We start from the raw sequence: 57,671 nt of genomic DNA on the forward strand, positions 1-57,671 counted from the left end.
TGGAAGCCGCGCTGGCGGGCAATCCGCCGCCGCGCTGGTCGCTGATTTTCGGCGTGCTGCTCGCGGAGAACGGGCGAGGGGAAGAGGCGGAGCGGGCGCTTGCGAAGGTGAGCGGGCCGTTGCTGCCTGAGGAAGAGGCGTTGCGCGAGCGGGCGCGCGGGCGAATCGCGGCGAGTCGGCCGCGCCGTTAAGCGACGCGCGATTGGCGCCAGCGGCGGAGGCCGAAAATGGCGAGGCCGGCGCCAAGGAAGAGGGCGCCGTAGGTCGAGGGCTCCGGGACCGGCCGCGAGATCTGCGCGCCGAAGCCCATGAAGTCCATGTTGCCCCAGGTGTTCGCGTCGGTGTTCGTGAGGTAGACGCAGTCGTTGTTCCAGTTCACGAGGTCCGAGGCGCTGCCGGCGGTGACGTCGCCGGCCATGAGCGAGTAGCCGTAGATGGTCTGGCCGACCGAGAGGCCGAGGTCGGTGAAGCGGATGAGAATGCCGACGAGGTAGAGGTCGTTGCTGTTCGGCGTGCCGCTGTTGGTGTCGAGCGTGGTGATCGACTGACCGCTGGCGAGATTGTCGCCGTTCGTGGTGGTGGAGCGAAGATATTTGGCGTTCGAGCCGTCGGGCGTGGCGACGGGATTGCCGAAGGTGTCGGGTTGGACGAGGAGGCCGGTGTTCGCGTAAGCGGTGGGAGCGTTGCTGACGCCGTTGACGGTGCCGACGGAGGTGAACGCAGCGATGCGGAAGCCGTCGCCGAAATTGCCGACGTTTTCCAAGTCGAAGAAGACGATGGCGTCGCCGGCCTGCACGGTGTAGCCGCCGGCGAAGGAGAAATCGATGCGCTCGATGTTCGAGTTGGTGGAGCTGGAGCCGTTCGCGAAGGGATTGCGGAGGCCTTGCGTGAGGTCGTTGCTGAGCATGACCTCGGAGAGGGTCGGCGTGGTGTCGCCTTTGCCGATGACGGTCGCGCTGCCGCCGCCAGTGGACGAATACTGGTAGAAGACGGTCGAGTTGTTGGGATTTCCCGCGCCGGTGTTGCGGCGGAAATTGACGGAGCTGGCGAGCGGGCCGTTGAAGCTGTAGGTGCCGAGCGAACTGGAGATGTATTCGACCGGCGTGTAAGTGTTGCTGTAGGTGATGTTGCCGGCGGTGCGATTCGTCGTGTCGACCGGGGTGCCGTAGTCGACGGCGGTCACCGCGATCTGTCCAAGGGCCCGGAGGGCGAGCGCGCCCGCGACCACGCTCGCGCAGAAGGCGCGGCGGAGGCGGTGATGCGGGCGGCTGAATTCCATGCCTCTCGTATGCGAGGGGCGTTCGGCTCAGTCAACGAAATAGGTGGAAATACCCAGTTGCAGTCGGGATAATTTGCAATGCGCGAGGTTTGGCGCACCGTAAAGTCGCGCTCGGTCTTACGTTAAATGTTAGGAGTTATCTGTTTAAGACCTTTGCGGAGTGTGCCGACCAAGACACCGAGCGCCAGAAGGGCGCCGCCGTAGAATTGGGGTTCGGGCACGGCGCGGGCGATCGTGCCGCCAAAAGCCGCGAAGTCGGCATTTCCCCACCCGTTGGGGTCCGTGGTGGTGGAGTAAACGGTGGAGTTGTTCCAGTTGACGAGATCGCTGCCGCTGGACGCGCTGACGTCGCCCGCCATGAGCGAATAGCCGTAGATTGTCTGACCGACGGAGAGGCCGAGATCGGTGAAGCGAATGAGAATGCCGACGAGGTAGAGATCGTAGGCGCCGGGGGTGCCGGCGTTGTAGTCGAGCGACGTGATCGACTGGCTGCTCGCGAGGTTGTCGCCGTTGGTGGTGGTGGAGAGCAGATAGCGGCCGTTTGTCCCCGTCGGAGTATTCACGGGATCGCCGAGGGTGCCCGGCGAGATGAGCAAGCCGGAGTTGGCGTAGGCGGTGGGGGCGTTGGCAGCGCCGTTGACGGTGCCGACCGAAGTGTAGGCGGCCACGCGAAAGCCGTCGCCGCGATCGCCATAGTTCTCGAGGTCGAACAGGACGATGGCGTCGCCCTCCTTCACGGTGTAGCCGCCGGAGAAATAGAAGTCGATGCGCTCGATGTTGGAGTCGGTGGAGCTGGAGCCGTTCGCGAACGGATTGCGCACGCCTTGAGTGAGGTCGTTGCTGAGCATCACCTCGGGCAGGGTGGGGCTCGAGTCGCCTTTGCCGTAGACGGTGCCGCTCCCGGAGTTCAGCGAGGAATACTGGTAGTAGACGTTGGCGCTGTTCGCATTGCCGGCGCCGGTGTTGCGGCGAAAGGACACCGAGGTGGCGGCGCCGCCGTTGATCGCGTAGGTGCCGAGCGAGGAAGAGACGTATTCGACGTTCGTGAACTGATTAAGGAACGTCAGGTTGCCGGCGGTGCGGTCCGTGGTGTCGGTGGTCGTGCCGTAGTCGACGCCGCTGATGGCGACTTGCGCGCGCGCGCGCGGATCCAAAGCGAAAGCTCCCACTGCGACGAGCAGTGAGCCGAGTCGACGAAGACTTGGCCTGTGAGGGTTCAATCGCTGGCCGGTAATCGGCGCGGGCCGCCTCGGGCTTGAGTGGTTTCCGGCATCGCAGACTCCGTGGCGACGGCTCTTCTTGTCCGGGTTAGGGAGCCTAATAAAGCCGCTCCGTCCGAAATGGTCCGGGCGGCGCACTTTACATCGGGCGGGCGCGTTGGTTTCTTGCGGACCACTTCGGCGTCACCCCTCCACGCGCCTTTTGACTCCATTCATGCGATGAACCTCCTCGGCTCGCTCTTCACGTCCTCTATTGGCCGGAAGTTCCTCATGGCGTTCACCGGACTCGTCTTGTTCGGCTTCGTCACGGGGCACTTGGTCGGCAACCTCCAGATCTTTCTCCCGCCGGAGAAGATCAACCACTACGGTCACTTCCTCGAGTCGCTCGGCTCGGCGCTGTGGCTGATCCGGGCGTTCCTGCTCGCCTGCGTGGTGATCCACGTCTGGCTCGCCATCCAGCTCACGCTGGAAAACCGCGCCGCGCGTCCCGATGCCTACGGCATCGACAAGGTCAATCGCGCCACGCTCGCCTCGCGCGTCATGGCCCGCACCGGTCTCGTGGTGTTCGCCTTCCTCGTGTTCCACCTTTGGCACTACACGATTCGCGGTAGCCACCCCGAGTGGAGCGAGCACACCTACAAGCTCGCCGACGGCACCATGGTCCGCGACGTCTACAAGATGGTCGTGCAAGGCTTCAGCAGCGTGCCGGTCTCGGTGTTCTACATCATCGCGGTCGGCCTGCTCAGCTACCACCTCGCGCACGGCATCTCGTCGATGTTCCAGAGCCTCGGCTTGAAGAACGAGACGTGGACCCGCGGCCTCGAAGGCTTCGCCAAGGTCTACTGCTGGGCCTACTTCCTCCTCAACGCCGCCATCCCGCTCGCGGTCCTCAGCGGCTACGTCCACCTCTAAGCCTTTCCCGTCATGGCCAAACTTGACTCCAAGATTCCCTCCGGCCCGCTGGCCGACAAGTGGCGCAACCACAAGGCCTCGATCAAACTCGTCAATCCGGCCAACAAGCGGAAATACGAAGTCATCGTCGTCGGCGCCGGCCTCGCCGGCGGTTCCGCCGCCGCCACGCTCGCTGAGCTCGGCTACAAGGTGAAGTGCTTCGTCTTCCACGACAGCCCGCGCCGCGCCCACTCCATCGCCGCCCAAGGCGGCATCAACGCCGCCAAAAACTACCAGAACGACGGCGACAGCGTCTACCGGCTCTTCTACGACACCCTGAAGGGCGGCGACTATCGCGCCCGCGAGGCCAACGTCCATCGCCTCGCCGAAGTCTCGGTCAACATCATCGACCAGTGCGCCGCGCAGGGCGTGCCCTTCGCCCGCGAATACGGCGGTCTCCTCGCCAACCGTTCCTTCGGCGGCGCGCAGGTTTCGCGCACGTTCTACGCCCGCGGCCAGACCGGCCAGCAACTCCTCCTCGGCGCCTACAGCGCGCTCTCGAAGATGGTCGGCGCCGGCGGCGTGCAACTCTTCAACAACTCCGAGATGCTCGACCTCGTCCTCGTCGACGGTCACGCGAAGGGCATCATCGTCCGCAATCTCATCACCGGCGCGATCGAGCGCCACAGCGCCGACGCCGTGATCCTCGCCACCGGCGGCTACGGCAACGTCTTCAACCTCGCCACCTACGCGCGCGGCTCGAACGCCACCGCCATCTGGCGCGCCTACAAGCGCGGCGCCTGCTTCGGCAATCCCTGCTACACGCAGATCCACCCGACCTGCATTCCCGTCTCCGGCGACTACCAGTCGAAGCTCACGCTCATGTCCGAGTCGCTGCGCAACGACGGCCGCATCTGGGTCCCGAAGAAGAAGGAAGACGCAAAGAAAAATCCCGCCGACATCCCTGAGGCCGATCGCGATTACTACCTCGAGCGCATCTACCCGAGCTTCGGCAACCTCGCCCCGCGCGACGTCTCCTCTCGCGCCGCCATGCGCATGTGCGACGAAGGCCGCGGCGTCGGCGAGACCGGCCTCGGCGTTTACCTCGACTTCGCCGACGCCATCAAACGTCTCGGCGAAGCCGGCGTGCGCGAGCGCTACGGCAACCTCTTCGACATCTACCACGAGATCACCAACGAGAACGCCTACAAGACGCCGATGCGCATCTTCCCCGCGGTGCACTACACCATGGGCGGCCTCTGGGTGGACTACAACCTGATGTCCAACATCCCCGGCCTCTTCGTGCTCGGCGAAGCCAACTTCTCCGACCACGGCGCCAACCGCCTCGGCGCCTCCGCGCTCATGCAAGGCCTCGCCGACGGCTACTTCGTCATCCCTTACACCATCGGCGATTACCTCGCCGGCCAGAAGCCCAACAACAAGCCCTCGACCGACCGCGCCGAGTTCAAGCAAGCCGAGGCCAACGTCACCGCGCTCAACCAGCACCTCCTCTCCATCAACGGCAAGGAGCCCGTCAGCCATTTCCACAAGCGCCTCGGCCAGATCATGTGGAAGAACTGCGGCATGGCCCGCACCAAGCAATCGCTCGAGCGCGCGCTCAAGGAAATCCCCGCCCTCCGCGAGGAATTCTGGCAGAACGTCAAAGTCCCCGGCTCCGCTGCGACGATCAACCAGTCGCTCGAAAACGCCGGCCGCGTCGCCGACTTCATCGAACTCGGCGAGCTCATGTGCCTCGACGCGCTCACCCGCGAAGAATCCTGCGGCGGTCACTTCCGCGAGGAATACCAACACCCCGACGGTGAGTGCCTGCGCGACGACGCCAACTTCGCGCACGTCGCCGCCTGGGAATACCAGGGCGAAGGCAAAGCCCCGCTCCGCAACGTTGAGCCGCTCAACTACGAGTTCACCAAGATGAGCGTCCGCTCCTACAAATAAGAAGCCCCCGACGAATAACCGCCATGGTTGCTCACACCACTTCCAAGAAACTCTTCAACGTCACCCTCCGCGTCTGGCGCCAAGCCGGCCCGCAGGACGCCGGCAAGTTCGTCGACTATCCGGCCAAGGACGTGAATCCCGACATGTCCTTCCTCGAGCTGCTCGACGTCGTGAACGACGAGCTGACGAAGAAAGGCGAGGACCCCATCGCGTTCGCCCACGACTGCCGCGAAGGCATCTGCGGCACCTGCTCCTGCACCATCAACGGCAAGCCGCACGGCCCCGGCAAAGGCATCGCCACCTGCCAGACCTACATGCGCAGCTTCAAGGACGGCGACACCATCCTCGTCGAACCCTTCCGCGCGAAAGCCTTCGCCATCCAGAAGGACCTGATGACGGACCGCTCCGCCTTCGACAAGATCCAGCAGGCCGGCGGCTTCATCTCCGTGCGCACCGGCGCCGCGCCCGACGCGAACTCCATTCCCGTTCCGAAGGAAGACGCCGATCTCGCAATGGACGCCGCCCAGTGCATCGGCTGCGGCGCCTGCGTCGCCGCGTGCAAGAACGCCTCCGCGATGCTCTTCGTCGCCGCCAAAGTCTCGCAATTCGCGCTGCTCCCGCAAGGCCAGCCCGAGCGCGAGAGGCGCGTGCTCGCGATGGTGAAGACGATGGACGATCTCGGCTTTGGCAACTGCACCAACCAATACGAGTGCAGCGCCGTGTGCCCGAAGCTGATCTCGCACGACTTCATCGCCCGCCTGAACCGCGAATACATCCGCGCCCTCGTGAAGACGAAGTTCAGCTCCACGTCGAACGCCACCGGCGGCGCGGGCTGAGCGCAAATCCAGTTTTCATTCACCCACGGCGCGGCCCTCCGCGCCGTTTTTGTTTTCGCGCGATCGCTGCTTCCGAACGCGTCGATCCGGAAGTTTCATTATTTTGGATGGTTTCGTCCGCTCTGCTTCGCGTGAGGCCGCAGCTAAGCTCCGGCCATGGATGTCGTGCGGGATGGAAACGAAAGTCACACAAAGGTCCGCGATGCCGGAAACGCTGAGCAGCGCGCTGCATGCGGTCGCGATTTGTCGAGCAGCTCGACGCGCACGCGCCAGTTTTGGACGCTGCACCGAGGTCGTTCGGCGCTCCGCCGAGCGCTGATGGTGTTCGCGCTGTTCGCTGGCGCCGCGAGGGCATTCGCGATTTCGACTCCCGCGCAGGGAGCGATCGCCGCCGGCGGGCATCACGTGCTCGCGCTGAAAGCGGACGGCACGGTCTGGAGCTGGGGCGCGAACGACACCGGCCAGTTGGGCACGAATGACGGTCCGGCACGTGAGGCTCCCGCTCCGATTGCGGGCCTCAGTTCCGTTGCGGCAATCGCGACCGGCTACGGCCACTCGCTCGCACTGAAGGTCGACGGAACGGTTTGGGCCTGGGGCGACAACAGCTTCGCCCAGCTTGGCGATGGCACGCAGACAAATCGGACTTCGCCGGTTCAAATTTCCGGGCTTTCCGACGTCGTTGCGATTGCGGCGGGCCGCATGCACTCGATGGCCTTGCGAGCCGATGGCACGGTTTGGACATGGGGTGCCAACTTCTTTCAGCAACTCGGCGATGGTGGCTTCATGCCCCAATCGCGTCCTGTTCGGATCGCCTCGCTCGGTCCCACCGCCCGCATTGCGGCATCCTACTATGCGAGCGCGGCGGTGTTGGTCGATGGCACGGTCTGGCGCTGGGGCTACAGCTCCAGCCCTGATCTGCCCCGCGCGGGCGTGCCGACGCGAGTGACAGGCCTGCCGGTGATCGAAAGTGTAGCTTTGGGCTTTGAACACTTGGTGGCGCGTGTGGCGGACGGCTCTGTTTGGGTCGTCGGCGCCAATGACTACGGACAGCTTGGGTTGGGCAACACGGTGGGCAGCGCCGCTGTGCCGATCGGTGTGATCTCCAATGCTTCGTCAGTCGTCGCGAACACGAATTCGTCCTTCGCTCTGCTCGGTGACGGCAGCCTCAGAGCATGGGGCTCGAACATCGCAAGCGGGTTGGGAGACGGCACGAACGTCAATCGTGTCAGTCCAGTGCCGATCGGCGGCGCGCGGCACTATGTCGCCGTTGCCGCCGGCGAGTTCTTTGGTGTCGCCCTCGACGATGCGGGCGGCATTTGGCAGTGGGGCTGCAACGACGCGGGCCAGGCGGGGGATGGCAGTTCGCAAACCGCCACGCATTTGGTGCAGTTGCCAAAATTCCAGCAGCTCGTGGCCGTGTCGCTCTCGTCCAAGACGGGATTGGCCCTCGAGGCGGATGGCTCGGTATGGACTGCGAGGGGTGAGCCGGTTCCTGGTCTGGGCAACGTCACCTCCGTGGCGGCAGGCGCGTATCATTTCGCGGCGCGCAGAACGGATGGTAGTGTTTGGATGTGGGGCGCCAATGAGGCGGGCCAACTGGGCGATGGCACGTTGTCCGCGCGCTCGGTCCCGGCTGCGGTGACAGGCCTCACCGGTGTGAGCAGCGTGGAGACGGGCTTGAATCACACCATCGCTTTGAAGAGCGACGGGAGCATTCTCTCCTGGGGCGGGAATGGCAGCGGCCAACTGGGCGATGGCACCAAGGTCGCTCGCTCGATTCCCGTTGCGACCACCACGGTGGCACGTGCGAACGCGGTCAGCGCAGGCTACAATTTTTCTGTGGCCGCGAGAGACGATGGCACTGTCGTGCGCTGGGGTTTGAATGGCACAATGGTGGTGCCCGGCCTCGCGGGCATCGTGTCGTTGTCGGCCGGAAACAACCACGTGCTCGCGCTCAAGAGCGACGGCACGGTTTGGGGGGTTGGCGACAATACGTTTGGCCAACTCGGCGGCGGGACGGCGGGTGGTTACCAAAACACCGCGACCCAGGTGCCAGGCCTCAGCGGCATAGTCGAAGTCGCCGCGGGCGGCACGCACTCGCTCGCACGCCAACTCGACGGCACCGTCTTCGGCTGGGGCGACAACAGCCGGGGGCAGTTAGGTGACGGAACAACCATCAATCGACCGAGCCCGATAGTCGTCTCGCCGGGTTTCGCGGCGCGATCGATCGGTGCAGGTGACGCCACAACGGCGCTCGTGAAATCTGATGGCACGTTGTGGGTTGGCGGGGACGGCTTGGTGTTCGCTCTCGATGCCTTTGCACTTCGGCAGGCGGCGATCCGATTGGTGCCTTCGGCGATCGATTCTGATCAGGACGGGATGCTCGATGCCTGGGAAATCACCCAGTTCGGTGGCTTGAGCCATACGGGTGCCGAGGACAGCGATGGAGATGGAGCGCGAGATTTGCGCGAATCCCAACTCGGCACCGATCCGAGCGTCGCCGATTCGGATGGCGATGGCATGAACGACAACGCCGATCAAATTCCGAACGACTACTATGATGGCACGCCGCCCACGCTGACTATTGTCGGCGGCAACAACCAGACTGCGGCCCCCGGCGCTTTCGTTCCGCTCGCGCTGGATGTGGGCGTGTGGAACAGCGGAGGCACTTCCCCGTTGGTCAATGCCCCGCTGACGTTCACCGTGACCAGCGGAGGCGGCAAGTTGGCGAGCAACGTCGGAGGTCCTCTGGCGGATTCGATTACGCTCAGGTCCGACGCCGACGGCACAGGACAGGTTTTCTACCGGCAGCCGTCAGGTGTGGGTGTCGCGAGCTCGATTACTGCCGTCGCGGGCCTGGCCTCGGTCGTTTTCCACGCTTCCACTCCGGCCGACGGACCCGGTCCAGACACTGATTCTGATGGGCTGCCGGATGATTGGGAACAAAGTCACTTTGGAACGGTAGGCGCAAACCCAGCCGCCGATGCGGACGGCGACGGGTTGACGAATCTACAGGAATACCAAGCACAGACCGACCCCCGCCGGCCGCACCCGGGCTGGGCCTATTTCGCGCTCCCGTCTAATTTGATCCCTTTGGCTGCCAGCCCGAACGGGGTGGCGTTGCTGCGGGATGAGACGCATTACTGGCGCTGGGCGAACGGAAGCCTGATTCAGTTGGCGGAGTATGCCGAAGGAGTGGAAATCGGCCCCCGCAAGTATCGTTCAACCGAGGCGGTCTTGAATCGGCGAGGCGACGTGGCGATTCAGACGGTCGATCTCCAACGCCCAACAAGTAGTAGTAGTGACGGCGATAGGACGGATGAAGAAACGGCAGTAACTCAAGTCTACCCTGTGGATGTGACACAACCTTGGAGCTTCGCTGCGCCCTCGCTTGTAGCTGTCAGCGATTTCATCGACTCAGCAGTCTACGACGTGAATGGCAATTTTGTGCGATGGTCGCAGGACACTCTTATCAGCAATCGTCTATACAGCATGGCGGTTGGAGACGATGGTGCGCTTTGGGGATTGGCGCCCGTTGCGGTAGAGACGTATCACGATGATGACATGAACGCGAATTACCAAGGTTTCATCAGGGACCTCGTGCGCGTTTCGGCCGGCGGAGGTGGCGCGGTGAGCCGGCGGGCGCGCGTCGGTATTTTCCGCGGGCTCGATGAGCAGGATCATGCCATCGGGCAATCCGGGCCGGACGGGATCGGCTTTGTCGGAACATCAGCAGTTAGCTACACGCCGTCAGCGATCAGCGCCAGCGGGCAAGTGATCGGCTACGACGGCATCGCGACGAGCTACTATCCCAGTGGTCCGCAGCGTGTCTACGCGGTCGGGGGAAACACCGGGCGCCTCCTGCCTGAGGCAGACTATCCCTACTATTTCGATGCGCAGGAGCGGATCAACGAGCGCGCCTACACCAGCAATGGCTTCGCGCACTATTTGGTGACGCCGACTGGTCCCGAAGGTGCGTGGCAACGCATCGCGCACGTTCCGCTGCCGACGCCGGCGGGGTGGGGCAGCAGTCACCGCATGGCGGTCGGCGGCGAGTCTGCGCAACTCGGATACGCCTCGATCAACGGTGGCGCCCCGCAACCGTTCCTAGCCCTGCCCAACCCCGCCCGCCTGCAGGTCGACAACGACCGCGACGGCGCAATCACCGCCGACCTCCCCGACCTCGCCACGCCGGAGAAGCCGTATCGATTCTGGATCAATGATGATATTGACCGAGGGCACACCGTCGATGGAAACGACTTTGAACAAGATGACATCAGCCCGGCCGAGGCAGCGACCAACAACTGGGTCGAGGATTGGAAATACAACACGGCTCAATCCTTGCGCGACTTGGAGGACTTCTCACGAATCGTGGTCTCGACGAGCGGCCTGAGCGACGCGTTCAGAAACGGCGACCTGTATCTCGGCCTGAAATGGGTGGACACGACAGGGACGCCGTCGATCAAGCTTTACAAGCAATACGACGCGACCGGTGGCACGAGTTACCTGACCGACGATTATCAGGCCAGCGTGCAATTGCCGGAGAACGCGATCCTCAACCAGCGGTATCCGAACGACGACGTGTCGTCGATGTCAGCGCACACCGTCGTTACGCCTGGCGACCTGTTCGTGTTGCCACAAGGTCTGTGGATCGGCACGACGGGCGACATCAAACGATCGCTACTGTTCGAGGGCTGCACCGCGGGAACGGGACAGCTCAAGCTCGTCATTCTCAAGAAGGATGGGACCGACTACACCGAGATTGGCGAGGGTCCCGGCGTGTGGCTCGATCTGAAAAAGATCGGCGACATGTATGAGCACTGGTCCGTCGGAAACAGCAATGGCGGTGCGCCGAACCCGGTGGCGGGTCGCATCGCCTCTTTGTCAGGCAGCGGGTCGGCTTTTGCCTACACATCAAGCAGTGCGGAGGAGCAGAAATACATCCTCTACGTTCACGGCTGGAATATGGAGCAATGGGAGAAGGAGCGCTACGCCGAGACGGCTTACAAGCGGCTTTGGTGGCAGGGTTACAAGGGGCTTTTCGGGCTGTTCTCGTGGCCGACGACGAACGGGTTTACGACCAAGTTCGATGCGGCGGTCAACAGCACGAACTTTGATCAAGGCGAGTTCACTGCGTGGCGCTCGGCCACACCGTTACGTCAGTTATTGCAGACGCTGAACACGGCTCACGGTGGCCAGCTTTACGTTCTTTCGCACAGCATGGGCGGCATCGTAACGAGCGAGGCACTCCGTCTGCAAAGTGATGCCAATGGTGCACCCATTGTGCAGGTCTACGTGGCAAGCCAGGCGGCGTTCTCCGCACACGTTTACGATGGCACGCTTTCGGACGCCACCGGATCGCCGAATGCGTTGCAGTGGACCTATGCGTATCCGGGAACTGGGGTTGCGGTAAACTACGGCCCGCAAACACCGAACATCTACAGGAACTGGACTGCTTTCGTGCTTAGGGGCTCCGCTGTTTCATCGTCGTCCGTCAATCGCGTGGTAAATTTCTATAACGAGAACGACTACGCCCTGTCTGCTCCGGTATGGCAGTTCAATCAGCTCACGAAGCCAGACTTTGCCGACTATCCCGAATTACTATGGGAGTATTACTATGTCGGAGATTTTACCGGCGTGCCTGCGAGTGATGGGTTCCGCAAGGTGGGCAAATACACCAATCTATCCGGAGAGGTTATCCTCAACCTGGGAAACCGCACGGCGGTGGAGGATCGTTACGAGATCATGTCCTTTGGGGCCGAATCGCGAGTGAAAGCCTTCGGTGCAATGCCGAACATCAGTCAGGGCATTAGCAATGCGGTCGACCTTCAGACGCTCTGGCTTGCTGATCCGGACAACCACAGCGCGCACAAATGGCATAGTGCCGAGTTTCGTTCGACGATTCAACTTGAGCGAAACTACTGGAAGACGCTGTTGAGCGACCGTGGCTTCGACATCTCGACGGTAACCTTGCCATGACCACACGTAGAAAAGCACTCCTCCTAGTCGGAATCGTTGCACTGCTGATTGCTGTGCTGTGGTTGTGGCGGCGACAAACGCCGTCAATGTCGCGTCAGCAGCCGTCGTCAGAGCAGGTGGCGACTGGGGCGGGGGCGCCCAACTTAGCGCGGACTGCAGCGAGCGTCGAGCAACCGGCGAGTCAGCCTACGCCAGCAGCGTCTGCCCCTGCTCCCACGCAAAAGCCCAGTGTTGAATTAAAGCGCACGTTTGAGACGCTCAATCATCGCCCGATCGAGTTTTATGGGTGCGCTGTCGATCAGTTTGGTGTAGCGGTTTCCGGAGCAGATGTGACGGGCAGTGTGATCCACAACACCGGCACGGCATCGGGTCGAAGACTCGCGCATACCACGACGGATGCGAACGGCTACTTCGAATTTCGCGCCTTGGAAGGCCAGAGCCTTGGCATCAACTTGAAAAAGTCGGGTTACGAATTTAATCCGCGCAAAACGCTGTTCTGGTATTCGTATTTCGAAGCCGACCATAAACGGCATCAGCCCGACCCGCGGAATCCCGTGGTCTTCACGCTTTGGAAAAAGCAGGAAACGGAGCCCTTGGTGCACTACGATAAAGTGTGGCGTTTCCCTGCGAATGCGGGGCCGGTAAGAATCAACCTGGTAACAGGTCGGATTGGCGGGTCGGATGCTGACTTGGTGGTCACGATCTCGCGGACCCCGCTTCAAATGCGATATGGAGAACAGGGCTTTGCTTGGACGGCCATTGTCGACGTTGAGGGCGGTGGATTGATCCGTGCTGGACAACGCGATTATTACAACGTTGCGCCAGAGTCTGGTTATGTGCCGCGTTTTGAAATCACACAGGATGCGCAAAACACGCGCGATGTTCAGGACGAAAAGACCAAGTGGACCTGGAGAGAGGATTTTTCGGATACCTTTTTTGTTTCCAGCGGCAACGGAAAGCACTTCGCACGGGTTGCGCTCCGCATCCGACCCAACAGCGACCGTAAGGAGGGCGACAACGAGTCGCTGATTGCAGCCGAAGTCTGGCTGAATCCGAACAGATCACGCAACTTGGAGTTCGATCCAAGCAAAGTGATCGCGACGCCGCGGTAACACTCGGAGTATGACATTTCCGCTGGGATAATGAGCGGCGCATGGCTAGTTTCCGCCGTTGCCATCTTTAAAGTCGTGTGGCGGGTGTTGCTGAGCCTGCAACTTTTCCGCCGCTGCTGGGTATTCTAGGCGTCATCCCACTGATCCCTATGAAAACCGCTCTGATCTCCTTCCTCGCCGCGACCGCCGCCGGTCTCGTTTTCTTTGCGAGCGGTGCCATCGACACCGCCGAATTTTCCGCCCTCTTCTTCGCCGCCGGCCTCGCGGCCTGGACGCTCGAGCAATACAGCCGCGAGTATCGTCCGCTCACCCTTGCCCGGCCCATCCGCCTCCCGGCGCCTCTCGGTGTCCGTCACATCGAGTCGCGAGTCGGCCGGCTCGCCGCCTAAAGGCGAACGGACTTCGGGCAGCGGCGCTGGAGCGATCCGGCGCCGCTTTTTATTTCAGCACCACGGTGCCGCTGCCGAGGAGTTTCAGCTTTTCCGTGTTGTCGTCGTAAAGCGTCACCGTCACCTGCGTTTCGAGTTGGTAGCGCGCCGTCCCTGACGGAATCGCCGCACCTTTCTCGGCCGTGAAGACGCCGCTCGCTTCCACCGCCGCGCTGGCCGGGATGCCCACGGCGTTCTTGATGGCGATCGTGCCCACCGGCTTGCCGTCGATCAGCACGCGCGTCGTCGTTTCCTTGAAATTGTAGGCCACGATGCCGCGGTTCAGGAAACGCAGCGTCGCCTTCCCATTGCCGTCGGCGCCCCGGTCGAGCGAAACCAGTTCGAGGTCGACGCTCACGGGAATGTGGCCGCCGCAACCGGTGAACGACACGATCAACGCGAATGCGGCGCAGAATGCCAACAGGGTTTTTTTCATGGGGAAATCGCAGTGTGCGGCGCGGCCGGGGCGCGGCAAGGAGTTAGTCCTTCTCGGGCTTTTCCTTCTTGTCCTTCTTCTTTTTCGCGCCGGAGCCGCCTCCGCCCTTGCCTCCGCCGATCTCGAATTGCGCGATCGCGCCCACGGCCGCGAGCACTAGCACCGACGGGAAGACCCACGTGTTCGTGTCGATCACCGCCGGGATCTGCTGCGGCTGGCGGATGTAATAGATCCAGTCCAGCTGGTTGGTGAAATACATCAGCGCGAGGATCGCGCGGAACGCGCCGGTCAGCGCCGTCGCGAGGATGATCACCACGCGTTGCAGCTTCACGGCCGCGATGCCGCCGATGATGCCGACGATCACCGCCGCCAGCAGCGCGACCATCCGGTGGAAATGCGACAGCAACAACAGCGCGAGCGTCGCGCCGAAACCGAATCCCGCAATGAACACGCCCGCGAGGTAGAGCAGGAACGCGAGTCCCGCGCCGAGTAGCGCTCCCACGAGCAGCGCCGCGAGTTCCGCGCCGTTGCCGAGCCCGGCCGCGTGCGCCGCCATTTGCGCGAGCAACGCGCCCGCGAGCGCCCCGAGCAGAGTGACGGTCAGCTTGAAGACGCGGTAGCCGAAGAAGCAGTCGAGGAGACCCCACACGAGGGCCGCGACGGAAAACCACGGATACAGGTCGGCATCAATATGCACTTCGCGAGGCAAACGCGCCCGCCTGCGCCGCGCAACTTACTTTGCGCCCGCCCGGCTCAGAAAATCGCGACCGCCCGCGCGCTCTCGATCACCACCCACGCCACCGCGAACGCCGCCGCCCACATCAGGGCCGTCTTGGCGAAGCGCCGGCGCTGCAGCGAGCGCTCGTAGGTGTCCACGCTGTGCGTGCGATAGCCGCTCGACTCGAGAAAACTCACGAATTGCGCGCGGCGCGAGCTCGTCGTCCGCAGCCGCTGGTCGAGCCGGCGCGGTTGGCGCGCGGGCACACGTTGCAGCAATTGACGGAGGAATCTGCTCACGGGGAAACTCATTTGGAAATCGCTCTTCCGTTCAAGGGCAATCTAGGTATTCCCCTGCGTTTCATCGCGACTTTACCCGTGCACCACTTCCACTACGTCGGGAATCAACTCCACGCCGAGGGCGTCGATCTCAGCACGGTCGTGGGCCTCCACGGCACGCCGACCTACGTCTACAGCGCGCAAACGATCGCGGACAACTACCGCCGTCTCGCCGCCAGCCTCTCGGGCCTCGACCTGAAGATCTGCTACGCGATGAAGGCGAACTCCACGCTCTCCGTCCTCCGCCACTTCGCCAATCTCGGCGCGGCCTTCGATCTCGTGAGCGGCGGCGAACTCCGTCGCGTCGTCGCGGCGGGCGGCAATCCCGGCGAAAGCGTCTTCGCCGGCGTCGGCAAATCCGAAGCCGAGATCCGTCTCGCGCTCACGACCGGCGTCTACGGCTTCCACGTCGAGAGCGAACCCGAGCTCGCGCGCATCGACCGCATCGCGGGCCAGCTCGGCAAAAAGGCGCCCGTCGCCATCCGCATCAACCCTGACGTCGATGCCCACACGCACGCCAAGATCACCACCGGCAAGAGCGAGAACAAGTTCGGCATCCCGCTCAAGTTCGCCGCCGCCGCCTACGCCGCCGCCGCCAAATACCCGAACGTCGAGCTCAAGGGCGTGCAGATGCACATCGGCTCGCAGCTCACCAAGGTCGGGCCGTTCGTCGAGGCGGTGCAGAAGGTGCTCCCGTTCGTCGAGGAGCTGAAAAAACTTTACGGCATCCGCTACTTCTCCGTCGGCGGCGGCATCGGCGTCGTCTACCAGGACGCGCTCGCCAGCGGCGCCGCCGCGTGGTGGGACGCGAAGCCCGAAGGCGAGCGCCCGCTCACGCCCGAAGCCTACGGCGCCGCTTTGAAGCCGCTGCTTGCGCCGCTCGGCCTGAAGATCCTGCTCGAGCCCGGTCGCTTCCTCGTCGGCAACGCCGGCGTCCTCGTCTCCCGCGTCGAATACGTGAAGCGCGGCCAGGGCAAATCCTTCGTCATCCTCGACGCGGCAATGAACGACCTCGTCCGTCCCGCGATGTATGATGCCTACCACGAGCTCGTGCCGGTGGTGCGCGACTCCGCCCGCCCTGCGCTGACGGCCGACATCGTCGGCCCGGTGTGCGAGAGCGGCGACTGCTTCGCCAAGGACCGCACGTTGCAGGAAGTCCGCGAAGGCGAACTCGTCGCCTTCATGACCGCCGGCGCCTACGGCTACACGATGGCCGGGCGCTACAACACCCGCCCGATGCCCGCCGAGGTGCTCGTCTCGGGCAACCGCTTCGAACTCGTCAACGCCCGCGAAGCCTACGAAAACATGTTCGCCGGGGAGAAGATTCCCGGTTTCCTGAAAAGCTGATTACCCCCGCGTGACTGAAGAGCAGTCAGTTCGTTTTGCCATCATCGGCGCCGGAGCCTGGGGCACGGCCGTGGCCGCGCACCTCGCGCGCTGCGGGCAAAACGCCACGCTCGTCACACGCCGCTCCGAGCACGCCCTCGCCATGCAGCTCGCGCGGGAGAACCGCGACTACCTGCCCGGCATCAAGCTCCCGGAGAATCTCGCCGTCACCTCCGACTTTCGCGCCGGGCTCCTCCACGCCGACGTCGTGCTCGTCGCCAGCCCCTCGCATGCGCTGCGCGCCTGGTGCGAACAGATCAAGACCGTGCTCGCTGAGGCCGAGCGCCTCCGGCTCTTCATCAGTCTCGTCAAGGGCCTCGAGATCGGCACGCACCTGCGTCCGAGCGAGGTCATGGCGGAGATTCTTCCCGGCGTGAACGTCGCCACGCTCACCGGCCCGACCAACGCGGCCGAGGTCGCGCGCGGATTGCCTGCCGCGATGGTGCTCGCCGCCGCGCGGGCCGATGCGTTCGTCGCGCGCGTGCAGGCCGCCATGAGCAGCCCGTCGCTGCGCATCTACACCAGCGACGATCTGCCCGGCGCCGAATATGGCGCGTGCCTGAAAAACATCTACGCGATCGCCTCCGGCTTTTGCGACGGCCTCAAACTCGGCGACAACGCCAAGGCCGCCCTCCTCACGCGCGCGCTCACCGAGATGGTCCGCGTCGGCGAAGCGCTCGGCGCGAAGCGTGAGACTTTCTACGGCTTGTCCGGTTTCGGCGACCTCGTCGCCACCTGCCACGGCGCGTGGAGCCGCAATCGCGAGTTCGGCCAGCGCATCGGCGAGGGCAAGTCGATCGAGGAACTCATGGCGGGCCGCAAGACGGTCGTCGAAGGCCACCGATCCACCGATGCGTTTCACGGCCTGTGCGTCGAGCGCGGCATCACGGCACCGATCATGACCGAGGTGCGTTCGATCCTCTACGAGAACAAGAAGCCGGCCGACGCCCTCTACGCGCTCATGACGCGCGAGCTGAAGCGCGAGACGCACGCGCCTTTCCCTCGCAAAGCCTAAAGCCGCAGCGTGCGGAACCCACGGCAGCCGGCCCGGACCAATTTCCACGTCTCTTCCCCGGCCGAAATTCCCATGCGCGTTCTCGTAGCGTTCGACAAATTCAAGGACTCCCTCGATGCCGGCGCCGCTTGTCGCATCGCCGCTGAAGCCCTGCACAGCGCGCGGCCCGACTGGCAGATCGATCTCTGCCCGCTCGCGGACGGTGGCGATGGCTTCGCCGAAATCCTGACGCGCGCCGCCGGAGGCGAACTCCGCCGCGCGACGGTCACGGGGCCACTGGGCACGCCGGTCGAGGCCGCGCTCGGTTTCGCGGAGTCGCCCGCCGCCGCGCATTCGTTCGTGGGCGCCGGGAAGATCGCATTGATCGAGATGGCGCAAGCGTCCGGCCTCGCCCTTGTTCCACCCGCGCAGCGCAATCCGTGGCGAACGACAACGCGAGGCACCGGTGAACTCATCCTCGCCGCGGCGCGCGGAAACGTCTCGGCCATCGTGCTCGGCGTCGGTGGCAGTGCGACGCACGATGCCGGTCTCGGCGCACTCACGGCGCTGGGTCTCACCGCGCGCACGGCGGACGGCGCGACGATCGCGAATCCGATCCCCGAAACGTGGGCCGCGCTCGCGAAGGTCGATGGCCGCATCGCCACGCCGCTGCCGCGGCTCTACCTCGCCACCGACGTGACGAATCCGCTCATGGGCACCTTCGGCGCCGCGAGCGTTTTCGCGCCGCAGAAGGGATTGCTCGAGGAGGACTTCACGCGACTCGAATACATGACCGGTCGCGTTGCCGCGATGCTCTGCTCCCAAGCGGGCAAGCACCCGCTGCTGTGCGAAACGCCCGGTTGCGGCGCGGCCGGCGGGCTGGCCTTCGGACTGCACTGCGCCGCGGACGCGACGCTGTTGCGTGGCTTCGACTTCGTTTCCGCCTGGCTCGGGCTCGATGCACGGCTCGCTGCGGCGGATGTGGTGATCACGGGCGAGGGAAGTTTCGATTCGAGTTCGCTCGCCGGCAAGGCGCCGGGCGAGGTCGCGCGTCGCGCGCTCGCTCTCGGCAAGAAAGTCCACGTCTTCGCCGGCACCGTCGCGGCGCCGGCGGAGGGATTTCTCGCCCACGCGATCACGCCATCGGGGACCGACCTTGCGACCGCGTTGCGCGGCGCACCGGAGAATCTCGCGTTGGCCGTGCGCACCGCTTTCACCCGCTCCCCATGAAGTATCGCTTCCCCATCCTTGTCGCCGGCGCGGCGCTGCTCGCGGCCGGGCGCCTGTCATCCGCGGAGAAGCCGGTCTTCCCGGTGCACGAGATGCCCGGCGGCTCATTCGTCGTGCATGCGTCCGAGGTGAAGGACCAGGCCAAACCCACCAGTGCTCGCGGGGACTATTGCGATCAGGCCACGCCGACACTCACGCGTTTCGAGGTGCATCGCACGACGCTGCAGCCGGGTGCCAAGCCCCACGACGCCCACCGGCACGAGCGGGAGGAAATGATGATCCTCCTCGACGGCGAGCTCGAGGCCTCCATCGAGGGCGTCGACACCCGCATCGGCGCCGGTTCGGTCTTGTTCATGGCTTCGAACGATCTTCACGGCGTCAAGAATGTCGGCGACAAGCCCGCGACCTACCTCGTGTTGAATTTCTACACCGCGGCCGGCACGAAGATCCCGCCTGGCAAAAAGCCCGCGATCGCCTCGACGGTGTGGGATTGGGCCAAGATTCCGGTAAAATCCTCGCCGGCGACCGAGCGACGGAACTTCGTGGATGCCAGCACGCGCACGCTCCTGAAATTCGAGATGCACGTCACGACGTTGCACGCCGGGGCGCCGCAGCACGGCGGCAAGCATCCCGACGAGCAGTTCTTCGTGATGAAGGAAGGCCAGATGGACGCCGTGGCGGGAGGCCAGACTATCCGCGTCGGGCCGGGCGACCTGTTTTTCGCGGCTTCGGACCAGGAGTTCGGCTGGCATCACGTGGGTGACCAGCCGGCCACTTATTATGTCGTGCGTTTCAGCACGCCTGCGACGCCGAGCACGCCGGCGGCGCATTAACCGCCCTCCGCGTCCTTTCCCTCAGCCTACTGACCGGGTGGCTCGGGAATAAATCCCTCAAGCACCCAGCTGGGGGACCGATGGAACGTCTCGGATGATTACCACCACGGTTTCAGAACAGGAGCTGCAGGCAGTTGCCGCGCGGCTCCCGACCGCGCCGCGATTGCTCGTTGAGCTGGGCCAGCTCATGAACGATCCGGCGGCGGACGCTACGGATGTCGTTGGCCTTCTAAGGCGCGACCCGCCGTTGGTGGCGCAGGTCATCCGGATATCGAACAGCGCGGCCTATTGCCCGAGCGAGCCGATCGGCTCCCTCGAACGTGCGATCGCTTTCGTCGGGTTCGCCGAGGTGCATCGCCTCGTCGGCGTCGTCGCCAACGCCCAACTCGCTGAGCAACGTCTCCGCCTTTATCCGTTCAATGCCGCGCACCTGCGGCAGAACACCCTCTTCGTCGCCTTGCTGATGGAGGAAATGGCCAAGCCGGCCGGCGAGCGCCCGCGCAGCTGCTACACGGTGGGCCTCCTCCGCACGATCGGCATGATGGCGCTCGAGCGTCTCGCGCACGAGGACCGGAATATTCCGCCCTTCCGCGACAGCGGCGAAACGGCCCTCGATGTGTGGGAGCAGAAACACTGGGGCATCACCAACGTCGAGGCAGCGGAAAAAATCCTCCTGCACTGGCGGCTCCCGCATGAGACGGTGATGGCGATCCGCTATCACTGTCAGACTTCCGGGAAGCACAACCCGATCATCCACCTGCTCAAACTCGCCGCCACCGCGGCGTCGGATCGCTTCGGCGGCCTGCCCGGCGAGGAAGGCTATTGGCGCGTCACGCCCGACAATTTCGCGAAAGCGGGCATCACCGAGCGTGACTTCCAGATCGCTTGCGAGCGTGCCCAGCGGAAATTCGAGCAACTGAAAGCCGCTGTCGGTTGAGCGCCCGGCGCTCTCGCGCCGAGGCCACTGTATTTTCGGGCGCGGAGTTTCCGTGCTAGAGCCGCGCTTCCATGCGCAGGAAGCCGCGCTCCTCGCGCGCGTCGGCGAAGCCGAGCTTGCGGTAGAGAGAGCGCGCCCGCCGGTTCTCCGGATAAACGTAGAGCGAAAACGCGTGGACCGGCAGGAACGTCGGCGCGATCTGCATCAGCTGCTCGCACAGCACGCGCCCCAGTCCCTGTCCGCGCCACGCCGGGGCGACGATGATGCGGGCGAGGTGCGCGAAACCATCCTCGCGCGTCATCACTTGGCCAAAACCCACGACTTCTCCGCTCGTATCGGTGCAAAGCACGAACGCGGCTCCGGGCGCGTGATGCAGATTGTCCCACAGCTGTTCCGGCGAAACCGGAAAACCGATCGTCGGCCCCGCCCACAGGCGCGTCGCATCGGCGTCCGGTGCCCAGGCGAGCACGCCAGCGAGGTCCTCGAGTCGAGCGGGTCGGAGCCGATAAGCGGCGTTCACGTCCGCACCTTGGGCCGAATTTTCAGTCTCGTCAGCACTGCTCTTCGACCGGAAGACTGCCGGCGTGAATCTCGATCGTGCCCGTCGCCTGCTCTGTCGCCTGCAGGATGAAATTCGCCGCGCGATCGTCGCCTCGCGCCGTCGTGGCGCCGCCGGACTCGGACGCGTGGCCAAAGTCACTGCGGCCGATACGATCTACGCCGTGGATGAGGTGAGCGAAACGGTCGTCCTCGCGTGGCTGGAGCGCCACTGGCCGCGGGCCTGGCCGGTGGAGTTGGTGATGGAAGGACTGGAGGGGAAAGGACCGGTCACGTTCCCGCGCGGCACGCCGGTGGCCGCGACGAAGTGGAAACTCATTCTCGATCCGATCGACGGCGCGCGCGGCCTGATGTTCGACAAGCGCAGCGCGTGGAGCCTCGCCGCTCTCGCGCCCCAGCGCGGCGCGCGGAACACGCTCGCGGACCTCGTCGTTGCCGCGATGACCGAGTTGCCGACGAGCAAGCAGGGCGCTGCCGACCAGCTCAGCGCCGTGCGCGGTCGCGGCGTGCGGGCCGAGCGCGTGGACTTGCGCACGGGGCGGCGGAGCAAATGGCGGCCGCGTCCTTCGACGGCGCGCGACGTGACGCACGGCTTCGCGTCGTTCGCGAAGTTTTTCCCGGAGGGCAAAAGCTGGATCGCCGCGCGCGAGGAAGCGCTGTGGCGCGCGCTCGGCGTGAGCGGCGCGGCTGGCGGGCAACCGGTCTTCGACGACCAGTATCTCTCGACTGGCGGACAACTCCACGAACTCATCGTGGGGCATGATCGCTTCGTCGCGGACGTGCGACCGCTGGCTTTCGAACGCCTCGGGCTCGCGCGGGGCGCGGCGCTGGCGTGCCACCCTTACGACATTTGCACCGCGCTGATCGCGCAGGAAGTCGGCTGCGTCGTGACGGCGCTCGACGGCAAGCCGCTGCGCGCGCCACTCGATACGACGAGCCCGGTCGCGTGGGTCGGCTACGCGAATCGCGTGCTCGCCCGCCGCATCGCGCCGGCGCTGCGACGGGTGCTGGCGCGGCAGTAAGCTCGATTCGCCATGAACGGAAGCTCTTCAACGGAATCGTCGCACCGAGGTTCGGCGATCCTTCGTGGGGTGATTGATTGTGCCGCCCTCGTGGGCGCGCTGGCCGGAAGCGTCGGCGTTCTCGGTGCGTCGATACTGCTGGGATTGGTGCTCATGACGGTGGCCGCCCCATCGGATGGGGTGAAGTGGTCGCTGCATCCCTACAGATTCGAGGTGAATCACGGTGGCGGCTCTTTTTCGGTGAGGCTGACGCTTCTGGCGGTGCTTTTCCTGGGCGCACCTGGACTGCTCGCGGCGAGTTGGTTTCGCTTGCGGCATCGCTCGCCCATGACGCTCCTCCGGCTGGCTGCGTTGACGCTGGCGGTGGTGGCGGGATCGGTCGGAGTGTATCGCTGGTCGCGCACGGAGTCGGCGGATTTTATTCGCCAGCGGATGCCCGAGTTGCGCGTGGAATTTCTCAGCGAGCGCCCGGATACCACGGGCAAGGTGCTGCTCGTCGAGTTCTGGGCGACATGGTGCGGGCCGTGCGTCGCGAATATCCCGCACTTGAACGCGCTGCAAAAGGAGTTCGGCCCCGACGGGCTGGTCGTCATCGGCATCAGCGGAGAAGACGACTGCGCCGCCGTGGAGAAATTCTGGCGCAAGGGCGAGATGCGCTACGCGGTCGCTTACCAGGAAGGTGGCGCGCTGCAGAAGGAGCTTGGCGTGCACGGAATCCCCCACGCGTTTCTCGTCAATCGCAGGGGCGTCATCGTTTGGGAAGGCCACCCGGCCTCGCTTTCGGGTGCGGTGTTGCGCGGCTTCCTCGCGCGAAAATAGCCTCAGCGCCAGAGGAAGGTCTCGCCTTTGGCGATCGCCAGCGGGCGGGTCTCGCGGCCGTGGCGCACGGTGGTCGCGCGGCCGAGGGCGGAGACGATGCGAGCTTCGGTGAGTCTCCCGTCGGCCCACGCGAGATCGACCGTGTAGCCGCCGCGCGCGCGGAGACCGGTCACGCGACCGGTTTTCCACGTGGAGGGCAGCGCGGGCAAGAGGTGCAGCTCGCCATTCTGACTTTGCAGCAGCATCTCGGCGATGGCGGCGGTGGCACCGAAGTTGCCGTCGATTTGGAAGGGCGGGTGGGCGTCGAAGAGATTCGGGTAGGTGCCGCCGTGGCTGGAGTTGCCGGCGGTTGTCGGCTCCACGAACAGGAGCTGTCGCATCAGCATCCGGTGCGCGTGGTCGCCGTCGAGGAGCCGCGCCCAGAAATTGATTTTCCACGCGAGCGACCAGCCGGTGCCGTCATCGCCGCGGAATTCGAGCGAGCGGCGCGCGGCGGCGAACAGCTCCGGCGTGCGCGGCGTGATCTCGTTGCCGGGATGCAGCGCCCAGAGGTGCGAGACGTGGCGGTGCGTGTTTTTCGGATCGTCGAGATCGGCGAGCAGCCATTCCTGCAACTGGCCATGCTGGCCGATTTTGTTGGGGATGAGTTTCGCCGCGGTGGCGCGCAGTTGCGCCGCGAACGCGGCGTCGGTGCCGAGTTCGTCGGCCGCGCGTGCGGTCCAGTCGAAGAGTCCGCGCAGGATTTGGTGATCCATCGCCGGCGCCATCACGAGGCCGCCCTGCTCGGGCGAGTTGGACGGGCCGGACATGAGCTGGCCCGTGCTCGGTGCCGGGACGAGATAGCCGAGGAAAAACTCGGCGGCGCCGCGCAACAGCGGATAGGCCCGCGCGAGGAAGGCGCGGTCGCCGCTGAATTGGTAGTGTTCCCACAAGCTTTGGCAGAGCCACGCGCCGCCCATCGGCCAGATGCCGTGGTTCGAGGCGTTGATCGGCGCGGTGCCGCGCCAGAGATCGGTGTTGTGGTGCAACACCCAGCCGCGCGCGCCGTAGTGCTCGCGCGCGGTCAATTCGCCGCTCGGCACCAGGTCCGCGATCATCGCGAAGAGCGGTTCGGCGCACTCGGGCAACGCGGTGACCTCGGCAGGCCAGTAGTTCATCTCGGTGTTGATGTTCACCGTGTATTTGCTGCCCCACGCGGGCTTGAGGTCCTGGTTCCAGACGCCCTGCAAGTTGGCGGGTTGATCGCCGGGCCGGCTGCTCGCGATGAGCAGGTAGCGGCCGAATTGGAAAACGAGCGCGGCGAGCTGTGGGTCGGCGGATTTGTCCTCGGCGCGCAGGCGTTGGTCGGTCGGGAGAGCGGCCGCGGGCGACGTGCCGAGATCGAGCGTCACGCGCCGAAACAGTCCTCGATGATCGGCCTGATGCGCAGCGAGCAATGAGTCGGGCGTGGTGGCCGCGAGCGATTGCAGTTGGTCCGTGCAGCGCGCGACGAGGTCGGCGTCGGTCGAGAGCGCGCGCGAATTGATGAAGTTGGTCGCGGCGGTGAGCACGAGCGTCACACGGTCGGCCCCGGTCACGCGCAAACGATCGCCTTCGCGAGACGTCGTGCCGCCCTCGACGCGCGCGTGGATTTGGGCGGCGAAGCGCATGCCTCCGTCCGACACGCGTCCTTCGATCGCCAGGCCGGGAAGCGGCGTCTCGCGCGACATGCTGCCGGCGTGCGGACTCGTGAGACGGACCGTGAACGTGAGTTGGCCCGGTCGGCTGGCGGCGAGGCGGACGACGATCGCATTCGCCGGGTGGCTCGCAAAAACCTCGCGTGTGAACGTTGTGTCGCCGACGCGGTAGCGGGTGGCGGCCACGGCGTCGTCGAGATCGAGTTCGCGGCGATAGTCGGTGGCGTTCTCGTGCCCCGGGAAGGCCAACTCGAGGTCGCCGCAGGGTTGATAGTTCTGTTGCCGGAGCGGCTCGCTCATGAACTCGCGCAGCGCGAGCGCTTCGGCTTCCTTCTGCTTTCCCTCGGCGAGCAGGGCGCGGATCTCGGGAAGGAATTTCGCCGCGCCGACGTGATGATACGCGTGCGGCGCGCCGGTCCACAGCGTGTCCTCGTTGAATTGGATGCGCTCGGTCGCCGTGCCGCCGAAGACCATGGCGCCCATGCGGCCGTTGCCGACGGGCAGCGCCTCGACCCACGCGGTGGCGGGGCGTTCATACCAAAGGCGGAGATCGGAGGCGGTCGCGAGCGCGACCAAACCGAGAATCGCGGCCGCGACGCAGAGCGAGCGGCGGGGGTGGAGGAGCATCTACCAAGCAAAGCCGGCCGCGCGCGTCGTCGCAAGAAGCGGCGCCGTCGCGTCGTTGACCGCGGCGCGGTCAGGCGCGTCAGTCCTTGGTCTGCTCGATGACCGAGACCTTGCCGTTCGCGAACGTCACGCGGATGCGTTCCTCGACTTCGGGACGATACATGTCGGCGAACACCGGCTCGTAGTAGACGCGGTAGGTATTGAGGTAGCGATCGTAGTAGACGCGGCGGTGGTAGCCGGCGAAGCGCGTGCCGTCGTAGCGCTCGAAATATGTGCTGTAGACCCAGACGGTTTGCGCGCCGTTGGCGGTGCGGGCCTCGCGTTTCTGGTCGGGGGCGCCGAGCGCGAGGTAGACCATGTCTTCGGTGTAGCCGATGTCGATGATGCCCTGCTTGATCTTGTTCTGGGTCGCGGCGTCGAGGCTGGCGAAGAGCTGCGGATTTTCCGCGATGCGTTTGTCGACGGTTTCGCAACCGGCGACGAAAAGCAGCGCTGCGAGCGCCAACACGGAGGTGAGAAAGCGTGGGTTCATGATAGAGGGGAAGACGGCGCGAAGCCTACTCAGGTTCCACGGGATTTCCAGCGCCGCGGCGCGGATCATAGCCGGACGCGGCGGAGGCGCAGGGCGTTCGACACGACGGTGATCGAACTGAGGCTCATCGCGGCCCCGGCGAACATGGGACTGAGCAGCCAGCCGAAAAGCGGATAGAACGCGCCCGCGGCGAGCGGCAGACCGAGGCCGTTGTAGATGAAGGCCCAGAAAAGGTTCTGCTTGATGTTGCGGAGCGTCGCGCGGCTGAGGTGCAGGGCGCGGACCAGCGCTTGGAGATCGCCCTTCACGAGCACGAGGCCCGCGCTGTGCATCGCGACGTCGGTGCCGGTGCCCATCGCGATGCCGACGTTCGCGGCGGCGAGGGCGGGGGCGTCGTTCAAACCGTCGCCGGCGAACACGACGCGCTCGCCGCGGGACTGGTGCTCGCGGACGAGTTCCTGTTTGCGGGCGGGAGTGACCTCGGCGTGGAAGCCGTCGAGCTTCAGCTCGCGCGCGATCGCCTCGGCGGCGGCGGTGCGGTCTCCGGTGACCATGAACACGCGGAAGCCGCGGTGCTGCAGCTCAGCGATGGCAGCGGGCGTGGTGGGTTTGATGCGATCTGAGAGCGCCAGCGTGCCGGCGAAGGCGCCGTCGACGTGCACGCTGACGATCGTCGCCTGCGGCAGCGCCGGCAATGATGCGCCCGGCGCGCGACCGACGACGACCTCGCGCCGACCAACGCGGGCGCGCACGCCGAAACCGGGCGTGGCGGCGAAGTCGGTGACGGGCGGCAGTTCGAGGCTGCGTTGGAATGCGGCGGCGACGATCGCGCGGCCGAGCGGGTGCTCGCTGGGCGACTCGGCGGCGGCCGCGAGTCGGAAGAGCTCCTCGTCCGTGAAGCCCGGTGCGGCGGCGAAGGCGACGAGTTCAGGGCGGCCTTCGGTCAGCGTGCCGGTCTTGTCGATGAGCAAGGTGTTCGCGCTCGCGAGCGCTTCAAGGGCGGCGGCGTTCTTCACCAGCACGCCAGCCTGCGCGCCACGGCCAATGCCGGTGACCAGCGACATCGGCGTGGCGAGACCGAGCGCGCACGGGCACGCGATGATGAGGACCGAGACGGCGTTGATCAGGCCGTAGAGCCAGCCGCGTTCGGGCGCGAGGAGCGTCCAGGCGAGGAACGACGTGGTGGCGATCGCGAGCACGACCGGGAAGAACCACGTGATGATGCGGTCGGCGACGCGGGCGATGGGCGGCTCGCTTTCGATGGCTTCCTCGACGAGCCGGACGATCTGCGCGAGCAGCGTGTCGGCGCCCACATGCTCCGCGCGGTAGATGAAGGAGCCGGTGGTGTTGAGCGTGCCGGCGCTGACTTTGTCGCCGACGGATTTGGCGACGGGCAACGGTTCGCCGGTGAGCATGGACTCGTCGATTTCCGTGGCGCCGGCGGTCAGCACGCCGTCGACCGGCAGGTTCTCGCCCGGGCGGACGCGCAGGACGTCACCCGGTTGAAGCTTCTCGATCGGCACCTCGTGCTCGCTGCCGTCAGCGTCGATGCGATGCGCGATTTTCGGGGCGAGATTCATCAGCGCGCGGATGGCAGCGTCGGTGCGTGCGGTGGCGCGCTGCTCAAGGATCTGGCCGAGGAGGACGATGGTGGTCGTGAACGCCGTCGCCTCGAAGTAGAGCGTGGCTCCGTGCGCAGTGAAAAACTGCGCCGGCAGGTGCGCCCAGAAAAGTGTGACTACGGCGCTGAAGAAATACGCGGCACCGGTGCCGGTCACGGTGAGGAGAAACATGTTCGGATCGCGCGCCCGGATCGCTTTCGCCCAGCGGCGGATGAACGGCCAGCCGCTCCAGAAAAATACCGGCGTCGTGAGGACGAATTGAATCCACGCCGACTGCTGCATCGTGAGCCAGTCGTAGATGTTGTGGGAGAACATCGGCCACATCGCGAGGACGAGGACCGGCAGCGAGAGCGCGGCGGCGACGTAGAATTTCGGCCGCAGGTAACGCTCGTGCGGCAGGCCCATGTGCACGGGCTGGTCGGGTGGCGGGAGCGCGGGAGAGTCGGGTCCGGCGGGGGGGCCGTGATGAGAATGGGAGGACATGTCAGCGGATCAGTTCGAGTTCAGCCGTGCGCGGTGCGGAGGAACCGGAACGCGACGGACCGTAGGCGATGAACAACAGGAACGCCAGCGCGATGGGCACCAGCGCACGCAGCAGCGGCGAGCGCCGCGGATATCCGAGCGAGTAAGGCTCGACGGCGTCGACGTCGCGGGCGGGCGCGACGGATTCGTCGGGTCGCGCGAGACGGCGCCAGGCCGCTCGGCGGCGGCGCTCGAGCAGGTCAGCTTCGAAAAGGGCCGGGCTCATGACGTGTAGGCGCGCGCGGCGCGGCGAAGATCCCAAAGCGCGAGCGCGATCAGGGCGTTGAAGACGTGGCAGCGGCAACGCGGTGCGTTGGCGCAGGTGCAGCGCGGGCAGCCGCAGGCGGCGGTGCGGGAGGCGCGCGGTGGGCGGGAACGGGCGGTGGATTTTGGCATGGGATGAGTCGCTTCATCCCGGAGACGGACCTCGCGCCGGAATCTTACACTCGTGTTCGCCCGTCCGGCTTCCTCTCGAGTAACCTAATAGGTTACCCAGGCTTCCGCATCCACCGCCTCTTTCACTGTGGAATGGAGATCGCGGTAACCTATTAGGTTACTCAAGCCGCGTGGCTCAGGGTGCGCGCAAGAGCGTTGTCTCAATCGGCGCAGTCGCAGTCGAGGCACGCGCCGTCGGCGCAGTCGCCGCAGAAGGCCTCGAGGCGTGCGCGCAGTTCCTTGCGGGCACGGTGGAGCGTGACGCTGGCGTGGTTGGCGGAAATCTTGAGAGCTCGGGCGGCGTCCTGCACGGGCTCGCCGTCGAGATCGACGCGGCGCAGCAACTCGGCTTGGAGCGGCTTCAGCGTGCCCACTACGCCGCCGAGGCAGGTGCAAAGCTGCTTTTCGACGACCGCGGCGGGTGCGACGTCGTCGCCGAGCGCGGTGATGAGCGTGCCGAGGGCTTCGTCGCGGCGGCGCGCGGCGCCGCGTGCGCGATAGTGATCGACGAGCGCATGCCGCAGCAGCTGGTAGAACCACGCCACGGCCTTTTCATCGTCGCGGATCTCGCGGGCGCGCTGCACGGCTTTGGCGAGGCCGTGCTGGAGGATGTCCTCCGCTTCGGCCTCGCTCCCGACGCGCGCAGCGAGGAACGCCTTGAAGGCGCCGCGGTGCGCGTGGAGCGCTTGGGCAAGGGGCGTGGCATCGCGCGGCATGGCGGCTCTTACGCTGTCCGGAGCTCGCGTTCGCGCAACCAGGCGAAAATCACCGGCGTGACGATCAGGATGTGGATGAGCGACGAGATCATGCCGCCGACGACCGGCGCGGCGAGCGGCTGCATGATTTCGACGCCGGTGCGCGTGCTCCAGAAAATCGGCAGGAGCGAGGCGACGGTGGTGGCGACGGTCATGACTTTCGGGCGGAGGCGCAGGCGGGCGCCTTCCTTCACGGCGGCGAGCAGGTCCTCGCGCGTGAGCGCGCGGCCGGTTTCCCGGCGCCGCTTTTCGAGCGCTTCCTCGAGGTAGACGACCATGACGACGCCGGTCTGGATCGCGGTGCCAAAGAGCGCGATGTAGCCGACCCAGACGGCGACGGAGAAATTGAAGCCCATGAACGCCTGCAGCAGCACGCCGCCGGTGAGGGCGAACGGCACGGCGAGAATCACGTGCGCGGCTTCGGCGACGGAGCGGAACGTCACGACGAGCAGCGCGAAGATGATCACGATGACGGCGGGGAAAACGTAGGTCAGTGTCTGGCGCGCGCGGATCTGGTGCTCGTATTGGCCGGAGTATTCGACGGTCATGCCGGGATCGAGCGTCACCTCCTTTTCGATGCGCTCCTTGATCTCGTTGACGAAGCCGCCGAGGTCGCGGTCGCCGACGTTGGCCTGCACGAAGACGCGGAGACGGCCGTTTTCGCTCTGGATTTCGTTCGGACCGACGATGCGTTTCACGTCGGCGACTTGGCGGAGTTGCACCATCGCGCCGGACGGAGTGGGGAAACTGAGTTCGCCGAGCTTGTCGATGTCGGCGCGGTCATCGGAGTCGAGGCGCACTTGGATTGGGCGGCGCTCGCGGCCTTCGAGCGTCGTGGCTACAGTGGCGCCGCCGAGGCCGGCTTCGACGTATTCGTAGACCTGTTTTACGCTGAGTCCGTAGCGCGCGAGGTCGGGGCGGCGGACGGCGATCTCGAGGTAGGGCTTGCCCTGCACGCGCGATGGCGCGACGCCGGTGGCGCCTTGGATGCGGTTGATGACGCGCTCGACCTCGAAGGCTTTGGCCTGGAGCGCGTCGAGGTTGTCGCCGAAGATTTTCACGCCGACCTGCGCGCGAATGCCGGTGCTCGTCATCAGAATGCGGTTCTCGATCGGCTGAAGGAAGCCGGGCACGTAGCCGGGGACGTTCATGAGCTTCGCGGAGAGGTCGGCGATGATGCTCTGCTTCGTCGTGCCGGCGGGCCACTCGGACGGCGGCTTCAGCATGATCGTGGTCTCGATCATCTCGACGGGCGCGGGATCGGTGGCGGTCTCGGCGCGGCCGAGTTTGCCGGCGACGGAGGCGACGGCGGGGTGCTCGCTCATGACCTTGTCCTGCCACGCCATGATGCGCTTCACCTCAGTGAGGGACGTCGCGGGCAGGAGCACGGGCATGAACAACAGCGAGCCTTCCTCGAGCGTGGGCATGAACTCGCTGCCGAAGCCGGAGAGGTGGCGAGAGACTTCAGGCGAGAGGCGCGCGTTGACCGCGCGCGGCAGGCCGAAGGCGACGACGAGGCACACGGCGAGCAGCGCGAACGCGGCGCCGAGCACGCTCTTGCGGTGCGTCAGCGCCCAGTCGAGCACGGGGTCGTAAATTTTCAGCAAGCCGCGCATGAGCCAGTTCTCGTGCTCGGGCTTGAACGGACCGCGGACGAGCAGCGTGCAAAACACCGGCACGGCGGTGATCGCCAGCAGCATGGCGCCGATGAGCGCGAAGCTCTTCGTGTAGGCGAGCGGATGGAAGAGTTTGCCCTCCTGGCCGCTGAGCAGGAACACCGGCACGAACGCCAGGATGATGATCAGCATCGAGAAGAACATCGGCCGGCCGACCTGCGTGGCGGCCTCGAGCGTGAGCTGAAAAACCTCCTTCGCCGTGAGTTCGGGCGGAGGTAGGGCGGGACCGCTGGGCCCGCCGTCGTTCGAGGATCCCTGCGGCGCGCCCAGCGGTCGCGCCCTACCTTTCGCTTCGAGCGCGCGCTCGCAGTGGCGAATGACGTTTTCCGTCATGACGATGCCGGCGTCGACGAGCACGCCGATCGAGATGGCGATGCCGGTCAGCGACATGATGTGCGACGGGATGCCGAAGCGATCCATCAGGATGAACGAGATCAGGATCGAGGCCGGCAGCGGCAGCGTGACGATCAGGATGCTGCGAAAGTGAAACAGGAAGAGGATGTGCGCGAGCGTCACGAGGATGACCTCCTCGACGAGCGCGTGCTTCAGCGTGTCGATCGCGCGCGAGATCAGGTCGCTGCGGTCGTAGAACGGTTGCACGGTGACGCCCTTCGGCAAGCCGGCGGAGAGCGAGGCGAGGCGCTCCTTCACGTCGGAGATGACGCGGTAGGCGTTCTCGCCGTAGCGCATGACGACGATGCCGCCGACGACCTCGCGGCCGTTCACATCGAGCGCGCCGCGGCGGAAATCGCCGCCGAGCCGCACGGTGGCGACATCGCGCAGGAAGAGCGGCGTGCCGTTGCGCGGCTTGAGCGCGATCGTCTCGAGATCGGCGGCGCTCTTCACGAGGCCGACGCCGCGCACGATGTATTCGGCGCCGTTTTCCTCAATGGTTTTGCCGCCGACGTTAAGGTTGGCGGCCGCGACGGCGTCCATGACCTCGCCGAGCATCACGTCGTATTGGCGGAGCTTGAGAGAGGAAACCTCGACCTGCCATTGGCGCACGAAGCCGCCGAGGCTCGCGACCTCTGCGACGCCGGGCACGGCGGTGAGTTGGTAGCGGAGAAACGTGTCCTGCAACGTGCGCAGCGAGCCGAGGTCCTGCGTGCCAGACTCGTCTTTAAGATAGTATTGGTAGATCCAGCCGAGGCCGGTGGCGTCGGGGCCGAGGCGCGCGACGACACCGGAGGGCAGCAGGTCGCCGAGGGAGTTGAGGCGTTCGAGCACGCGCGTGCGCGCGAAATAGGTGTCGATCTTGTCGTCGAAAATGACCGTGAGGAACGAGAAGCCGAACATCGACGTGGCGCGCACGCTCTTCACGCCGGCGAGGCCTTGGAGCGATGTGCTGAGCGGATAAGTGATCTGGTCCTCGACTTCCTGCGGCGAGCGGCCCGGCCAGTCGGCGTAGACGATGACCTGGTTTTCCGAGAGGTCGGGAATCGCGTCGATCGGCACGCGCTGCAGTGCGACGACGCCCCACGCACAGAGCGCAAGGAAGCCCGCGAGGACGATGAAGCGGTTGGCGAGCGACCAGCGGATGATGGCGTTGATCATGGGTGGGAGCGGGCAGGCGCGCGGACGGAAGTTCTTAATGAGCAACCAATCAGTTTGGCGGGCACGGGCATGGCGGTGGGGCGTAGAGCGGCAAAGTTCTTAATGAGCAACTTTGCTCACTCGATCTCCTCGCCGCACTCGAGCATGGCGGAGCCGAAGAAGGGATTGCGGAGTGTCTTGCTCTTCGAGAGCCAGCGGCCGGTGCCGAGGACAGGGGACATCGGACACTGATAGATCGTGAGGTTTTCCTTGTGGTGCAGGTGCTGCGCTTTCACGAGGTCGGCGAGATCGGTGCTGAAGGGCTCGAAGGCGCGGCGCGCGGCGTCGAGGTCGGAGCCGTCGGCTAGTTTCATTTTGGCGAGCGGCGTGCTGGCGGCGCTCGGGAACGCGGCGACGTAGGCCGTGAGCGCGTCGCGGAGGGCGGGGAGTTGTTTTTGGTAACCCGCGAGATTGTCGGACGCGAGGAGGTCGGCGGCGTCGGCCGCGGTGAAGGCGAGCGTCTTCAATGCCGCGTAGCCGGCGGCGTCGGGCTTCGGAGCTTCGACGGAAATTTTCCGGGGCGCGGCGGAGGCGTGGTCGTGTTCGCTGGTGCCGACGGCGGCGTGGGCGAGTTGCGCCTGGCCGTCGAGGATGAGCGCGCCTTCGGTGACGACTTTGTCGCCGTCGCGGAGGCCGGAGAGAACTTCGGCGTCGGTGTCGCCGGTGCGGCCGAGCGCGATTTCCTGCGCAGCGTAGGCGTGGTTGCCGCGATCGACGAAGACCACGGCGCGGCCGCTGTGTTGCAGCACGGCGGTGCGCGGGACGAGGAGAGTGTCGGGCGACTCGGCGAGGACGCCGGCGTAGGCGGTCTGGCGGTGGCGGAGGAGGCGGTCGGGATTATCGAGGACGACGCGGACCTTCGCGGTGCGGGTGGCTTCGTTGAGGTTGGGATCGATGAAGGCGATGGGCGCGGTGAGGATCTTACCCGGGAGCGAGGGGACGGTGACTTCGACTTGCTGGCCGACGCGCAGCCAGGCGAGGTCGGGCTCGGCGGCGTCGAAGACGAACCACATGCGCGAGAAGTCGCCGATTTGGAAAATCTCGTCCTTGGCCTCGACATATTTGCCTTCGTAGGCGCCGCGGGCGACGACGGTGCCGGACATCGGCGCGCGCATTGTGACCATCGCGGTGGCTTGCTTGGTGTTTTCGAGAATGGAGATTTCCTCGTCGGTAAGGCCGAGGCCGAGGAGTTTTTCCTTCGCGGCGGCGCGTTCGGCGGCGGTGAAGGCGATGGCGCCGGCCTTCATGCGCTCGAGGTATTCACGCTGCGCGGTGAGCATGTCGGGCGAGTAAATCGTGGCGAGTTGCGTGCCTTCCTGCACCTCGGCGCCGACGAAGTTCACGAAGAGTTTTTCGACGCGGCCCGGCACGCGCGCGGCGAGGATGCGATGACGCGTGTCGTCGTCGTCGATCGCGCCGGTGACGCGCAGCGTGCGGACGAGCGTGCCGCGGCGCACGGGCGAGGTTTGCACGCCGACGACCGCGGCCTGCGCGGGCGTGAGCGTGACGAGGTTCGGGTCTACAGCGGCGGAGGCGGACGTGGTGGTCGCGCTGGCCGCGACGAGCGCCATGCCGCAGATGGTGCACTTGGCGTCGGCCTTGTCGGACTTGATCCACGGGTGCATCGGGCACTGATACGTGGTGGCGGCCGATGCGGCGGCGTGCTCATGACGGTCGGGTCCGGAAGATCTGCCGCAGCCGGTGAGGCTGAAGCCGGCGAGCAGCGCGAGGGCGATGAAGAGCGAGGAGGCACGGTCGTTCACGTCTCGTGATACGCCGAATATGGTCCCAGCCCTGCCGCAATCTTTGTCGTTTCTCGCGCGGCCGCTGCGTGAGCGATGCCGGCGAAAACCCCGAAGCGCGGCTCCTGAACTGTAACCTAATAGGTTACACTTCGCTGGGGGGCGGGATCAGTTTTTAGCCGCTGCAGTGGCGGAGTTGCCGGGGCGCGGGGTGGCGGCGGTGGGTTTCTTGACCTTGGCGATCGTGATGGTGGCGACGCCGGCGATGATCACGGCCGCGGCAGTGAAGGTGCGCGAGTTGACCGGTTCGTGGAGAATCAACCAGCCGAGGAAAACCGCGACGATCGGGTTCACGTAGGTGTAGGTGTAGACCTTGGCGGGAGTGCTGTGCTTCATCAGCCACACGAATGCCGTGAAGCCCACGAGCGAGCCGACGAGCGTGAGATAGGTCCACGCGCCGACGGCGTGCGGCGTGAACATCGCGGTCGAGAGATGAAACGGTTCGCCGGCGAGCAGACTCGCGAGGAAGAGCCAGCCGCTGCCGGTGACCATTTGAATCGCGGAGGCGGTGAACGGCTCGGCGGGCTCGGAGGCGTAGCGGCCGTAGAGCGAGCCGGCGCTCCAGAGCCAGGTGGCGGCGAGCAGCGCGCCGACGTTGAGAAAATTCAGTCCGCCGGTGCCGTGCGCGATGTCGGGGCCGACGAGCAGCGCGAGACCGGCGAAGCCCAGCGCGAGTCCGATCCAGATCGGCAGCGTGGGGCGCGAGCCGCGTTTTTTTGTCGGGTCGGCGGCGTGGATCGCCCAATCGAGCAGCACGACGGCGAAGGGACCGGCGGAGACGAGCAGCGTGGCGATGCCGGAGGGGACGGTTTGCTCGGCCCAACACACGAGGCCGTTGCCGCCGAGCATGAGGAAGAGGCCGACGATGGCGTTGTCGCGCCACTGCTTCGCGGTGGGGCGGATTTTTTTCGTGAACCACAGAAACCCGTAGAGCAGCGCGCCGGAGACGGCGAAACGCGTCGCTGCCATGAAGAACGGCGGCAGCGTCTCGACCGCAACGCGGATGGCGAGGTAGGTCGAGCCCCACACCAGATAGACGGCGGCGAACGCGGCGATGAGTTGGCCGCGCGGGGCGGGATGCGTGGAGGACATGAAAAGCTGAGAGCTGAGAGTCTGGAGCTGAGAGCTGAAAAGAAATGGGCGCGGACGCGTGGGCGAGCGCGCGGCCTGTTCTAATCGACGACGAAGAGCGTCGCGCCGGTGAAGGTCGTCGAGCGGTGCGGCTCGGCGCCGTCGGCGACTTGGTAGCTCATGCCGGATTTGAGCACGAAGGTGCGGCCGTCCTCGAGTTCGGTGGTGAGTTCGCCGCTCACGCAGAAGAGGATGTGTCCCTTGGAGCACCAGTGGTCCGCGGTATAGCCGGGCGAGTAGGTGAGCATCCGCACGCGGATGGGGCCGAACTGGCGCACGCGCCACTCGGCCCAGCCGGTGAGGCCGGGTTTGCGCTCGGCGGGGACGGTGGACCAGTCGGTGATGCCGAAGGGGAGGTTTTCGATCTGCATGGCGGCGAGCGGTGGAACTGAAGTTGAGAGTTGAGGGATGAGAATTGAGAGAGGGGAGCGACGGTCGGGAGCGCGGAAAGCGTGCGGGGGATTCGCGGCCGTGTTGAGGTCGCCTGCGAGCAGGTTCCTACATGGGGCAGCGCGAGAGGCGCGCTTAGAGCTGTTGCTTCACGAGGTCGCCGAGCGTTTTCAGGGCGGCGTCCATTTCGTCGGACCACGGCTGGCTGCAGCTCATGCGGAGGCAGTTGCGGTAGCGGTCCTTCACGGCGGAGAAGAGCGAGCCGGGGGCGGTGTTGATCTTGTGCTTCAGCGCGTCGCGGCGCAGGCGCAGCGTGTCGACCTTCACCGGGAATTCGACCCAGATGTAGTTGCCGCCTTGCGGGCGGCTGTAGCGCGTGCCGTCGGGGAAGTGACGCTGCATGCCTTGGAGGAACGAGTGCAGGTGCTCGCGATACGCGCGGCGCAGCGAGCGCAGGTGGTGATCGTAGCCGCCGTCGCGCAGGAACTCCGCGATGGTTTTTTGGAGAATGCGCGGCGTGCCCATCGTGTTGATGAACTTCAGGCGGCGGATGCGCTCGAGGTAACGGCCGGGGGCGGTCCAGCCGACGTGGAAGCCGGGTGCGAGCGTCTTGCCGAACGAGGAGCAAAGCATCACGCGGCCGTCGCGGTCCCAGGCCTTCAGCGGCTTCGGGCGGAGGTCGCCGAAATGAGTGTCGCCGTAGATGTCGTCTTCGATGATCGGCAGGTCGTGTTCGGCGAGGAGCTCGTAGATTTTCTGCTTCTTCTCGTCGGGCATGAGCGAGCCGAGCGGGTTGTGGAAATTGGGCATCAGCATCACGACCTTGATGTCGTTCTGTGCGAGCGCTTCCTGGAGCGACTCGATGCACATGCCTTGGCGCGAGCAGGTGGGAATCTCGAGCGCGCGCAGGCCGAGCGCCTGGATGATTTCCAAGAAACCGAAATAGGCGGGCGTCTCGATCGCGACGGTGTCGCCGGGTTTGGTGACGGCGCGGAGGCAGAGGTTGAGCTCATCGGTGCCGCCGGTGGTGATGACCATATCCTCGTGGCTGATGGGCACGCCGGCTTGGAGGTAGCGGCGGGCGATTTCGCGCGTGAGCGGTTCGTAGCCCCAGTTCATGCCCGGGCGGCCGATGAGCGACGGGTCGCGGCGCGCGACGGAGCCGAGCATGCGCGCGAGCTTCTTCGTCGGGAAAAGGGTGTGGTGCGGACACGCGGAGCCGAACGGCACGTAGTCGGCGTTGAGCGCGACTTCCATGACGTCGGCGGTGAGATCGTTCACGCCGACGAAGGACGGCTTGCTCATCGGGCGCGCCATGCGCGGCTCGGGCGCGCTGGTGAGCGCGCGCGGACGGACGTAGTAGCCGGATTGCGGGCGCGCCTCGAGGTAGCCGCGGTTCTCGAGCACCGTGTAGGCTTGGAGCACGGTGGCGATGGAGACGTCGCGCTGGCGCGACATGATGCGGACGGACGGCACGCGATGACCCGGGCGCAGCGTGCCCTGTTCGATGAGGTTTTGGAGCGAGTCGGCGAGCTCAGCGTAGAGGGGCCGAGCGGCGGCTTTCGCGGGCGAAAGCGGCTTGGGGGTGACGACGGTCTGGATCATGGCGTGGAAAGCAAAAGTGCGCCGTCACTGTAGCGGAGAACGTGTCGGCACAGTAGCGGCAGCGCGGTGCCATTGATACCAGCACAGTTATGCCAGACAAGCACTGTGACCATGACAGATTCTCAGAGGTTCGTTGAAAATCATTCAACGATGCGGCGCGCGCTCAGAGCGAGAGCGAGGAAATGCCGGCGGCCAGGCGCGCGCCAAATGCATGCGGGCCTCCGCGGAAAAGCAGGAGGTGGCCGTTCGGCTAACGACGGGAGATCTGGCCGTCGCAGGGCGCGCTTACGGCCGCGCCGTCCAGATGGCGGGGCGCCGCTGTGGGCGTCAGAACGAGCCCTTGAGCGCGAGCGAGACGAAGGTGCCGGCGTCGCCGTCGAGGCGGTAGTTCTTGTCGAAGTAGTCGAACTTCCGGTCGGTGACCGCGCCGACGTCGGCGCTGAGCGTCACGCGCTCGCCGAGCGAGTAGTCGAGGCCGAGGCCGACGCGCACTTCGCGGAAATCGACGTAGGTGTTCGCGATCCGCGCGAGACCGGCTGAGGGCGAGCCGACGTTGCGCGAGACGCGGAAGCTGCCGCCGGCGAAGCCGGCGCTGGCGCGGAGCGAGAGGTTTTCGGTCGCCTGCCACGTGAAGCCGCTGCGCGGGAAGCCGACGCTGAAGAGCCACTGCGGAGCGAATTGCCAGCGGACGCCGGCGATGGGCAGCACGGGGTTGTCGGAGAATGGATTGGCATTCACGCCGAAGCTCCAGATCAGCGCGCGGCTCTGCGCGTAGTTCACGAGCAGGAGGGCGGGGACGTTGAAGCTCTTGCCGAGCTGTTCCTCGAAATCGCCGTAGAAGCCGGGGCGCAGGTAGACGGCCGCGCTCCAGTGGGCGTCGAAGCGGCGTTGCGCGCCGAGGTTGAGGGAGAATTCGGCGAGGCTCGCGGGCAGCGGCAGGGCGGTAACGCCGTCCTGATCGAGGTCGAACTGCTGCACGGCCACGCCGTAGATGAGTTGCGTGCTCTCGTCCCACGCGTGGCGGCCGGAGACGCTGACGCCGTAGCTCTTCACCGCGAGCGAGCCGAGCGTCTGCGGACCGCGGGCGAGATCTTCGCGCGACGAGTAGGAGCTGTTGAACTCGGCGGAGGCGAGCAGGTCGGGGCGCATCGTGGCCGAAGGCTGCGCAAAACTGGAAACGGCGGAGGCGAGCGCGGCGAGGCAGAGCGGGGCGATCTTCATGGCACGGACGAGTGCCGAGGTGTCGACGGGTCGCAAATAATAAAACGCGGGCTGGAAACGACGCGGCGGCGTTCCACTCAGCCGACGATTTCGCCGCGCAGGTAGAGCGCGGCGCGGCCGGCGAGTCGCACGCGATCGCCGGCGAGGGTGCAGAGGAGTTCACCGCCGCGCGCGGAAACCTGGCGGGCGCGGAGGGGATTTTTGCCGAGGCGCGCGACCCAGTAGGGCGTGAGGGTGCAGTGCGCGGAGCCGGTCACGGGATCCTCGGGCACGCCGGCGCCGGGGGCGAAGAAACGCGACGCGCAGTCGCAACCTTCGCCGGGCGCGGTGGCGATGACGCGCGCGTCACCGAGCTGGGCGAGGCGGAGGAAGTCGGGCCGCAGCGCAAGCACCTCGGCCTGCGTCGCGTAGACGGCGAGGTAGTAGGCGTGCGTGGGGACCTTGAGCAGCTCGCGCGGCGCGATGTTGAGGCTGGCGAGGATTTCGGCCGGCGGCGTGGCGAGGGGCGCCGCGGGGCGCGAGGGAAAATCCAGCTCGAGTTCTCCGCTGGGCAGGCGCGTGACGTGGAGGGGGCCGCTGCGCGAGTCGAACGTGATGCGCGTGCCGGCTTGGCCGAGTTCGTGGAAGATGACGAACGCGCTCGCGAGGGTGGCGTGGCCGCAGAGATCGACTTCGACGGCGGGCGTGAACCAGCGCAGGTGGAAGCGGTCGGGCCCGGTGCGGACGAAGAAGGCGGTTTCGGCGAGGCCGTTTTCGAAGGCGATGAGGCGCATCCGCTCGTCGGGCAGCCAGGCGTCGAGCGGGACGACGCCGGCGGGGTTGCCGGTGAAGATCTTGTCGGTGAAGGCGTCGACCCAGAAGAGGCGCATGGATTGGGGTTCTCGAATTTCCGATGGCGTGACGAGCGGGTTCGCGCTGTGCGGGGCGTCGATCAGCCGAACTGGACAGGCTTGCGACGGCGGTCAGGCGTAGCGCGTGAGCGAATCGCCGGTGAGGCGGCAGATTTGCCACTCCTTCATGCGGCGGGCGCCGAGCGATTCGTAGAAGTCGATCGCGGGCTGGTTCCAGTCGAGCACGCTCCACTCCATGCGGCCGCAGCCGCGGGCGTTGGCGAGTTTGGCGAGGTGCAGGAGCAGGGCTTTGCCGATGCCACGGCCGCGGAATTCGGGGTGCACGAAGAGGTCTTCGAGGTAGAGGCCGGGGCGCGCGAGGAAGGTGGAGTAGTTGAAAAAGTAGAGCGCGAAGCCGGCGTTCGCGCCATCGGCCTCGGCCAGCACACAGTGGGCGACAGGGGCGGAGCCGTCGGCGGGGAAGAGCGTGCGCGCGAGTTGCTCCTCGGTGGCGACGCATTCGCCGGTGAGCTTTTCGTAGCCGGCGAGGGCGCGGATGCAGGCGAGGATCGTCGGGGTGTCTTCCCGGGTGGCGGCGCGAATCGTGCAAGACATGGCGCGGAGATGAACCCGGGAGCGCCGGGTTGGCGATATTTTTGGCCCGAGGTGGCGAGGAGGGGATTGGCTGGACAAGGGGAGGCGCGAAGTCTGTTTTCGACCCCACCCGCGGATGGTCACCCGCACTTTACGCCTGCTATTCATACTACTCACGGTCTCAGCCGTGTTGGGGGGGCGGGTGTTGGGGCAGGGCGAGCGGTCCAAGGTGGTGTTGCAGCTGCCGTATTCGCACCAATTTCAGTTCGCGGGCTATTATGCGGCGCAGGTGAAGGGCTATTTTGCGGAGGAGGGGCTCGACGTGGAGTTGCGGGAAGGCGGCTACAGCCGGCGGCCCTACACGGAACTGACCGCGGGTCGGGCGGAATACGGCATCGGCTCCGCGACCTATTTGCTGGACCGGCTGAACGGTGCGCCGCTGGTGCTCGTCTCGACGGTCTATCAACACTCGCTCCTGGCCCTGATGGTGCGCGCCGAGTCCGACATCCGCGCCCCGGAGGATCTGCGGGGCAAACGGCTGGCGGCTGGCTCGAGCGGGCGCTATCCGGAACTCGCGGCGATGTTTGCGGCGGAGGGGCTGCCGCCGAACGCTTACGTGCGCGTGGAAGACAAGTGGGACGTCGACGAGATCGTCACGGGAGAGGCGGACGCCCAAACGGTTTTCATCACCGATTTGCCGTTCGATTTGCAGAAACGCGGGATCGCGGTGCGGTTGATCCGGCCGGCGGACTACGGCGTGGATTTTTACGGCGACGCGCTGTTCACGACCGAGACCGAGCTGGCGCGGCACCCGGAGCGTGTCGCGGCGATGCGGCGCGCGGTGCTCCGCGGGTGGCAATACGCCCTCGATCACGCGGAGGAGATGATCGACTACATCATCGCCACGTATCCGAACCGGCCCGCCAAAGTCACGCGGGAGCGGCTCGAATACGAGGCCCGCCAGACGGCGCGCCAGATCAACGCGGATTTGTTGGAGCTGGGGCACATCAACCCGGATCGCTGGCGGCGCACGGCGGACACGTTCGTGCAGCTCGGGATGGCGAAGGACACGAATCGCCTGAAGGGATTCATCGCCCCGATGGCGCTGTCGGAGTCGCCGAAGCTGCCGCGTTGGGTCGTGTGGAGCGGTGTCGCCGTGCTGGCGCTCGCGTTGCTGGCATTGCTGGCCAACTGGCGCCTGCAACGCCTCGTGGAACGGCGCACGTCGGAGCTGCGCGAGTCGGAGCGGCGGCAGCACGAGATCTTCGATTTCGCGCCGAACCCCATCGTCGTCGAGGACGTGCGGCCGGTGGCGGAGCGGCTGGAAACGCTGCGGCGGCTCGGCGTGATCGATCTGCGGGCGCATTTGGCGCGGCATCCGGAGCTCATCGACGAGTTGTTGGACAAGAAGCGGATCGTCACGGCCAACCGCATCGCGTTGCTTGCCGCCGGTTTTTCGAGCCGGGAGGAGATGGAGCGGCGGTTCCGCGACATCATGACGCCGCAGGCGATGGCCGCGGTGCCGCAGGAGCTGCTCGCGATTTGGGAAAAGCGCGACGCGCTCACGATGGAGAAGGTCTACCGCTCGCAGGGGCGCGACGTCCACATGCTCGTGAACTGGTCGGTCAACCGCGACGCGACGGGCGAGCCGGACTACTCGCGCGTGCGGCTGGTGTTCACCGACATCACGGAGATGAAGCGGGCGCAGCGCGCGCTGCACGAGAGCGAGGAGCGTTACCGCAGCCTGTTCGAGACGACGCCGAATCCGATGTATATTTTCGACATCGAGACGCTGCGCATCGTGATGGTGAACGAGGCGGCGGTGGCGCGCTACGGTTACAGCCGCACGGAATTCGAGGCGATGACGGTGCTCGATTTGCGTCCGTCGGACGAGGCGGCCCGGCTGCGCCGTTCGATGGATCAATTTCGCGACATCAAACCCGCGCCGCCGGCCGGCGCGCATGCGGCGGGCCTCTGGCGGCACCGTTGCAAGGATGGCACGATCCTGATCGTCGAGGTGTTCACGCACAGCCTCGTCTTCAACGGCCGCGCCTGCGTGCTGTCGCTGCCCTTCGACATCACCGCGAAACTGGCGACGGAACGCGCGTTGCGGGACAGCGAGGCGCGTTATCGCGAGCTGTTCGAGAACGCCGTCGGCGGTGTCTACCGCTCGACGCCCGAGGGCCGCTTCATTTCGGTGAACCCGGCGATGGCGCGCCTCTACGGGTTCGAGACGCCGGCGGAGATGCTCGCCTGGAACGAGCGCGAGCACGCCGGCGTGTCCTACGCCCACCAGGAGGAGCACCGGCGTTTCGTCGAGTTGATCGAGCGCCACGGCAAGGTGGAGAATTTCGAATCACGCATCATCGACCGCCACGGCAACACGCTGTGGGTCTCGGAGACCTCGCGCGCGGTGCGCGACACGGATGGGCGCCTGCTTTACTACGAGGGTTTCGTGACGGACATCACCGCGCGCCGGCGGCTGGAGCACGAGATGATGCGCTCGTCGAAGCTCGAGGCGGTGGGCATCCTCGCCGGCGGCATCGCGCACGATTTCAACAACATCCTCACCGTGGTGCTCGGCAACGTCACGCTCGCCGAGATGGACACGGCGAGCGACAGCTCCGTGCGCCGCATGCTGCACGATGCGAAACGCGCCACGCTGCGCGCGCGCGATCTCACGCAGCAGCTGCTGACGTTTGCCAAGGGCGGCGATCCGGTGCGCGCGGCGATCGCGTTGCCGGAACTGTTGCGCGAGTCCGCGGAGTTCGCGATGCACGGCTCGAAGTCGCGTTGCGAGTTCGACCTCGCCCCGGAGCTTTGGCCGGCCAACGCCGACAAGGGGCAGCTCGGGCAGGTCGTGCAAAACCTCGTGATCAACGCGGTGCAAGCGATGCCGCAAGGCGGGCTCGTGACGATCCGCGCGGGCAATTGCTCGCTCGCGAGCGGCGCGGTCGGCGGTCTGCCGGCGGGCGACTACGTGAAACTCTCGGTCAGCGACACGGGCACGGGCATCGCTCCGGAGCATTTGGGGAAGATCTTCGACCCGTATTTCACGACGAAGCAGCAGGGCAGCGGCCTCGGCCTCGCGATGGTCTACTCCATTGCGCGCAAGCACCAGGGACACATCGAGGTCGAGTCGCGGTTGGGGCACGGGACGACGTTCCATCTCTGGTTGCCGGCTGCGGATCATGCGGAGATCCCGACGGCGCCCGAGTCGGTGCCGAGTGGCGCGGTGAAGGCGCGGGTGCTGTTCATGGACGACGAGGAGCCGATCCGCGAGATGGCCCAGATGTTCCTCTCACGGCTCGGCAGCGAAGTGGTCGGAACGGCCGATGGCGCCGCGGCAGTGGAAGCTTATCGGAAGGCGATGGCGAGCGGACGGCCGTTCGACATCGTGATCATGGACCTCACGGTGCCCGGTGGCATGGGTGGACGCGAAGCGATGGAGCAGTTGCGCAAACTCGATCCCAACGTGTGCGCCATCGTGTCGAGCGGGTATTCGCGCGATCCGGTGCTCGGCAGCTACCGGCAGCATGGATTTTCCGGCATCCTGCCCAAACCCTACGGTCTCGACCAGTTGCGCAAGGCGGTCGCCGATGTCTTGGGTCGATCCGGGTCCGGGTCGCCGTTTTAGAAATTTTTGCCGGAGCAAACCGGCCGGGCGACTGTCAGCGGTGGGACCATGAAGACCACGATTCAAACCCGTTCCCGTGTGCTGGCTGTTATCCTGAGTGCGCGCTTGCTCCTCGCTGCGACGCTGCTCGCCACAGTGGCGTTCACTTCGGGTTGCGTGGCGGTCGTCGCCGCGGGCGCGGCAGGCGGCGCGGTGGCGTGGGTGCGCGGCGCGGTGGTGACGAGCCTCGATGGAGATTTGGACCGCGTCTATCGCGCGTCGCAGCAGGCGGTCGCGGACCTGCAATTTGCCCGGATTTCCGAGCGCAAGAGCGGCGTCGATGCGGAGATCAAGTCCCGCACCGCGCTCGACAAGAAGGTGCTCATCACGCTCGAGCAGGCCGGCAACACCACGAAGGTCACCATCCGAGTCGACCTGCTCGGCGACCAGCAGCTGTCGCTGTCGGTGCTGGATCGCATCAAGGCGCACCTCTGAGACGGTCGCCCGGGCCGCGCGGGCGGATCAATCGGACGCGGGTGGGATTTCTGCGAGGTTGCAATGGCCGGAGATGCCCGCGATAAGCGCGGCTCCGATTCATGCTCCGCAAGCTCATCTCGAAGATCAAAGACACGTTCAAGGCCGGTGGTAAATCCGCCGAGTCCAAGCCCGCGCACGGCTCCCGTTCGCATCCTGCGAAACCGGCCGCCAAGGGCGGACACCGTCACGAGCGAGCCGAGCGCGGGTCGCCGGGCGGCCACGGACATGGAGGGCATGGCCACGGCACGCACAGCCACGGCGGCGGCAAGTCGCACGGCCGCGGCCACGATCGGCCGGAGCGCGCCGGGCGCGCCGAACATGCGGATCGCCGCGCGCCCGCGCCCGCACCGCGGGCCCCGCGGCACGACGAGCCGGCGAAGCCGTTGCCCGAGGTGCCGAAGATGGAGAGCGCGTTCTCGGCGCTCGGCTTGAACGATCGCCTCGCCTACGCGGTGCAGCAGATGGGTTACGAGAACCCGACGCCGATCCAGGCGCAGGCCATCCCGCAGGTGCTCGCCGGCAAGGATGTCATCGGCTCGGCGCAGACGGGCACGGGCAAGACGGCGGCCTTCGCGTTGCCCATTCTCCACCAGCTCGAGCGCCGCGGCGCGCTGCGCTGCCTGATCCTCGAACCGACGCGCGAACTCGCGGTGCAGGTCGAGGAAGCCTTCAAGAATTTCTCCAAGTTCACCGACCTCCGCGTCACCGTCGTCTACGGCGGCGTGGGTTACGGCAAGCAGCGCGAGGATCTCGCGCGCGGCATCGACGTCCTCGCGGCCACGCCCGGCCGCCTGCTCGACTACATGGAGCAGGGCGAAATCCGCCTCGATAACGTCGACATCCTCGTGCTCGACGAGGTCGACCGCATGCTCGACATGGGCTTCCTGCCCGACGTGAAGCGCATCGTCGCGAAGGTGCCGAAGGATCGCCAGACGCTGTTCTTTACGGCCACGTTGCCGCCCGAGATCGAGCAACTCGCCGCGTGGGCGCTGCGCGATCCGTTCAAGATTTCCGTCAGCCGCGAGCGCTCGACCGCCGAGACGATCACGCACGCGTTTTACCCCGTGGTGCAGGCGCAAAAGTTCGAGCTGCTCGCGCACCTGCTGGAGCAGACGCAGTATCACTCGGTGATCATCTTCTCGCGCACGAAGAGCGGCGCGGACTACGTTGCGAACCGCCTCAAGCATGCCGGCCACACGTGCGCGGTGATGCATGCCGATCGTTCGCAGCAGGAGCGCATGGACGCGTTGAAGGGCTTCAAGTCCGGCAAATACGAGGTGCTCGTCGCGACGGACCTCGTCGCTCGCGGCCTCGACATCGCGGACGTGTCGCACGTGATCAATTTCGACGTCCCGGAGAATCCCGAGGACTACGTCCACCGCATCGGCCGCACCGGTCGCGCGCAGAAGACCGGCGACGCGTTCACGCTCGTGACCGAGGAAACCTGGCGCGACGCGCGCAGCATCGAGCGTTTCATCGGCCAGAGCATCGAGTGGAAGAAGGTCGAGGGCTTCAACTACACCTACTCGGGCATCTTCGACGGCGGCGGCATGCCGCAGGTGGCGCCCGAGAAGCCGAAGAGCCGCCTCACGCGCGGCGGCCGTCGCTGAGCCGCGACGGCGAAATTTCTCCCGCGCGGCATTAGCGCGTCTGCGCGAGGCGCTAGAGCAATCGCGCGGGCGCGCGACGCAGATTGCCGTTGCACGCGGCGCGCGGTGCGCTTCGTTCGACCGTTTCCATGAAGCTCGACATTCCGTCCGGCGATTTTGCCGGCTACATCTTCGATTGCGACGGCACGCTCGTCGACACGATGCCGCTGCACTACCGCGCGTGGAGCGCGGCGATGCAACGCCACGGACTGAAGGGGGAGCTGAGCGAGGATTTGTTCTACTCGCTCGGCGGCGTGCCGACGCGGCGCGTGGCGGAGCTCATGGGCCAGCACTACGGGCTCAAGCTCGATCCCGACCAGGTGTTCCACGAGAAGGAGGACATCTTCATTTCGATGCAGGGTGAGATGAAGGTCATCCAGCCGGTCGTAGATTTCGCGCGCGCGGTGGCGAAGCGAAAGCCCGTGGCGGTCGCCTCGGGCGGGCCGAAACCGATCGTGCGGCGCACGCTCGAAGTGACCGGGTTGTCGGAGTTGTTTCCGATTCTGGTGACGCCGGAGGATGTGCTGCACGGCAAGCCCGCGCCGGACATGTTCCTGCTCGCGGCGGCGAAAATGGGCGTCGCGCCCGAGGCGTGCCTCGTGTTCGAGGACGCCGATCCCGGCTTCCGCGCGGCGGAGGCCGCGGGGATGAAGTGGGTCGCGGTGCCGAGCCGGCCGGTGAAGCAGTAATCAGTCGGCCGCGAGGCGGCGCAACACCACGGTGTCGCCCACGTGCAGGCCGGAGACCGCGGCGGCGTTGCCGCGATTGATGGCGAGCGTGAACCAGCCGTCGGCTTCGGGGAAAGCGAACCACTCGTCGCGTTTCACGGGCGCGGGCGTCGTGGCGTAGAAGACGCGGATGACGCGCGAGCCGACGACGACGGCAAAGCGAGTGCGCGGCTTGATGCCGAGCTGCGCGAGGTCGGCGGGTTGGAAATTGATCACGAGATCGCCCGAGCCGGGGAGGATCTCGAGAACGCGTCCGGCGGCGGCGCGGTCGGGCGCGAAGGTCACTTGCGACGGGCCGACGTTCGCGGGCTGGGTGGCGTCGAAGTTGGGCTCGGGGCGGCGGCCTTCCTCGACCCAGCGGACGAGGGCGGAGAGCGCGGCGAGTTTTTCGTTGGAGTTGATGTTGGCGTGGCCGTGGCGCCCGACGGTCCAGAGCACGGGAGCGAAGGTGGCTTTCGCGGCGGCGGTGACGTAGCCGCGTGAGCTGGAGAGTTCGGAGTGGTTGGCGAGCAGGATGAGCGGACGGCGCGGTTGGAGCGAGAGGCCGACGGTGGGCGGCGGCTCCTGGAGTTGGAATTCGGGGCTGACGGCGACGGCGCCGGCGTAGTCGTCGGGCGACGACTCGGCGATGCGCGTGACGATGGCGCCGCCCATCGCTTCGCCGAGGAGGTAGACGCGTTGCGGCGGGCCGTGCACGGCGGCGACTTGGCGGCGGAGCGAGTCGAGGTCGTCGATGGCGTCCTTGAGGATGACGCCGTTGCGGCGGAAGCTGGTGGTGGCGACGAGCCAGCCTTGGTCGAGCAGCGCGCGGACGGGCGGGCGCGCCTCCTGGAGGTTGGCGTGGAGCGGTTGCTCGTCGGTGCGGTAGGCGTGGGCGAGGAGGAGCACGCGGCCGTTCCAGCGCACGGGTTTGGCGACGGTGTAGAGTGCGCCCGAGGAGAGCGTGCCGGTCTCGAGGACGACGTCCGCCGCGCGCAGGTGGGCGAATACGAGGGAAAGGAAAACTACAAGACGGAGGGCGGACACGGGTTTAGGTTTGAAGCGGGCGGCGCGGCGCGGTGGTTTTCCGGGCATGACTTACGCGGACCTGGCGAACAAGGGCATTCTCACGCAGCCGGTGTATGAGCCGGGCAAGCCGATCGATCAGGTGGCGCGCGAACTCGGGCTCGATCCGGCGACGATCGTGAAGCTGGCGTCGAACGAGAATCCGTTCGGGCCGTCGCCGAGGGCGGTCGTGGCGGGCGAGAAGGCGTTGCGCGAGGCGCATCTTTATCCGGATGGCGGCTATTACCTGCTGCGCGAGCGGCTGGCGAAGCACTGGGGGTTCGGGATGGATCAGTTCATCGTCGGCGACGGCTCGAACGAAATCATCGAGCTGCTCGGGCACGCGTTTCTGGCGCCGGGCGTGGAGTGCGTGATGCCGCAGGCGTCGTTCATCGTCTACAAGCTCGTGACGCTGATGTTCGGCGCGACGCCGGTGGAAGTGCCGCTGGCGGCGGGGCTGCGGCAGGATTTGACGGCGTTGCGCGCGGCGGTGACGCCGCGGACGCGGTTCGTTTTTCTCGCGAGCCCCGCGAATCCTGTGGGCGCGACGAACACAACGGAGGAGATTTTCGCTCTCGTGCGGTCGTTGCCGGAGCACGTGATCTTCGTCTTCGACGAGGCGTATGCGGAGTTTTTGGACAACCCGCCGGATCTCCGCGTGCTGATGGCCGAGGGGCGCAAGGTGATCGGTTTGCGGACGTTTTCGAAGATCTACGGGCTGGCGGCGCTGCGCGTGGGCTACGCGTATGCGGCGAAGGAGCTGATCGCGGTCGTGCAGCGCGCGCGGCAGCCGTTCAACGTGAACGCGATCGCGTCGGCGATGGCGATCGCGGCGCTCGGTGATGAGGAGTTCGTGGCGATGGTGCGCCGGGAGAATCGCGCGGGACTCGAGCAGCTCGGCACGGGTTTCACGAGGATCGGGCTCGAGTTCGTGCCTGGGCACGGAAATTTCCTGCTCGTGAAGGTGGGCGACGGCGTGGCGGTGTTCGATGCGTTGCAGCGGCGCGGACTCATCACGCGGCCGGTGAAAGGCTATGGCTTGCCGGAGTGGCTGCGCATCAGCGTCGGCACGCGCGAGCAAAACGCGCGGTTGCTCCGCGAATTGGCGAGCGTGCTGGGCCGCGCTTAAGGCGTGGGGGCCGGCGATTGGGTGATCTCGCGGCCCACGTGTTGCCGGAGCTGGGCGAGGAGGGCGGGTTGCTCCGGGTGGAGGAGGTTGAGATCGCTGCCGAGACGGCGGTAGACGAACGAGAGGATCTCGTGCGAGGGGCGGCGCATCGCGAGGAATTGCCGGAGGTGGGCGGGAAGGGTGTCGAGCTGGCCTTGATCGGCTTCGAGGCGGACGAGGATGCCGAGCGCGGATTGGTTGAGTGGATCCAACTTGACCGCGCGGGTGAGGGCGAGGCGCGCGGCTTCGGGGCGGCCGAGCGCGAGCAGACGGTTGGCGACGGCGGAGAGGTTTTCGGCGCGGAGATTGGGTTGGGCGAGGAGGTGCTCGAGTTGGAGCTGGGCGTCGTCTTCGCGGTTCAGGCCGAAGAGCGCTACGGTGCGAAGGCCGTCGAAGGCCGGTCCGTAGCGAAGGCCGGCGGAAGGGTTATTTTGGAGATAGCGGTCAAGCTCGACCACGCCCTCGGCGTGGCGGCCGGCGGAGATGCAGGCTTCCGCGTAGAGGAGGGCGGGGGCGTCGGGATTCCATTTTTGTCGCGCGAAGGTTTGCTGGATGCGGCGGGCGAGGGCGGGATTGGCGGTGTTGGCGGCAAAGTCTCCGAGGGCGAGCAGCGCATTGGTGTCGGAGGCGAAGAGCTCCATGAATCGCTCGGTTTCGCGGGCAAGTTCGTCGGTGCGATGTTCGGCGTGGAGCTGGCGCAGGAGCTGGAGACGTGGCGCGGGCGACAATGGGTCGTTGGCGAGGCTGAGCGTGGCGGTGCGGGCGAGTTCGGACGCGCGTCCTTTTTGGGAGTGAATTTGCGCCACTAGTTCCAGTGCGGGTCCGCGGCCCGGGCTATCGTTCAGCAAGGGGGCGAGGCGAGTGAGGGCAAGGTCGGCGAAGCCGCGTTCGAAGTCAGCGCGAGCGAGCAGCAACGTGCCCTCGGCGGACTGATCCAAGTGATGGCTTCGGAGAATGTTCTCGGTGGCGTCGAAATTGCCGCGGTGGAAGGCGACCGCGGCGGCGTGGATCGCACCCTGTTCGCGCACGGCCGGAGATGCGTGGGTCACCAGCTTCTCCGCGGCGGTCTGGAGTTCGGAATCGAATTGAAACTCGAGCAGAAAACTCAACGCCGTGCGCAGGTAGCTGGCATCGGAGGCGAAGCGCGGCAGATCCCGCAGGAGGAGGTCGCGCGCGAGGTCAGGACGTTTGGCGCCAACATAGAGGCGGGCAAGCGCGAGGCGTCCGCTAAGATTGGCCGGCGATTTTGCCAGGCCAGACCGATACAAGCGCAGGGCGGCGATGGGGTCGCCCTTTTTCAACGCGTCGGCGGCTTCGCGGACGTAGTGGTTGCCCATGGCGACCGAAACGTTGTGCCAGCGCGTTGGCAGGAGCGTGTCGACCCAAGCCACCTCCTCGATGCCGCGCAGGAATTTGAAATATCCCGTGGCGACACCTGTCGCGCTGAGCCACGTCGCGACAACGAGGACCATCACAGCTGCGGCGATTCTGCCCCAACGCGGCTCTACCGGATCCGAGCCGTCGGAGTTTTCGTTGTCGGAGCCACTGAGGAAATACGCCCAGAATCCGCGCACACGGCATCAATAGAAATCCGTGTGAGACGGCCCAAGCTTTTTCGCCGGCGAGCCCCGGATAAGGGCATGTGAAAATGTCGGAAATAAACCTTGCTCACGAAATTTCTTTGCATCTTCCTGATGAGACGTAGCTCGCTGACCTAGACACACCTTATACCAGATGAAAACCCACGGACGTTTGTTTGCCCTCCTCGCTTTGAGTGCGAGTGCTCTTACCGCCGCTCCCTTTGTTGCGCTCGGTGACAATGCTGAATTGTTCCTCACCGGATCGGTTGTCGCGAATTTCGACGACAACATTTACCTGCGCAACGGCAGCGCGGGTCGCCCGGAGGTGAACGACACGATCCTGACGTTTACGCCGGGCGTAGACTTGGTGTTCGGAAAGAACGCCGCGACGACCGGAAATTTTTACTTCCGCGAGGACATCGTTCGCTACTCGGACAACGACCAGCAGAACGCCGAGCTTGCCAGCGTCGGATTCAATTCACTCTACAGTAACGGCAAGTCGAAGCTCGATTTTGGCGCTTCCTACTTGGAGTCTGCTCAGAACGACACGTCCGCCCCTGGCGACATCGTGTCTCGCAAGGCGACTTCGGTTCGTGCGCTGTCGGAATTCGGCGTCTCGGAAAAGACCTCGGTAGGCGCTGGCGTGCGCTGGGATAAGATCGATTACGATGCGATTCCGGGCTACCGCGACAGCCGTGCGTGGACCGTGCCGCTGGATGCCTACTTTGAATATTCGCCGAAACTCCAGTGGAGCACTGGCTATCGTTACCGCGCCACCGACCTCAGCGGCGCGGCGATCGACAGCAAGGATCATTTCTTTAATATCGGTGCGCGTGGTGAATTTACGCCTAAGCTGACCGGCCAGCTCCGCGTGGGTTATAGCCTTCGCAAACTCGATCGCGGTGGCGATGACTCCGATTTTGGCGTCGATTCGAGTTTTAACTACGCGTTCTCGCCCAAGACGACCTACACGTTGGGGCTGACTAACGATTTCGGAACGTCCGCACTCGGCGAGTCGACTAAGGTCTTCTCGGCCAATGTGGGAGCCAACAACCGAATCGATGAGCAATGGAGCTGGAATGCCAATCTCGTCTACCGCGCCACGGATTATCCTGCGCACTCCGACGATTTCTGGCAAGGTGGCCTTGGCGTTTCCTACGTCTACAACAGCAACGTGAACTTCACGGCCTCCTACACGCATCGCAACAATAGCTCGAACGCGTCGGCCTTCGAATTTTCAAACAACGTTTTCAGCATCGGGGCCAGTCTCCGTTACTGAGAAATTGAAACGGGATTTATCTGGACGGAAGAAGGTCGTTTTCGATCTTCTTCCGTTTTCATTTTCTTCATGAGACGTCTTTTTCTCAGCTTAGGGCTTACATGCCTGATTGGTTGCGCTGTCTCGGTCGCGGACGAACGGCCAGCGGCGAAATCTGTCAGCACAGCGGTCGACTACATTCTTCAGCCTCTCGATCTTCTCCGCATCGTTGTTTTTCAGGAACCCGACCTCGAGCGTCAGGTTCGCATCAGTCAGGAGTATGCAGTCAATCTTCCGCTTGTCGGATCGATCGACCTGAAGGGGAAATCTGTTCGCCAAGCGGAAGAGTTGATTCGTGCGCGCTACGACGCCGACTTCCTCAAAAATCCGCAAATCACTATCACGGTTTTGGAGTATACGCCTCGCACCGTGCAGGTGCTTGGTGCGGTTAACCAGCCCGGTGCCATCGCTTTCACGCCCGAGCAACAGATGACAATCATGGAGGCAATTGCTCGCGCCGGAGGGCAGGCACGCATCGCCGATATCCGGCGCGTCCGCCTCACGCGCCAAATGGCCGAGGGCAAAACCGAAATTTATACCATCAATCTCGATGACCTTATGAAGGGAACCTCCACCGAAAAGTGGCCGCTGCTGAAGGGCGATGTCATTTTCGTTCCGGAGCGTATCCTCTGAGCACAATGGAACCTGCAAACAAATTTGACAAAGGCTCTGGCTCCGGCGCCTACCCCTACACTTACTACGGCAACAACTACGGGGCTGGCTATGGTGGCTACAATTCCGCTGGTGGAGAAACCACGGTCCAACGCGGCTTTCAGGACTACATGCTCATTCTGCGCGAGCGCGTATGGTATATCGTGGTGGTCTTCCTTTTGGTGTTCAGCTCGGTAGCGGTTTACACGTTCACCCGCACTCGCACCTATCTTTCGACCGCTAGCGTCCAGGTCCTTCGCAACGACCCCATCGTCATGCAGGTGCAGAGTGTAGTGAATAACGAGATTCGCTCTGCAGAAGACCTGAACACCCAGGTGAAGGTTCTTGAAAGCTTGGCCATCGTCCAAGCGGTTTCGGACCGTCTCGCGGGTGAAGATCTGCGTCAGTTTCTCGCGCCTTTTCAAAAGTCAGGCGGCGACGAGCCGATCTCTGCTGCCGCCATTCTTTTCCGCGATCGCAAAGTCGTTCCCATTCGTCTCAGCCTGATCGTTCAGGTCCAATACGAGCACCCGGACCGTTTCATCGCCGCCAAAGTCGCGAACCTGTTCCTCGACGAGTTCATCGCGCATAACTCGCGCCTCCGCATCGAAGAGTCCATGAAGGCGGTGGACGAGCTGAAGATCCGTGCTGATCAGCAGCGCAAGAAGGTCGAAGAACTCGCTCTCTCCCTGCAGGGCTATCGCGAAAAAAACAACCTGGTCTCCCTCGACCAACGCAAGGACATCGTCACGGAGAAACTCAAGGCGCTCAACGCCTACGTTACTCAGACCGACGCCCGGCGCAAAGACGCGGAAGTGCGCTGGAAACAGGTCCAGGAGCGGCGTCAGCCGCTCTCCGGATTGCTCGATCTCCCCTTCATCTCCAGTCAGCCGCTCATCGCCCAACTCGTCCAGCAAGTCGCGGCCCAGAAGATCGTGATGGCCCAGCTGCGCGAACGCTATCGTGACAAGCACCCGAAGATGATCGAGGCGATGAACTCCCTTAATCAGATCGAAACGGAGCTGAATCGCGCGCTCACCACCGCCGTCGCCATGACGGAAGCCGATTATCAGACGGCGGTCCGTAGCGACGAGCAGGCCCGGGCTTCGCTCACCAAGCAGGAATCCGAATCCCTCGACCTCGACCGCGCCGCCGTCGAATACTCCAACCTCGAACGCGATTTGCGCATCAGCGAACAGCTTCTCGCCACCACGCTCGCGCGCATGAAGGAGACCTCGATGAGCAGCACGATCGAGACTCAGAACGCCCGCATCGTCGATCGCGCCGCTCCGGCCCTTAGATACTACAAGCCCAACATCCCGCTCAATCTCGCGCTTGGCTTCCTTGGCGGCCTCGCTCTCGGCACTGCGTTTGCCTTCTTCGTCGCCTACATCGACGACCGCGTGAAGTCCTCCTTCGACATCGAAGGCGTGATCGGCCTCCCGCTCATCGGCATCATTCCCGAGATCAAGCGCATGGAGCAGCCCGACAAGGCCCAGATTGTCATCAACAATCAGGACAAGCAGGTCGCCGAAGCCTTCCTCGCCCTCCACTCCAGCCTGCGCCTCAAGGACGAGAGCAAGAATGCGCAGTGCATCCTCACGACCTCCACGATCCCCGGCGAAGGCAAATCCTTCGTTTCGACCAATCTCGCCCTCACCTTCGCGGCCCACGGCGAGCGGGTTTGCATCGTCGACTGCGACCTCCGGAAGCCGAACGTTCACAAGTCATTCCGCATCGAGAATCTCAAGGGTGTCATCGACGTCTGCGCCGGCACGGCCACGATCGACGACGTCGCGGTGAAGAACCTGCACCCGAACCTCGACATCATCCCCGCCGGCGGTCGTGCGAAAAACCCGACGCAGATACTCAACAGCAAGGGCTTCGAGGTCATGATCGCCGAGCTGCGCAAGCGCTATGATCGTGTCTTCTTCGACACCCCGCCGCTCGCCGCAGTCAGCGATTCGCTGATCATTCTCCCCTTGGTCGACGGCTCCGTGTTCACGATCTACTTCAATCGCGTGCGCCGCAAGGCCGCGCAGTTCGCGGCCCGTCGTCTGCTCGAAGTGAACGTCCCGTGTTTCGGCGCCGTGCTCAACGGCCTGAATCTCACGGTCTCGGGCTACTACTACGCGCAATACTACGATAAGTCCTACAAGGACTACTACACCACGATGGCGAAGCGCGAAAAGGGCGAAGCCGCCCCGCGTTAATGCGCCGCGCGCCGCTTCCCCGCGGCGCGCCGCAGCCGATCGTTGATCGCTTCTCCCAAAGCACCGGCCCGCGCCGGTGCTTTTTCGCAGATGATCCCGGCGAAGCCACCCGCGTCGGCCGCGCGCAGCACCGCATAGAGCGTCCGCGCCGCGTCGTCCGCTGCGCCCCGGCGCGTGAGGGCGAACACATTTCCGCCCGCCGCTACGCTTGCCGGGCGGCGCCAGTAGATCACGGCCGTTCGCGCATCCTTCGCTAGCGGCGCACTCGCCACCAAGGTGAGCGGCGTGTGCGGGCTGTAGTGCTGGTCGAGCAGCCCGGGCGCGAGCGTCCGCTCGCGCGCCTTCCTTCCCACCTGTGCCTTGACGCCCGCGCGGGCGAGCGCCGCGCGCAGCGCAGCGGCCGAAATTGTCCCGGGACGCAGCACGACCAGTCGCGCTGGATCGCTCGCGTCCACGATCGTCGATTCCACACCCACCGCGCACGCGCCGCCTTCGAGCACGTGCGGGATGCGGCCATCCAAGCCGTCGAGCACGTGCGCCGCCGTCGTCGGACTCACGTAGCCGAAAGGATTCGCGCTCGGCGCAGCCAGCGGCACGCGCGAGAGCGTCAGGAGCTTGCGCGCCACCGGATGCGCCGGTGCGCGCACTGCGACAGTGTCTTGGCCGGACGTCACGATCGCCGGCACACAAGCACGCTTCGGCAGCACCAAGGTCAGCGGTCCCGGCCAAAAGGCCTCCGCCAGCGCCCGGGCCGCGACGTTGAATTCCGCCAGGCGTTCCGCCGCGCGCCGGTCCATCACGTGCACGATCAACGGATCGTCCGCCGGCCGGCGCTTGGCGGTGAAAATCCGCCGGCACGCGCGCGGATCGAGCGCGTTCGCCGCCAATCCGTAAACCGTTTCGGTCGGCATCGCGACGAGCTCACCGCGCCGCAGTGCCGCAGCGAGGCGACGGAGCGCAGCGGGAGTAGGCGCGTGCACGCGAGTCTTCATCGGGAAAAACAAAAAGCCGGAGCGTTTGCTCCGGCTCAATGCGAAAGGAGGACGAGCTCCGGCTTACTGCATCACCAGCATCTGGCGCGCGCGCTTGATTTTGCGCGTCACCTCACGCTGCTGCTTGGCCGACATGCCGGTATACTTGCGGGGGAGAATCTTGCCCGTGTCAGTGATGTAGCGGGACATCAGCTGCGGTTGGGTCATCGGAATCTCTTCCGGCTTGAGGCTCTGTTGCTTCTGTTCGGTGCTCATGGAGATTGGAAAAGGGGACGAGATGTTGCTTCCGGTCCCCCCGCTGTCAACGGGCATTTTTTAGCTTTGCGGGGCGGCGCTCGCATGCCTTCCCTGCCCGAGGATTAGTCCCCGTAGCTCAACTGGATAGAGCAGCGGTTTCCTAAACCGCGCATCCCGGTTCAAGTCCGGGCGGGGGCGCCAACCCGGGTCTCACATCCCACTGCGGAACGTCTTGTGATCCACCACGCCGCTGGCGCGCACGCCGCGCAAGGCGGCGCCGTAAGCGCCGAGCACACGCAGCGCGTAACGCAGCCGCGCGCGGATCGTCGCATCTTCCTTCGCAATTTCGGCCGCGCCGTCGGGCGTGTTCAAGTTGCCCTCCACATGCTGCACGATCACGTGCTCGGGGATCCAGGTGAGCCGGTTGTTTTTCGTGCCGCTCATCCGCAGCTCCGACACCGGATAACTGCCGCCGCGCCCGGCCGACACCGTCACGATGAGTCCGGGCTTATGACCGATTTCATCGGCCGAGCAGTTCATCAGAAAATTCTTCACGCCGGGCGTCGCCATGCCATTCCACTCGGGAGTCACGACGATGAGCGCGTCCGCCGCCTTCAGCTCGCGCGAAATCGGATCCCACAACTCGTCCGGCGCGCCGCCAGTCGCCTCGTCCCACAGCGGCAGTGGATTCCCGCTGAGGCTGTAGAGAAAAACCTCCGCGCCCGCGACCTCCTGCGGCAGCACGGCCGCGGCATATTTCGCGACCTTCAACGACTGTGCTTCCACGCGATGGCTGCCGCTCAACACGAAGAATTTCATGCGGCGGACGATGCCCAGCCGGGGCTTGCTTGCAAGCGGCCTTCGCCCAACCTCTCGGGCGTGCCCAACTCGTTCGGCAAACTCTTCACCATCTCGACCTGGGGCGAAAGCCACGGCCCGTCGGTCGGCGTCGTGATCGATGGCTGCCCGCCGCGCTTGCCGCTCACCGAGGCCGACGTCCAAGCCGATCTCGACCGCCGCCGTCCGGGCCAGAGCGACATCACCACGCCGCGCAAGGAAGAGGATAAAATCGAGTTTCTCTCCGGTCTGTTCGAGGGCGTCACCACCGGACAGCCGCTCGCGATGCTCGTCCGCAACGCCGACGCCCGCTCGTCCGCCTACGACGAGATGAAGACGAAATTCCGTCCCTCGCACGCCGACTTCACTTATCAAACCAAGTTCGGCCTCCGCGACCATCGCGGCGGCGGCCGCTCTTCCGCGCGAGAGACGATCGGTCGCGTCGCCGCCGGCGCCGTGGCGCGCAAGATCCTCGCTCTCGCCGGCAAGGTCGAGATTCGCGCCTACGTCACGCACATCCACCACATCGCTGCGCCGTCGCTCGACCATTTTCCGACGCTCGCTGAGATTGAGGCCAACGCCGTCCGCTGCCCGCACGGTCCCACGGCCGAGAAGATGATCGCGACGATCAAGCAGGCGCGATCCGAGGGTGACTCTGTCGGCGGCATCATCGAGTGCCGCGTGCGCGGCGTGCCCGCCGGGCTCGGCGAACCCGTCTTCGATCGCCTCGAAGCCGATCTCGCCAAGGCGATGCTTTCGCTTCCCGCCACGAAGGGCTTCGAGATCGGCAGCGGCTTCACCGGCACCCTCCTGAAAGGCTCGCAGCACAACGACGCGTTCGTCGCCAAGCGCGGCAAAATCCGCACCGCCACCAACAAGTCCGGCGGTGTGCAGGGCGGCATCAGCAACGGCGAAGAACTCGTCTTCCGCGTCGCCTTCAAGCCCACCGCGACGATCATGCAATCGCAGCAGACTGTCGACGTCTATGGCGCTCCGACCGAGCTGCAGGGCCGCGGTCGCCACGACCCGTGCGTCGTGCCGCGCGCCGTCGTCATCGTCGAAGCCATGACCGCGCTCGTGCTCGTCGACCACTGGATGCGGCACGCGGCGCAAAACCA

47 protein-coding genes and 1 tRNA gene (2 of these 48 only partly in view) are annotated in these 57,671 nt (G+C 65.4%); 24 read left to right on the top strand and 24 right to left on the bottom strand.

Going from position 1 to position 57,671, the window contains the following annotated elements:
* On the top strand, window positions 1–191 hold the end of the coding sequence (locus tag HZA32_11855) for a tetratricopeptide repeat protein (protein MBI5424767.1). It extends 1,525 nt beyond the left edge of the window; 191 of the gene's 1,716 nt are visible here — the last part of the coding sequence; the start codon falls outside the window, past its left edge; its stop codon occupies window positions 189–191.
* Here HZA32_11855 and HZA32_11860 read toward each other — a convergent pair.
* Entirely contained in the window at window positions 188–1,279 is a 1,092-nt protein-coding gene (locus tag HZA32_11860) for a PEP-CTERM sorting domain-containing protein (GenBank protein MBI5424768.1), read from the bottom strand. The two genes, HZA32_11855 and HZA32_11860, sit on opposite strands and share 4 nt — an antisense overlap.
* A gap of 122 nt (window positions 1,280–1,401) precedes the next feature.
* Complete coding sequence (locus tag HZA32_11865; GenBank protein MBI5424769.1) at window positions 1,402–2,433, bottom strand: hypothetical protein; 1,032 nt, start codon at window positions 2,431–2,433, stop codon at window positions 1,402–1,404.
* A 285-nt stretch (window positions 2,434–2,718) separates the two neighbouring features.
* Between HZA32_11865 and HZA32_11870 the strand changes: the two genes are divergently transcribed.
* The 6 genes from HZA32_11870 to HZA32_11895 all read left to right on the top strand — a co-directional run bounded on the left by HZA32_11870 (window position 2,719) and on the right by HZA32_11895 (window position 13,662).
* The gene (locus tag HZA32_11870; protein ID MBI5424770.1) at window positions 2,719–3,411 is read left to right on the top strand and encodes a succinate dehydrogenase cytochrome b subunit; all 693 of its coding nucleotides are present in this window, start codon (window positions 2,719–2,721) and stop codon (window positions 3,409–3,411) included.
* A 12-nt stretch (window positions 3,412–3,423) separates the two neighbouring features.
* Window positions 3,424–5,346, top strand: coding sequence for a fumarate reductase/succinate dehydrogenase flavoprotein subunit (locus HZA32_11875; protein MBI5424771.1), 1,923 nt, complete (start codon window positions 3,424–3,426; stop codon window positions 5,344–5,346).
* Window positions 5,347–5,369: 23 nt separating this feature from the next.
* Window positions 5,370–6,182, top strand: a complete 813-nt coding sequence (locus HZA32_11880) for a succinate dehydrogenase/fumarate reductase iron-sulfur subunit (protein ID MBI5424772.1) — start codon at window positions 5,370–5,372, stop codon at window positions 6,180–6,182.
* A 156-nt stretch (window positions 6,183–6,338) separates the two neighbouring features.
* On the top strand, window positions 6,339–12,161 hold the full coding sequence (locus HZA32_11885) for an alpha/beta hydrolase (protein ID MBI5424773.1): 5,823 nt from the start codon (window positions 6,339–6,341) through the stop codon (window positions 12,159–12,161).
* Window positions 12,158–13,273 carry a carboxypeptidase regulatory-like domain-containing protein gene (locus HZA32_11890; protein MBI5424774.1) on the top strand — a complete coding sequence of 372 codons (1,116 nt, stop codon included), beginning with the start codon at window positions 12,158–12,160 and terminating at the stop codon, window positions 13,271–13,273. The genes HZA32_11885 and HZA32_11890 overlap by 4 nt, the downstream gene beginning before the upstream one ends.
* A gap of 149 nt (window positions 13,274–13,422) precedes the next feature.
* On the top strand, window positions 13,423–13,662 hold the full coding sequence (locus HZA32_11895; protein MBI5424775.1) for a hypothetical protein: 240 nt from the start codon (window positions 13,423–13,425) through the stop codon (window positions 13,660–13,662).
* A 49-nt stretch (window positions 13,663–13,711) separates the two neighbouring features.
* Here the strand turns inward: HZA32_11895 and HZA32_11900 are convergent, their stop codons facing one another.
* From HZA32_11900 to HZA32_11910, 3 genes are read right to left on the bottom strand one after another with little or no spacing between them, the layout of a single operon-like run.
* Window positions 13,712–14,137 carry a hypothetical protein gene (locus HZA32_11900; GenBank protein MBI5424776.1) on the bottom strand — a complete coding sequence of 142 codons (426 nt, stop codon included), beginning with the start codon at window positions 14,135–14,137 and terminating at the stop codon, window positions 13,712–13,714.
* A gap of 43 nt (window positions 14,138–14,180) precedes the next feature.
* Window positions 14,181–14,834 carry a DUF4203 domain-containing protein gene (locus HZA32_11905; protein MBI5424777.1) on the bottom strand — a complete coding sequence of 218 codons (654 nt, stop codon included), beginning with the start codon at window positions 14,832–14,834 and terminating at the stop codon, window positions 14,181–14,183.
* A 56-nt stretch (window positions 14,835–14,890) separates the two neighbouring features.
* Window positions 14,891–15,154 carry a hypothetical protein gene (locus HZA32_11910; protein MBI5424778.1) on the bottom strand — a complete coding sequence of 88 codons (264 nt, stop codon included), beginning with the start codon at window positions 15,152–15,154 and terminating at the stop codon, window positions 14,891–14,893.
* Between the two features lie 78 nt (window positions 15,155–15,232).
* Between HZA32_11910 and lysA the strand changes: the two genes are divergently transcribed.
* From lysA to HZA32_11935, 5 genes are all read left to right on the top strand, one after another.
* On the top strand, window positions 15,233–16,540 hold the full coding sequence (gene lysA, locus HZA32_11915; protein MBI5424779.1) for a diaminopimelate decarboxylase: 1,308 nt from the start codon (window positions 15,233–15,235) through the stop codon (window positions 16,538–16,540).
* A 10-nt stretch (window positions 16,541–16,550) separates the two neighbouring features.
* Complete coding sequence (locus tag HZA32_11920; GenBank protein MBI5424780.1) at window positions 16,551–17,594, top strand: NAD(P)-dependent glycerol-3-phosphate dehydrogenase; 1,044 nt, start codon at window positions 16,551–16,553, stop codon at window positions 17,592–17,594.
* Between the two features lie 72 nt (window positions 17,595–17,666).
* Complete coding sequence (locus HZA32_11925; GenBank protein ID MBI5424781.1) at window positions 17,667–18,803, top strand: glycerate kinase; 1,137 nt, start codon at window positions 17,667–17,669, stop codon at window positions 18,801–18,803.
* Window positions 18,800–19,636 (top strand): cupin domain-containing protein, encoded by an 837-nt coding sequence (locus tag HZA32_11930; GenBank protein ID MBI5424782.1) that lies wholly within the window; start codon window positions 18,800–18,802, stop codon window positions 19,634–19,636. The genes HZA32_11925 and HZA32_11930 overlap by 4 nt, the downstream gene beginning before the upstream one ends.
* A gap of 94 nt (window positions 19,637–19,730) precedes the next feature.
* The gene (locus HZA32_11935) at window positions 19,731–20,573 is read left to right on the top strand and encodes an HDOD domain-containing protein (protein ID MBI5424783.1); all 843 of its coding nucleotides are present in this window, start codon (window positions 19,731–19,733) and stop codon (window positions 20,571–20,573) included.
* A 55-nt stretch (window positions 20,574–20,628) separates the two neighbouring features.
* Here HZA32_11935 and HZA32_11940 read toward each other — a convergent pair whose 3' ends face one another.
* Entirely contained in the window at window positions 20,629–21,093 is a 465-nt protein-coding gene (locus HZA32_11940) for a GNAT family N-acetyltransferase (GenBank protein ID MBI5424784.1), read from the bottom strand.
* A gap of 64 nt (window positions 21,094–21,157) precedes the next feature.
* On the opposite strand from HZA32_11940, the gene HZA32_11945 reads away from it, so the two are divergent.
* Window positions 21,158–22,153 carry an inositol monophosphatase gene (locus HZA32_11945; GenBank protein MBI5424785.1) on the top strand — a complete coding sequence of 332 codons (996 nt, stop codon included), beginning with the start codon at window positions 21,158–21,160 and terminating at the stop codon, window positions 22,151–22,153.
* A 90-nt stretch (window positions 22,154–22,243) separates the two neighbouring features.
* Complete coding sequence (locus HZA32_11950; protein MBI5424786.1) at window positions 22,244–22,972, top strand: TlpA family protein disulfide reductase; 729 nt, start codon at window positions 22,244–22,246, stop codon at window positions 22,970–22,972.
* Window positions 22,973–22,974: 2 nt separating this feature from the next.
* Here the strand turns inward: HZA32_11950 and HZA32_11955 are convergent, their stop codons facing one another.
* The 13 genes from HZA32_11955 to HZA32_12015 all read right to left on the bottom strand — a co-directional run bounded on the left by HZA32_11955 (window position 22,975) and on the right by HZA32_12015 (window position 40,004).
* Window positions 22,975–25,275: a glycoside hydrolase family 95 protein gene (locus tag HZA32_11955; GenBank protein MBI5424787.1), complete on the bottom strand. Its 2,301-nt coding sequence runs from the start codon at window positions 25,273–25,275 to the stop codon at window positions 22,975–22,977.
* Between the two features lie 79 nt (window positions 25,276–25,354).
* Entirely contained in the window at window positions 25,355–25,807 is a 453-nt protein-coding gene (locus HZA32_11960; protein ID MBI5424788.1) for a hypothetical protein, read from the bottom strand.
* A 65-nt stretch (window positions 25,808–25,872) separates the two neighbouring features.
* Window positions 25,873–27,834, bottom strand: coding sequence for a cadmium-translocating P-type ATPase (cadA, locus tag HZA32_11965; protein ID MBI5424789.1), 1,962 nt, complete (start codon window positions 27,832–27,834; stop codon window positions 25,873–25,875).
* 79 nt (window positions 27,835–27,913) lie between these two features.
* A complete protein-coding gene (locus tag HZA32_11970) occupies window positions 27,914–28,177 on the bottom strand; it encodes a hypothetical protein (protein MBI5424790.1) in 264 nt (87 codons plus the stop codon).
* 370 nt (window positions 28,178–28,547) lie between these two features.
* Window positions 28,548–29,102: a sigma-70 family RNA polymerase sigma factor gene (locus HZA32_11975; GenBank protein ID MBI5424791.1), complete on the bottom strand. Its 555-nt coding sequence runs from the start codon at window positions 29,100–29,102 to the stop codon at window positions 28,548–28,550.
* A gap of 8 nt (window positions 29,103–29,110) precedes the next feature.
* A complete protein-coding gene (locus tag HZA32_11980; protein ID MBI5424792.1) occupies window positions 29,111–32,371 on the bottom strand; it encodes an efflux RND transporter permease subunit in 3,261 nt (1,086 codons plus the stop codon).
* A gap of 116 nt (window positions 32,372–32,487) precedes the next feature.
* Entirely contained in the window at window positions 32,488–34,173 is a 1,686-nt protein-coding gene (locus HZA32_11985) for an efflux RND transporter periplasmic adaptor subunit (protein ID MBI5424793.1), read from the bottom strand.
* A gap of 147 nt (window positions 34,174–34,320) precedes the next feature.
* Entirely contained in the window at window positions 34,321–35,304 is a 984-nt protein-coding gene (locus tag HZA32_11990; protein ID MBI5424794.1) for an EamA family transporter, read from the bottom strand.
* Between the two features lie 80 nt (window positions 35,305–35,384).
* Window positions 35,385–35,714 carry a DHCW motif cupin fold protein gene (locus tag HZA32_11995; protein ID MBI5424795.1) on the bottom strand — a complete coding sequence of 110 codons (330 nt, stop codon included), beginning with the start codon at window positions 35,712–35,714 and terminating at the stop codon, window positions 35,385–35,387.
* Between the two features lie 154 nt (window positions 35,715–35,868).
* Window positions 35,869–37,338 (bottom strand): PLP-dependent aminotransferase family protein, encoded by a 1,470-nt coding sequence (locus HZA32_12000; GenBank protein MBI5424796.1) that lies wholly within the window; start codon window positions 37,336–37,338, stop codon window positions 35,869–35,871.
* A gap of 327 nt (window positions 37,339–37,665) precedes the next feature.
* Entirely contained in the window at window positions 37,666–38,559 is an 894-nt protein-coding gene (locus HZA32_12005) for a hypothetical protein (GenBank protein MBI5424797.1), read from the bottom strand.
* 77 nt (window positions 38,560–38,636) lie between these two features.
* Complete coding sequence (locus tag HZA32_12010; GenBank protein ID MBI5424798.1) at window positions 38,637–39,428, bottom strand: PhzF family phenazine biosynthesis protein; 792 nt, start codon at window positions 39,426–39,428, stop codon at window positions 38,637–38,639.
* Window positions 39,429–39,521: 93 nt separating this feature from the next.
* The gene (locus HZA32_12015) at window positions 39,522–40,004 is read right to left on the bottom strand and encodes a GNAT family N-acetyltransferase (protein MBI5424799.1); all 483 of its coding nucleotides are present in this window, start codon (window positions 40,002–40,004) and stop codon (window positions 39,522–39,524) included.
* A 115-nt stretch (window positions 40,005–40,119) separates the two neighbouring features.
* On the opposite strand from HZA32_12015, the gene HZA32_12020 reads away from it, so the two are divergent.
* The 4 genes from HZA32_12020 to HZA32_12035 all read left to right on the top strand — a co-directional run bounded on the left by HZA32_12020 (window position 40,120) and on the right by HZA32_12035 (window position 46,474).
* Window positions 40,120–43,620: an ABC transporter substrate-binding protein gene (locus tag HZA32_12020; GenBank protein MBI5424800.1), complete on the top strand. Its 3,501-nt coding sequence runs from the start codon at window positions 40,120–40,122 to the stop codon at window positions 43,618–43,620.
* A 48-nt stretch (window positions 43,621–43,668) separates the two neighbouring features.
* Entirely contained in the window at window positions 43,669–44,094 is a 426-nt protein-coding gene (locus HZA32_12025; protein MBI5424801.1) for a DUF3568 family protein, read from the top strand.
* A gap of 443 nt (window positions 44,095–44,537) precedes the next feature.
* The gene (locus HZA32_12030) at window positions 44,538–45,746 is read left to right on the top strand and encodes a DEAD/DEAH box helicase (protein MBI5424802.1); all 1,209 of its coding nucleotides are present in this window, start codon (window positions 44,538–44,540) and stop codon (window positions 45,744–45,746) included.
* 128 nt (window positions 45,747–45,874) lie between these two features.
* Window positions 45,875–46,474: an HAD family phosphatase gene (locus HZA32_12035; GenBank protein MBI5424803.1), complete on the top strand. Its 600-nt coding sequence runs from the start codon at window positions 45,875–45,877 to the stop codon at window positions 46,472–46,474.
* Here HZA32_12035 and HZA32_12040 read toward each other — a convergent pair whose 3' ends face one another.
* Window positions 46,475–47,539, bottom strand: a complete 1,065-nt coding sequence (locus HZA32_12040) for an alpha/beta hydrolase (GenBank protein ID MBI5424804.1) — start codon at window positions 47,537–47,539, stop codon at window positions 46,475–46,477. It lies immediately after the preceding gene.
* A gap of 46 nt (window positions 47,540–47,585) precedes the next feature.
* Between HZA32_12040 and HZA32_12045 the strand changes: the two genes are divergently transcribed.
* Window positions 47,586–48,686 carry a histidinol-phosphate transaminase gene (locus HZA32_12045; GenBank protein MBI5424805.1) on the top strand — a complete coding sequence of 367 codons (1,101 nt, stop codon included), beginning with the start codon at window positions 47,586–47,588 and terminating at the stop codon, window positions 48,684–48,686.
* Here the strand turns inward: HZA32_12045 and HZA32_12050 are convergent.
* Complete coding sequence (locus HZA32_12050) at window positions 48,683–50,197, bottom strand: tetratricopeptide repeat protein (protein MBI5424806.1); 1,515 nt, start codon at window positions 50,195–50,197, stop codon at window positions 48,683–48,685. The two genes, HZA32_12045 and HZA32_12050, sit on opposite strands and share 4 nt — an antisense overlap.
* A gap of 262 nt (window positions 50,198–50,459) precedes the next feature.
* Here HZA32_12050 and HZA32_12055 point away from each other — a divergent pair, with 262 nt between their 5' ends.
* The 3 genes from HZA32_12055 to HZA32_12065 all read left to right on the top strand — a co-directional run bounded on the left by HZA32_12055 (window position 50,460) and on the right by HZA32_12065 (window position 54,487).
* Window positions 50,460–51,584: an outer membrane beta-barrel protein gene (locus HZA32_12055; protein MBI5424807.1), complete on the top strand. Its 1,125-nt coding sequence runs from the start codon at window positions 50,460–50,462 to the stop codon at window positions 51,582–51,584.
* Window positions 51,585–51,653: 69 nt separating this feature from the next.
* Entirely contained in the window at window positions 51,654–52,256 is a 603-nt protein-coding gene (locus tag HZA32_12060) for a polysaccharide export protein (GenBank protein ID MBI5424808.1), read from the top strand.
* 5 nt (window positions 52,257–52,261) lie between these two features.
* Window positions 52,262–54,487, top strand: coding sequence for a polysaccharide biosynthesis tyrosine autokinase (locus HZA32_12065; protein ID MBI5424809.1), 2,226 nt, complete (start codon window positions 52,262–52,264; stop codon window positions 54,485–54,487).
* Here the strand turns inward: HZA32_12065 and HZA32_12070 are convergent.
* On the bottom strand, window positions 54,484–55,479 hold the full coding sequence (locus HZA32_12070) for a threonylcarbamoyl-AMP synthase (GenBank protein MBI5424810.1): 996 nt from the start codon (window positions 55,477–55,479) through the stop codon (window positions 54,484–54,486). The genes HZA32_12065 and HZA32_12070 overlap by 4 nt on opposite strands.
* Window positions 55,480–55,542: 63 nt before the next feature.
* Window positions 55,543–55,734, bottom strand: coding sequence for a 30S ribosomal protein S18 (gene rpsR, locus HZA32_12075; protein MBI5424811.1), 192 nt, complete (start codon window positions 55,732–55,734; stop codon window positions 55,543–55,545).
* Between the two features lie 107 nt (window positions 55,735–55,841).
* Here rpsR and HZA32_12080 point away from each other — a divergent pair.
* Window positions 55,842–55,917: transfer RNA gene (locus HZA32_12080), tRNA-Arg, on the top strand.
* Window positions 55,918–55,926: 9 nt separating this feature from the next.
* Here the strand turns inward: HZA32_12080 and HZA32_12085 are convergent.
* Window positions 55,927–56,535 carry an NAD(P)H-dependent oxidoreductase gene (locus tag HZA32_12085; GenBank protein ID MBI5424812.1) on the bottom strand — a complete coding sequence of 203 codons (609 nt, stop codon included), beginning with the start codon at window positions 56,533–56,535 and terminating at the stop codon, window positions 55,927–55,929.
* A 60-nt stretch (window positions 56,536–56,595) separates the two neighbouring features.
* Here HZA32_12085 and aroC point away from each other — a divergent pair, with 60 nt between their 5' ends.
* Window positions 56,596–57,671: the 5' portion of a chorismate synthase gene (aroC, locus tag HZA32_12090; GenBank protein ID MBI5424813.1), read on the top strand. The gene runs 16 nt beyond the window's last position; 1,076 of the gene's 1,092 nt are visible here — the first part of the coding sequence; it begins with the start codon at window positions 56,596–56,598; its stop codon lies off the right edge, out of view.

The sequence above is a fragment of the Opitutia bacterium genome, from assembly GCA_016217545.1.
Taxonomy (GTDB): Bacteria; Verrucomicrobiota; Verrucomicrobiia; order Opitutales; family Opitutaceae; genus Didemnitutus.

Bases quoted from the DNA above. Each gene is read 5' to 3' on its own strand.
- HZA32_11860 (MBI5424768.1), bottom strand. From the start codon at position 1,279: ATGGAATTCAGCCGCCCGCATCACCGCCTCCGCCGCGCCTTCTGCGCG.
- HZA32_11870 (MBI5424770.1), top strand. From the start codon at position 2,719: ATGAACCTCCTCGGCTCGCTCTTCACGTCCTCTATTGGCCGGAAGTTC.
- HZA32_11875 (MBI5424771.1), top strand. From the start codon at position 3,424: ATGGCCAAACTTGACTCCAAGATTCCCTCCGGCCCGCTGGCCGACAAG.
- HZA32_11880 (MBI5424772.1), top strand. From the start codon at position 5,370: ATGGTTGCTCACACCACTTCCAAGAAACTCTTCAACGTCACCCTCCGC.
- HZA32_11885 (MBI5424773.1), top strand. From the start codon at position 6,339: ATGGATGTCGTGCGGGATGGAAACGAAAGTCACACAAAGGTCCGCGAT.
- HZA32_11890 (MBI5424774.1), top strand. From the start codon at position 12,158: ATGACCACACGTAGAAAAGCACTCCTCCTAGTCGGAATCGTTGCACTG.
- HZA32_11895 (MBI5424775.1), top strand. From the start codon at position 13,423: ATGAAAACCGCTCTGATCTCCTTCCTCGCCGCGACCGCCGCCGGTCTC.
- HZA32_11900 (MBI5424776.1), bottom strand. From the start codon at position 14,137: ATGAAAAAAACCCTGTTGGCATTCTGCGCCGCATTCGCGTTGATCGTG.
- HZA32_11925 (MBI5424781.1), top strand. From the start codon at position 17,667: ATGCGCGTTCTCGTAGCGTTCGACAAATTCAAGGACTCCCTCGATGCC.
- HZA32_11930 (MBI5424782.1), top strand. From the start codon at position 18,800: ATGAAGTATCGCTTCCCCATCCTTGTCGCCGGCGCGGCGCTGCTCGCG.
- HZA32_11935 (MBI5424783.1), top strand. From the start codon at position 19,731: ATGATTACCACCACGGTTTCAGAACAGGAGCTGCAGGCAGTTGCCGCG.
- HZA32_11955 (MBI5424787.1), bottom strand. From the start codon at position 25,275: ATGCTCCTCCACCCCCGCCGCTCGCTCTGCGTCGCGGCCGCGATTCTC.
- HZA32_11960 (MBI5424788.1), bottom strand. From the start codon at position 25,807: ATGAACCCACGCTTTCTCACCTCCGTGTTGGCGCTCGCAGCGCTGCTT.
- cadA (MBI5424789.1), bottom strand. From the start codon at position 27,834: ATGGGCCTGCCGCACGAGCGTTACCTGCGGCCGAAATTCTACGTCGCC.
- HZA32_11970 (MBI5424790.1), bottom strand. From the start codon at position 28,177: ATGAGCCCGGCCCTTTTCGAAGCTGACCTGCTCGAGCGCCGCCGCCGA.
- HZA32_11975 (MBI5424791.1), bottom strand. From the start codon at position 29,102: ATGCCGCGCGATGCCACGCCCCTTGCCCAAGCGCTCCACGCGCACCGC.
- HZA32_11980 (MBI5424792.1), bottom strand. From the start codon at position 32,371: ATGATCAACGCCATCATCCGCTGGTCGCTCGCCAACCGCTTCATCGTC.
- HZA32_11990 (MBI5424794.1), bottom strand. From the start codon at position 35,304: ATGTCCTCCACGCATCCCGCCCCGCGCGGCCAACTCATCGCCGCGTTC.
- HZA32_11995 (MBI5424795.1), bottom strand. From the start codon at position 35,714: ATGCAGATCGAAAACCTCCCCTTCGGCATCACCGACTGGTCCACCGTC.
- HZA32_12000 (MBI5424796.1), bottom strand. From the start codon at position 37,338: ATGATCCAGACCGTCGTCACCCCCAAGCCGCTTTCGCCCGCGAAAGCC.
- HZA32_12005 (MBI5424797.1), bottom strand. From the start codon at position 38,559: ATGAAGATCGCCCCGCTCTGCCTCGCCGCGCTCGCCTCCGCCGTTTCC.
- HZA32_12010 (MBI5424798.1), bottom strand. From the start codon at position 39,428: ATGCGCCTCTTCTGGGTCGACGCCTTCACCGACAAGATCTTCACCGGC.
- HZA32_12015 (MBI5424799.1), bottom strand. From the start codon at position 40,004: ATGTCTTGCACGATTCGCGCCGCCACCCGGGAAGACACCCCGACGATC.
- HZA32_12020 (MBI5424800.1), top strand. From the start codon at position 40,120: ATGGTCACCCGCACTTTACGCCTGCTATTCATACTACTCACGGTCTCA.
- HZA32_12025 (MBI5424801.1), top strand. From the start codon at position 43,669: ATGAAGACCACGATTCAAACCCGTTCCCGTGTGCTGGCTGTTATCCTG.
- HZA32_12030 (MBI5424802.1), top strand. From the start codon at position 44,538: ATGGAGAGCGCGTTCTCGGCGCTCGGCTTGAACGATCGCCTCGCCTAC.
- HZA32_12035 (MBI5424803.1), top strand. From the start codon at position 45,875: ATGAAGCTCGACATTCCGTCCGGCGATTTTGCCGGCTACATCTTCGAT.
- HZA32_12045 (MBI5424805.1), top strand. From the start codon at position 47,586: ATGACTTACGCGGACCTGGCGAACAAGGGCATTCTCACGCAGCCGGTG.
- HZA32_12050 (MBI5424806.1), bottom strand. From the start codon at position 50,197: ATGGTCCTCGTTGTCGCGACGTGGCTCAGCGCGACAGGTGTCGCCACG.
- HZA32_12055 (MBI5424807.1), top strand. From the start codon at position 50,460: ATGAAAACCCACGGACGTTTGTTTGCCCTCCTCGCTTTGAGTGCGAGT.
- HZA32_12060 (MBI5424808.1), top strand. From the start codon at position 51,654: ATGAGACGTCTTTTTCTCAGCTTAGGGCTTACATGCCTGATTGGTTGC.
- HZA32_12065 (MBI5424809.1), top strand. From the start codon at position 52,262: ATGGAACCTGCAAACAAATTTGACAAAGGCTCTGGCTCCGGCGCCTAC.
- HZA32_12070 (MBI5424810.1), bottom strand. From the start codon at position 55,479: ATGAAGACTCGCGTGCACGCGCCTACTCCCGCTGCGCTCCGTCGCCTC.
- rpsR (MBI5424811.1), bottom strand. From the start codon at position 55,734: ATGAGCACCGAACAGAAGCAACAGAGCCTCAAGCCGGAAGAGATTCCG.
- HZA32_12085 (MBI5424812.1), bottom strand. From the start codon at position 56,535: ATGAAATTCTTCGTGTTGAGCGGCAGCCATCGCGTGGAAGCACAGTCG.